Annotated in this window: 47 protein-coding genes, 3 pseudogenes and 1 riboswitch (1 of these 51 running past the window's edge); of the genes and pseudogenes, 39 read left to right on the top strand and 11 right to left on the bottom strand. The window is 71.6% G+C overall.

The window, feature by feature from the left end; all coding sequences use genetic code 11:
- Positions 1 to 339 (top strand): annotated as a pseudogene (locus tag ACFV9O_RS27405) (BCCT family transporter); its annotated part reaches 462 nt to the left of the window's first position; the annotation flags it as partial.
- Positions 340 to 394: 55 nt separating this feature from the next.
- On the opposite strand, the gene ACFV9O_RS27400 reads toward ACFV9O_RS27405, so the two are convergent.
- Positions 395 to 1,381: an FAD-dependent oxidoreductase gene (locus ACFV9O_RS27400; protein ID WP_385422296.1), complete on the bottom strand. Its 987-nt coding sequence runs from the start codon at positions 1,379 to 1,381 to the stop codon at positions 395 to 397.
- A gap of 67 nt (positions 1,382 to 1,448) precedes the next feature.
- On the opposite strand from ACFV9O_RS27400, the gene ACFV9O_RS27395 reads away from it, so the two are divergent.
- From ACFV9O_RS27395 to ACFV9O_RS27345, 11 genes and pseudogenes are all read left to right on the top strand, one after another.
- On the top strand, positions 1,449 to 2,471 hold the full coding sequence (locus ACFV9O_RS27395; protein ID WP_385422294.1) for an oxidoreductase: 1,023 nt from the start codon (positions 1,449 to 1,451) through the stop codon (positions 2,469 to 2,471).
- A 118-nt stretch (positions 2,472 to 2,589) separates the two neighbouring features.
- Complete coding sequence (locus tag ACFV9O_RS27390; RefSeq protein WP_385422292.1) at positions 2,590 to 3,090, top strand: TrmH family RNA methyltransferase; 501 nt, start codon at positions 2,590 to 2,592, stop codon at positions 3,088 to 3,090.
- Between the two features lie 95 nt (positions 3,091 to 3,185).
- Positions 3,186 to 4,823, top strand: coding sequence for an ABC-F family ATP-binding cassette domain-containing protein (locus ACFV9O_RS27385; protein WP_385422290.1), 1,638 nt, complete (start codon positions 3,186 to 3,188; stop codon positions 4,821 to 4,823).
- Positions 4,820 to 5,572, top strand: a complete 753-nt coding sequence (locus ACFV9O_RS27380) for a 2-phosphosulfolactate phosphatase (protein WP_385422288.1) — start codon at positions 4,820 to 4,822, stop codon at positions 5,570 to 5,572. The genes ACFV9O_RS27385 and ACFV9O_RS27380 overlap by 4 nt, the downstream gene beginning before the upstream one ends.
- A 379-nt stretch (positions 5,573 to 5,951) precedes the next feature.
- Complete coding sequence (locus ACFV9O_RS27375; protein ID WP_385422286.1) at positions 5,952 to 6,455, top strand: hypothetical protein; 504 nt, start codon at positions 5,952 to 5,954, stop codon at positions 6,453 to 6,455.
- Positions 6,455 to 7,855, top strand: coding sequence for a hypothetical protein (locus ACFV9O_RS27370; protein WP_385422284.1), 1,401 nt, complete (start codon positions 6,455 to 6,457; stop codon positions 7,853 to 7,855). Before ACFV9O_RS27375 ends, ACFV9O_RS27370 begins: the two co-directional genes overlap by 1 nt.
- 24 nt (positions 7,856 to 7,879) lie before the next feature.
- On the top strand, positions 7,880 to 8,506 hold the full coding sequence (locus tag ACFV9O_RS27365) for an IS607 family transposase (protein ID WP_385422282.1): 627 nt from the start codon (positions 7,880 to 7,882) through the stop codon (positions 8,504 to 8,506).
- Positions 8,503 to 10,452 carry a zinc ribbon domain-containing protein gene (locus tag ACFV9O_RS27360; RefSeq protein WP_385422280.1) on the top strand — a complete coding sequence of 650 codons (1,950 nt, stop codon included), beginning with the start codon at positions 8,503 to 8,505 and terminating at the stop codon, positions 10,450 to 10,452. The genes ACFV9O_RS27365 and ACFV9O_RS27360 overlap by 4 nt, the downstream gene beginning before the upstream one ends.
- A gap of 44 nt (positions 10,453 to 10,496) precedes the next feature.
- Positions 10,497 to 11,950 (top strand): annotated as a pseudogene (locus ACFV9O_RS27355) (VWA domain-containing protein).
- Between the two features lie 25 nt (positions 11,951 to 11,975).
- The gene (locus tag ACFV9O_RS27350) at positions 11,976 to 13,091 is read left to right on the top strand and encodes an AAA family ATPase (protein ID WP_385422278.1); all 1,116 of its coding nucleotides are present in this window, start codon (positions 11,976 to 11,978) and stop codon (positions 13,089 to 13,091) included.
- A complete protein-coding gene (locus ACFV9O_RS27345) occupies positions 13,088 to 15,889 on the top strand; it encodes a hypothetical protein (protein ID WP_385422276.1) in 2,802 nt (933 codons plus the stop codon). Before ACFV9O_RS27350 ends, ACFV9O_RS27345 begins: the two co-directional genes overlap by 4 nt.
- 294 nt (positions 15,890 to 16,183) lie before the next feature.
- Here ACFV9O_RS27345 and ACFV9O_RS27340 read toward each other — a convergent pair whose 3' ends face one another.
- Entirely contained in the window at positions 16,184 to 18,571 is a 2,388-nt protein-coding gene (locus ACFV9O_RS27340; protein WP_385422274.1) for a Tex family protein, read from the bottom strand.
- 646 nt (positions 18,572 to 19,217) lie between these two features.
- Entirely contained in the window at positions 19,218 to 20,081 is an 864-nt protein-coding gene (locus ACFV9O_RS27335; RefSeq protein WP_385422272.1) for a hypothetical protein, read from the bottom strand.
- A 125-nt stretch (positions 20,082 to 20,206) separates the two neighbouring features.
- On the opposite strand from ACFV9O_RS27335, the gene ACFV9O_RS27330 reads away from it, so the two are divergent.
- Positions 20,207 to 21,193 carry a GlxA family transcriptional regulator gene (locus tag ACFV9O_RS27330; RefSeq protein WP_385422270.1) on the top strand — a complete coding sequence of 329 codons (987 nt, stop codon included), beginning with the start codon at positions 20,207 to 20,209 and terminating at the stop codon, positions 21,191 to 21,193.
- A 39-nt stretch (positions 21,194 to 21,232) separates the two neighbouring features.
- Positions 21,233 to 21,877 (top strand): DJ-1/PfpI family protein, encoded by a 645-nt coding sequence (locus ACFV9O_RS27325; protein ID WP_385422268.1) that lies wholly within the window; start codon positions 21,233 to 21,235, stop codon positions 21,875 to 21,877.
- 3 nt (positions 21,878 to 21,880) lie between these two features.
- Here the strand turns inward: ACFV9O_RS27325 and ACFV9O_RS27320 are convergent, their stop codons facing one another.
- Positions 21,881 to 22,654 carry an enoyl-CoA hydratase/isomerase family protein gene (locus ACFV9O_RS27320; protein ID WP_385422266.1) on the bottom strand — a complete coding sequence of 258 codons (774 nt, stop codon included), beginning with the start codon at positions 22,652 to 22,654 and terminating at the stop codon, positions 21,881 to 21,883.
- Positions 22,655 to 22,719: 65 nt separating this feature from the next.
- Here ACFV9O_RS27320 and ACFV9O_RS27315 point away from each other — a divergent pair, with 65 nt between their 5' ends.
- Together ACFV9O_RS27315 and ACFV9O_RS27310 are read left to right on the top strand one after the other, a co-directional pair.
- A complete protein-coding gene (locus ACFV9O_RS27315; protein WP_385422264.1) occupies positions 22,720 to 23,331 on the top strand; it encodes an HdeD family acid-resistance protein in 612 nt (203 codons plus the stop codon).
- Positions 23,332 to 23,476: 145 nt separating this feature from the next.
- Complete coding sequence (locus tag ACFV9O_RS27310) at positions 23,477 to 23,953, top strand: ATP-binding protein (protein WP_385422302.1); 477 nt, start codon at positions 23,477 to 23,479, stop codon at positions 23,951 to 23,953.
- Between the two features lie 71 nt (positions 23,954 to 24,024).
- On the opposite strand, the gene idi is transcribed toward ACFV9O_RS27310, so the two are convergent.
- The 4 genes from idi to galE form a co-directional block, all read right to left on the bottom strand.
- Positions 24,025 to 24,618 carry an isopentenyl-diphosphate Delta-isomerase gene (idi, locus tag ACFV9O_RS27305; protein ID WP_385422262.1) on the bottom strand — a complete coding sequence of 198 codons (594 nt, stop codon included), beginning with the start codon at positions 24,616 to 24,618 and terminating at the stop codon, positions 24,025 to 24,027.
- Positions 24,619 to 24,754: 136 nt separating this feature from the next.
- Positions 24,755 to 26,002, bottom strand: coding sequence for a GNAT family N-acetyltransferase (locus ACFV9O_RS27300; protein ID WP_385422260.1), 1,248 nt, complete (start codon positions 26,000 to 26,002; stop codon positions 24,755 to 24,757).
- 255 nt (positions 26,003 to 26,257) lie between these two features.
- On the bottom strand, positions 26,258 to 27,202 hold the full coding sequence (locus ACFV9O_RS27295) for a cation diffusion facilitator family transporter (RefSeq protein WP_385422258.1): 945 nt from the start codon (positions 27,200 to 27,202) through the stop codon (positions 26,258 to 26,260).
- A 170-nt stretch (positions 27,203 to 27,372) separates the two neighbouring features.
- On the bottom strand, positions 27,373 to 28,356 hold the full coding sequence (gene galE / locus ACFV9O_RS27290; RefSeq protein ID WP_385422256.1) for a UDP-glucose 4-epimerase GalE: 984 nt from the start codon (positions 28,354 to 28,356) through the stop codon (positions 27,373 to 27,375).
- Positions 28,357 to 28,715: 359 nt separating this feature from the next.
- Here galE and ACFV9O_RS27285 point away from each other — a divergent pair, with 359 nt between their 5' ends.
- From ACFV9O_RS27285 to ACFV9O_RS27255, 7 genes are all read left to right on the top strand, one after another.
- Positions 28,716 to 30,554, top strand: coding sequence for a DUF5941 domain-containing protein (locus ACFV9O_RS27285; protein ID WP_385422300.1), 1,839 nt, complete (start codon positions 28,716 to 28,718; stop codon positions 30,552 to 30,554).
- The gene (locus ACFV9O_RS27280) at positions 30,551 to 31,288 is read left to right on the top strand and encodes a sugar phosphate nucleotidyltransferase (protein WP_385422254.1); all 738 of its coding nucleotides are present in this window, start codon (positions 30,551 to 30,553) and stop codon (positions 31,286 to 31,288) included. The genes ACFV9O_RS27285 and ACFV9O_RS27280 overlap by 4 nt, the downstream gene beginning before the upstream one ends.
- Positions 31,276 to 32,337, top strand: coding sequence for an iron-containing alcohol dehydrogenase family protein (locus tag ACFV9O_RS27275; protein WP_385422252.1), 1,062 nt, complete (start codon positions 31,276 to 31,278; stop codon positions 32,335 to 32,337). Before ACFV9O_RS27280 ends, ACFV9O_RS27275 begins: the two co-directional genes overlap by 13 nt.
- The gene (locus ACFV9O_RS27270) at positions 32,315 to 33,094 is read left to right on the top strand and encodes a CDP-alcohol phosphatidyltransferase family protein (protein ID WP_385422250.1); all 780 of its coding nucleotides are present in this window, start codon (positions 32,315 to 32,317) and stop codon (positions 33,092 to 33,094) included. The genes ACFV9O_RS27275 and ACFV9O_RS27270 overlap by 23 nt, the downstream gene beginning before the upstream one ends.
- A 5-nt stretch (positions 33,095 to 33,099) precedes the next feature.
- Positions 33,100 to 33,972 (top strand): glycosyltransferase family 2 protein, encoded by an 873-nt coding sequence (locus ACFV9O_RS27265; RefSeq protein WP_385422248.1) that lies wholly within the window; start codon positions 33,100 to 33,102, stop codon positions 33,970 to 33,972.
- 95 nt (positions 33,973 to 34,067) lie between these two features.
- Positions 34,068 to 34,997 carry an ABC transporter permease gene (locus ACFV9O_RS27260; RefSeq protein ID WP_385422246.1) on the top strand — a complete coding sequence of 310 codons (930 nt, stop codon included), beginning with the start codon at positions 34,068 to 34,070 and terminating at the stop codon, positions 34,995 to 34,997.
- 1 nt (position 34,998) lies between these two features.
- A complete protein-coding gene (locus tag ACFV9O_RS27255) occupies positions 34,999 to 35,790 on the top strand; it encodes an ABC transporter ATP-binding protein (protein ID WP_385422298.1) in 792 nt (263 codons plus the stop codon).
- 108 nt (positions 35,791 to 35,898) lie between these two features.
- Here ACFV9O_RS27255 and ACFV9O_RS27250 read toward each other — a convergent pair whose 3' ends face one another.
- On the bottom strand, positions 35,899 to 38,103 hold the full coding sequence (locus ACFV9O_RS27250; RefSeq protein WP_385422244.1) for an MMPL family transporter: 2,205 nt from the start codon (positions 38,101 to 38,103) through the stop codon (positions 35,899 to 35,901).
- A 93-nt stretch (positions 38,104 to 38,196) separates the two neighbouring features.
- On the opposite strand from ACFV9O_RS27250, the gene ACFV9O_RS27245 reads away from it, so the two are divergent.
- From ACFV9O_RS27245 to ACFV9O_RS27185, 13 genes are all read left to right on the top strand, one after another.
- Entirely contained in the window at positions 38,197 to 38,925 is a 729-nt protein-coding gene (locus ACFV9O_RS27245) for a TetR/AcrR family transcriptional regulator (protein WP_385422242.1), read from the top strand.
- Positions 38,926 to 39,262: 337 nt separating this feature from the next.
- Positions 39,263 to 40,213, top strand: coding sequence for a squalene synthase HpnC (gene hpnC / locus ACFV9O_RS27240; RefSeq protein ID WP_385422240.1), 951 nt, complete (start codon positions 39,263 to 39,265; stop codon positions 40,211 to 40,213).
- Between the two features lie 8 nt (positions 40,214 to 40,221).
- A complete protein-coding gene (gene hpnD / locus ACFV9O_RS27235) occupies positions 40,222 to 41,160 on the top strand; it encodes a presqualene diphosphate synthase HpnD (RefSeq protein WP_385422238.1) in 939 nt (312 codons plus the stop codon).
- The gene (locus ACFV9O_RS27230) at positions 41,160 to 41,456 is read left to right on the top strand and encodes a hypothetical protein (RefSeq protein ID WP_385422236.1); all 297 of its coding nucleotides are present in this window, start codon (positions 41,160 to 41,162) and stop codon (positions 41,454 to 41,456) included. Before hpnD ends, ACFV9O_RS27230 begins: the two co-directional genes overlap by 1 nt.
- Complete coding sequence (gene hpnE, locus ACFV9O_RS27225; protein ID WP_385422234.1) at positions 41,453 to 42,889, top strand: hydroxysqualene dehydroxylase HpnE; 1,437 nt, start codon at positions 41,453 to 41,455, stop codon at positions 42,887 to 42,889. The genes ACFV9O_RS27230 and hpnE overlap by 4 nt, the downstream gene beginning before the upstream one ends.
- Positions 42,886 to 43,986 (top strand): polyprenyl synthetase family protein, encoded by a 1,101-nt coding sequence (locus ACFV9O_RS27220; protein ID WP_385422232.1) that lies wholly within the window; start codon positions 42,886 to 42,888, stop codon positions 43,984 to 43,986. The genes hpnE and ACFV9O_RS27220 overlap by 4 nt, the downstream gene beginning before the upstream one ends.
- A gap of 170 nt (positions 43,987 to 44,156) precedes the next feature.
- A complete protein-coding gene (shc, locus tag ACFV9O_RS27215) occupies positions 44,157 to 46,157 on the top strand; it encodes a squalene--hopene cyclase (RefSeq protein ID WP_385422230.1) in 2,001 nt (666 codons plus the stop codon).
- Positions 46,158 to 46,838 carry a 1-hydroxy-2-methyl-2-butenyl 4-diphosphate reductase gene (locus tag ACFV9O_RS27210; RefSeq protein WP_385422228.1) on the top strand — a complete coding sequence of 227 codons (681 nt, stop codon included), beginning with the start codon at positions 46,158 to 46,160 and terminating at the stop codon, positions 46,836 to 46,838.
- A gap of 5 nt (positions 46,839 to 46,843) precedes the next feature.
- The gene (gene hpnH / locus ACFV9O_RS27205; RefSeq protein ID WP_385422226.1) at positions 46,844 to 47,866 is read left to right on the top strand and encodes an adenosyl-hopene transferase HpnH; all 1,023 of its coding nucleotides are present in this window, start codon (positions 46,844 to 46,846) and stop codon (positions 47,864 to 47,866) included.
- A gap of 73 nt (positions 47,867 to 47,939) precedes the next feature.
- Complete coding sequence (gene dxs, locus ACFV9O_RS27200; RefSeq protein WP_385422224.1) at positions 47,940 to 49,898, top strand: 1-deoxy-D-xylulose-5-phosphate synthase; 1,959 nt, start codon at positions 47,940 to 47,942, stop codon at positions 49,896 to 49,898.
- On the top strand, positions 49,895 to 51,280 hold the full coding sequence (locus ACFV9O_RS27195; RefSeq protein ID WP_385422222.1) for an aspartate aminotransferase family protein: 1,386 nt from the start codon (positions 49,895 to 49,897) through the stop codon (positions 51,278 to 51,280). Before dxs ends, ACFV9O_RS27195 begins: the two co-directional genes overlap by 4 nt.
- Positions 51,281 to 51,418: 138 nt before the next feature.
- Positions 51,419 to 52,036 carry a helix-turn-helix domain-containing protein gene (locus ACFV9O_RS27190; RefSeq protein WP_385422220.1) on the top strand — a complete coding sequence of 206 codons (618 nt, stop codon included), beginning with the start codon at positions 51,419 to 51,421 and terminating at the stop codon, positions 52,034 to 52,036.
- A 10-nt stretch (positions 52,037 to 52,046) separates the two neighbouring features.
- Positions 52,047 to 52,193, top strand: coding sequence for a DUF6126 family protein (locus tag ACFV9O_RS27185; RefSeq protein WP_385422218.1), 147 nt, complete (start codon positions 52,047 to 52,049; stop codon positions 52,191 to 52,193).
- Between the two features lie 19 nt (positions 52,194 to 52,212).
- Here the strand turns inward: ACFV9O_RS27185 and ACFV9O_RS27180 are convergent, their stop codons facing one another.
- On the bottom strand, positions 52,213 to 53,028 hold the full coding sequence (locus tag ACFV9O_RS27180) for a tyrosine-protein phosphatase (protein WP_385422216.1): 816 nt from the start codon (positions 53,026 to 53,028) through the stop codon (positions 52,213 to 52,215).
- A gap of 168 nt (positions 53,029 to 53,196) precedes the next feature.
- Here ACFV9O_RS27180 and ACFV9O_RS27175 point away from each other — a divergent pair.
- From ACFV9O_RS27175 to ACFV9O_RS27165, 3 genes and pseudogenes are all read left to right on the top strand, one after another.
- Positions 53,197 to 54,868 (top strand): annotated as a pseudogene (locus ACFV9O_RS27175) (alpha-galactosidase).
- A 338-nt stretch (positions 54,869 to 55,206) separates the two neighbouring features.
- Positions 55,207 to 55,361: riboswitch (cyclic di-AMP (ydaO/yuaA leader) on the top strand.
- Between the two features lie 4 nt (positions 55,362 to 55,365).
- Positions 55,366 to 56,397 carry a peptidoglycan DD-metalloendopeptidase family protein gene (locus tag ACFV9O_RS27170; RefSeq protein ID WP_385422214.1) on the top strand — a complete coding sequence of 344 codons (1,032 nt, stop codon included), beginning with the start codon at positions 55,366 to 55,368 and terminating at the stop codon, positions 56,395 to 56,397.
- Positions 56,398 to 56,575: 178 nt separating this feature from the next.
- Complete coding sequence (locus ACFV9O_RS27165; protein WP_385422212.1) at positions 56,576 to 57,373, top strand: SGNH/GDSL hydrolase family protein; 798 nt, start codon at positions 56,576 to 56,578, stop codon at positions 57,371 to 57,373.
- Between the two features lie 73 nt (positions 57,374 to 57,446).
- Here the strand turns inward: ACFV9O_RS27165 and ACFV9O_RS27160 are convergent.
- Positions 57,447 to 57,671 (bottom strand): zinc ribbon domain-containing protein (locus tag ACFV9O_RS27160; RefSeq protein ID WP_385422210.1); only part of this gene is annotated, 225 nt, incomplete at its 5' end.

The raw sequence follows: 57,671 nt of genomic DNA, 5'->3' as shown, positions 1-57,671 counted from the left end.
GCCGTGATGCTGCTCGTCGGTGAGGGCAAGGGCGACGCGCCCGCCGGACTGCAGCATCTGACGATTCTGGTCGCGGCCCCGTTCGTGCTGGTGATGATCGGCATGTGCCTGTCACTCATGCGGGATCTCCGCCAGGACCCGCTGATCGTCCGCACCGAGCTCGCCGAGCAGGCCGTCGAAGAGGCCGTGATCGCGGGCCACGAGAGGTACGCAGGTGCCTTCGAGATCCGCATCGGACCCGGACCCGTGGGGGAGAAGGACACGGGGACGGAGCCAGGAACCGAAACGGACCAGGGGGACGGGCCGAGGAGCGGCCGGGACGATGCCGAGGATTCCTGACGGACAGCGACTCCTGACGGGGAGTAATGCCTGACAGGTCGTGGAGGGGCGGTGCTCACCCAAGCAGCGATGCCACCGCGTACGCGCAGCCCCATGCGACCGTCACGCCCGCGCCGCCGTGGCCGTAGTTGTGGATCAGCTGCGTGCCTGCCGCCGGCGCCTCGCCGTCCCGTTCGAGCCGAACCCCCTTCGACCGCACCGGCCGCAGCCCCACCCGGTGCCCGAGAACCCGCGCATCCGCGATCTCCGGGCGGATCCGGGCACAGCGCTCCACGATCGCCGCGGCCGTCGCCGGGTCCGGGACCCGGTCCGGGGCCGACGCCCCGTGGCCCTCGTCGGCCGTACCGCCCAGGATCAGCCGGCCGGGCTGCGGGAAGAAGTACGTCGTCGCGCTCGACGCCTCGTCCGCCGCCGTGAACCACGACGTGATCCCCGGGTTCTCCACGAGCACCAACTGCCCCCGCACCGCGGTCACTTCCGGATCCGGCACGAGCTCACGGGCGCCGAGCCCCGTGCAGTTGACCACCACCGGAGCCTCCGCCGCCGCCTCGGCCGGCGAGCGCACCTCCCGGGTCTCCACCGCACCGCCCGCCGCCTCCAGCCGCGCCCGCAGCCAGGCCAGATGCACCGGCATGTCGACCAGCGGAAGCCGCGCCGCGAGCGCGGACCCGTGTCCGGCCGGCACCTCGTCGGCCGGCAGCTGCCGCAGGTCCGCCACCTGCCGCGCCCACGGCCCGAGCCCGTCGAGCAGGACCCCGGCGTGCACACCGGGCACCAGGCGCACCCCGGTCTCCTCCGGCCTCGCCGCCAGCTCCTCGTGCACCCTCAGCGACGTGAGCGACCACGCGCCGACCCGCTCCTGCGGCTCGATCCGGTACGGCCACCACAGCGCCCCCGCCACCGCGGACGTCGTCTCCCCGGCCGGCTCGCGGGTCCACACCCGCACCCGGCGGCCCTGCCCCGCGAGCACCACCGCCGTCGTCAGCCCGATGACCCCGCTGCCGACCACGATCACTTCGCCCGAATCGCCGTTGCCCTTCACGATCGGGACGGTAGCCGAATCCTTCGCGGCGTGCTCACATCCCGGTGCAGCTGGGGATACTCAGGACATGTCTGCCGAGTACGCGACCTTCGGGCTGGCGCCGGCGATGCGGGCCGGGGGAGTCCTCGCCGATGGTGGCTATCAGGTCCACCGGGACTTCATGGACTTCATCGTCGACGGCCGGCCGCTCCTCTTCCAGCTCTCCGACCTCGACGCCGTCTCCCCGCTCGCCTCCGACATCCCGCCCGCGATCTTCACCCGCCAGGTGCGGGGCCTGCTGCTGGAGGCGGAGGCCCCGCTGCCCGGCGGACGGTATGTCATCTACGGCTGCCCCGAGTGCGAGGGGCTCGACTGCGGCGCCGTCACCGCGGTCATCGAGCGCGACGGCGGCGACATCGTCTGGCGGGACTTCGCCTGGCAGACGGACGAGACCGCCGACCTGGAGCTCAACGGCTACCACGGGATAGGACCGTTCCGCTTCCGCGCCGCCGAGTACCGCGCGGAGCTGGAGCGGCTGCTCGACGACGACGAGGCCCGCCCGCGCCGCCGCGTCCTGCTCATCGGCGCCCGCGTCGCCGTCCTCGCCAAACTCGCTGCCGCGCTGCGCACCATCGGCATCGGCGCCGAGATCACCGACGACGCGACCCGGATCCCGGCCGATGAACTGCGTACGTACGGAGCCGTGGCCTTCGGGCGGGCCGTCGGGGAGGCGGAACGCGCTGCGGTGCGCGCCGCGTTCGAACGGGCCGGTGTCGAGGCCGCCTACGTCGACGGCCTCGCCCCGGTCATCCCGCTCCTCGTCGCCCAGATCGAACACGCCCTGGACCGGGGCCCGGTGGAGCGCCGCCGCCTGACCGGGCTGACGGCGCGGGCCGGTGAGGCCGAGGTGACGGTCACCTCCGCTTGCCGCGTCCGGCTCGTCGCCTACCGCCTGGACCGGCTCTACCGCACACACACCCATGACGTCTTCGACGGGATGCTGGAGCCCGGCAGCCACAGAATTCCGCTGGACGGGCGGGCGGTGAAGGGGCGATCCTTCCTGGTGGCACGCGCCATGGGAGGCGTGCTGGTCGCGCCCGTGGTGCGATGACACAGCCGAGGGGCCCGGGCGAGCCGTCGAATCGCCGAGACGACATGAACCGACCGAACCGGAGGTCCGCCTCCCCGCGCCGATGAGCGGCGCACGGAGGAACGGACCCGCGATCCGTATGCGTACCCCCGCCGAGCTGCGCCGCACGCGCAGACCGCGCGCCCACTCCTGCTGGGACCACCTCTACGCAGCACCCCTGTGGCCGCTGCACGGAGCCAACCTGGGAACCCTCGCCCGCACCTGTGACGCGGTCGGCGCCTGTCTGACGGTGCCGCGCTTCCCATGGGTGCCGGAGGCGCTGGCGCGCGGCAACACCCTGCGCAAGCCGTTGTGCACCCACTGGACCGGCGATCCACTGGGCTGGCTGGCGCGGCAGCGCGAGCGTGGCGTACGGATCGTGGGCGTGGAGCTCGCGGACGAGGCCGTCCGCCTCGCCGATCTCCCGCCCGCACGCGAGCCCACCGTCATGGTCCTCGGCCATGAACAGGACGGCATCCCACCCGAAGCCCTCGACCTGCTCGACGAGTGCGTGGAGATCCCGATGATCGGCACGGGAGCGAGCCTGAACGTGGCCGTCGCCGGATCGCTCGCTCTCTACAAGCTCGCGGGCCTGCTCTGAGCCGCTCCAGGCGGCCCTGGCGGGCCCCGGCCGGGCCCGGCCCCCACTGGCCGGGACCGGGCCCGACCTGTGCCCCCGATAGGATCGGCCCCCTCATGACTGCAACCCTCGTCGCCAAGGACCTCGCCGCCGGACACGGCGACCGTTCCCTCTTCTCCGGCCTCGACCTCGTCGTCGCGCCGGGTGATGTGATCGGCCTCGTCGGCGCCAACGGCGCCGGGAAGTCCACCCTGCTCCGGCTGCTCGCCGGCCTCGACACCCCCGAGCAGGGGGAGCTGCGGCTCTCCCCGCCGACCGCCACCGTCGGCCACCTCCCGCAGGAGCCGGAGCGCCGCGAGGGCGAGACCGTACGGCAGTTCCTGGCCCGCCGCACCGGGGTCGCCGCCGCGCAGGCCGCGATGGACGAGGCCACGCAGGGCCTCGTCGACGGCGCGCCCGGCGCCGACGACGCGTACGCCACCACCCTCGAACGCTGGCTGGCGCTAGGCGGCGCCGACCTCGACGAGCGTGCCGAGGAGGTCGCCGACTCGCTCGGCCTCACCGTCGGCCTCGACCAGCCGATGACGTCCCTCTCCGGCGGCCAGGCAGCGCGCGCCGGGCTCGCCTCGCTGCTCCTGTCCCGCTACGACGTCTTCCTCCTCGACGAGCCCACCAACGACCTCGACCTGGACGGACTGGAGCGGCTGGAGAAGTTCGTCCAGGGACTGCGCGCCGGCACGGTCGTCGTCAGCCACGACCGAGAGTTCCTCACCCGTACGGTCACCAAGGTCCTCGAGCTCGATCTCGCCCAGCAGCAGATCACGCTCTACGGCGGCGGCTACGAGGCCTATCTGGAGGAGCGCGAGACCGCCAGGCGGCACGCGCGCGAGGAGTACGAGGAGTACGCCGACAAGAAGGCCGCCCTCGAAGGCCGCGCCCAGATGCAGCGGTCCTGGATGGACAAGGGCGTCAAGAACGCGCGGCGCAAGGCCACCGACAACGACAAGATCGGCAAGAAGTTCCGCAGCGAGGCGAGCGAGAAGCAGGCCGCCAAGGCCCGCCAGACCCAGCGGATGATCGAACGCCTCGATGCCGTCGACGAGCCCCGCAAGGAGTGGGAGCTCCGGATGGAGATCGCGGCCGCGCCCCGCTCCGGCGCGGTCGTCGCCACGCTGCGCGATGCCGAGGTGCGGCGGGGCGGTTTCCATTTCGGGCCGGTGTCGCTGCAGGTCGACTGGGCGGACCGGGTCGCCATCACCGGCGCCAACGGCTCCGGCAAGTCCACGCTGCTCGCGGCCCTCCTCGGCCGCCTGCCGCTGGACTCCGGGCACGCGGCGCTCGGCTCCGGCGTGGTCGTCGGCGAGGTCGACCAGGCGCGGAAGCTCTTCCACGGTACGGAGTCGCTGCTGGACGCCTTCTGCGCGGCCGTCCCCGACACCGAGCCCGCCGAGGTCCGTACCCTTCTCGCCAAGTTCGGCCTCAAGGCCGCCCATGTGCTGCGCCCCGCCGTCACCCTCTCCCCGGGCGAACGTACCCGCGCGGCGCTCGCCCTGCTCCAGGGGCGCGGCGTCAACCTCCTCGTGCTCGACGAGCCGACGAACCACCTCGACCTCCCCGCCATCGAGCAGCTCGAGTCCGCGCTCGACTCGTACAGCGGCACGCTGCTGCTGGTGACGCACGACCGGCGGATGCTGGACGCGGTCCGTACGACCCGGCGCATCGAGGTGGCGGACGGCAAGGTGACCGAGTCGTGAACGGCCGCGGCGTCGGGTTCGAGTGGGGGCCTGCGGGCGCCCGGCACCTGGCGCCGCAGGTGGCGTGCCTGGCCGTCGTGGACGTGCTGTCGTTCACGACGGCCGTGAGCGTCGCCGTCGACGCGGGCACCCGGGTCTATCCGTACCGCTGGCGCGATGCCACCGCGCAGGAGTACGCCACCCGCATGGACGCCGCCCTCGCCGTCGGCCGTCGCGCGGCCACCGGGGAATCGCCCTGGTCACTGTCGCCCGCCGCCCTGCGTCGCGCGCCCCGCACCGCACGCCTCGTGCTGCCCTCGCCGAACGGCTCCACCATCGCAGCCGAGGCCGCCGGCGGCGGGGCCACGGTCGTCGCCGTGTCCCTGCGCAACGCCCGCGCGGCGGCCCGATGGCTGAGGACCCAGGGCTACGGCACCTCCGAGCGCCCCCTCGCGGTGATCGCCGCCGGCGAACAGTGGCCCGACGGCTCCCTGCGGCCCGCCGTGGAGGACCTGCTGGGCGCCGGGGCACTCATCTCCACGTTGCGCGGCCTCGGCACGACGGACCTGACCCCCGAGGCCGCCACGGCCGCAGCCGCGTGGGACACGACGGCCGACCCCGCGACGGTCCTCCGCCGCTGCCACTCCGGCCGCGAACTGAGCGAGGGCGCCTTCGCGGGCTTCACGGAGGACGTGGACATCGCGGCGGAGATCAACGCGTCGACGACGGTGCCGGTCCTCGCGGACGGCGCGTTCACGGCGTCAACCTGAGAGCGGGGCGCGCCCACGGCGGGCCCTCTCCCCGCTGATGCCCCTGCGCTCTCCGATCCATGGCGTGGGCTCGCCGCCTCCCCCGCCCGAGCGGTACGCAGCTGCCGCCGAGCCGCGTCAGGATGCGGCGATCGGCGTGTGGGTTCCCCGCCGTCGCCGCACGGAGGGGTCGAGCGGCGCATGGACGCGCTCGGCGCCCGGTTCCCGCGCGTCTCGACCGGACATCCGCCTCGTTCCGCGGCCTTGTTGCCGGCTCCGCGAGCAGCGCGTCACGCGACCGGGCGTCCGCGCAACCGGTGCTGTCAGTGGTCGCAAGTATGTTCAGCCGTGTCCCGCCGTTGTGGCGAGGAAGTCCCCTTGGTGCATAGGAGATGGTGCGTTGTCGGATTGGGAGAGGTCGAGCACGGCACGGGTGATACCACCCGCACGGCCGCGCAAGCTCGCCAAGGTCCCGTTCGTCGAGCTGGCCGACGGACGTTTGCAGGGCGTGGTGTCCAGCGGCTCGGACATCGAGCGGGTCTATGTCTCGTCGGTCGCGGCGGGTACGTACGCGTTCGCGTGCAGCACCAACAACAACCGGCCCTGCGGCGGCGCGCGGGGCTCGTTCTGCAATCACATCCGGGCCCTGCTGGGCGAGGCGGTGCTGCAGTACGGGGCCGAGCGCGTCGCCCGCTACCTGAGGGTCGAGCTCGCGGACGGGGAGCCGAACGCTCATACCATCGCTGCCGACATGAGCGGCACACGTCCACCGCAGGGGGACACCAAGGCCGCGGCGCCCGTCTTCAGCCGGTTCCTGCGCCACCTGGCCTACCTGGAACTCGCCCCGAGCACCGCACCGTTGCCCGAGATGCAGTGGTTCCCGCCGACCAGGGCGGTGGCGTGATGCGCACCGACCTGCTCGCCGAAACCATCGACGGGCTCGACGAAGCCCTGGCGGCCGTCGACGCCTTCGACCGGGCTCTCGTCGCCGGCCTGCTCCGTCCCCAGCCCGCCCAGGCCGCCGGCCTGACAGAGCTCGCCCATGCCGTCGCGGGGACGCCGCTGGCCACCAGGGTCGCCGAGGCGGCCGAGAAGGCAGCGGCCGGAGCCGCGGGTGAGGACCACTTCGTCGCCCTCGCCGCCGCCCGCACCGCACTGCTCGGCTCCGTCCACGACGCACTGATGACCCGCATCGAGGAGGCGGCCGGCCGGCCGAGCAGCGAGGAGACCGTCCCGGCGCCCGGCGGGCAGCAAGCGGCGAACCTGCTCGCCGCCGCCCGCTCCTGGCTGTCCGATCTGGCGCGCTCGGGGTGGCAGGGCATCGACCACGATGTGGTCTCCGGGGCCGGGCCCGTCCTCTCCGCGATGCTTCCGGACCCGGCCCTGCGCCGCCTGGCGACGCTCCTCGACGGATTCGCCGCCGAACTCGCCGCATCCTGCCCGGGCGCCGCCCTGGACCGCATCCCGGCACGCCGCTGGGCCGACCTGTGGTCGCGCGCGATGCTGCTGACGCTGCCCGGTGCGGCCGACGTGACCATCACCGGTACGGCCACCGGCCGCCTCCTGCCCCTCGGGGTCGACGTGCACGAACACGCGACCGCCGCACAGGTCCAGGTCCACGCGGTGTTCGAGCCCGCGGACGGCACCACGCCCCGCCTGGTGCGTGCCGGCGTGTCGGTGCCGAAGCCCGACACGGTCGTCGGAGCGGGCCTGTGGCAGCTGCTCCGCCCGCACATGTCACTCCTGGCAGCCGCCGGCGAAGGCCGCTCGATGGACCTCACCGACATGCCGGTCACCGCCGAGGGTGACCTGATCTGGAGCGACGAGCACGCACGCCTGGGCGATCCCGCCGACGCCTTCGCCACCGCCCGCGTCGCCCTGCCCAACGCGACCGCTCCGGCGACCGCACCGCTGGACCGGCACCCGGCGCGCATCGCCGTACCCGTCTTGCTGGAGGGCTACGCCGCCCGGAAGGACGACGACGCACTGACGTTCACCAGCGCCGGACACCCACTCGCCGTCGACACCGACCGCATTCCGACCGCCGGACCGCTCACCCCCGAGGCCGTCGCGGCGTCCGGCGCGTGCATCGGGCTGCTCCGCTGGGACGCCGGGGCGTTCATCGTCCAGCCCCTGGCCGTCGAGACGACCGTACGGAAGAAGGCTGTCACGATCCACGCCGGGGGATGGGCCGGAGGCACGACCGACAAGGCCGGCGTCAAGGCCGAGAAGGCCGCCACCGACGCCGTGGCCGTGCTGCGGGAGCGTGCTGGGAGGCTCATCAACTTCATTAAGTATCCCTAGTGTTGTGCATGTACAATTGTGGGCATGGAGTTGCTGCGTATGTCCAAGGCTGCGAAGCGTCTCGGGATACACCCGATGACGCTTCGCCAGTGGGCGTTGGACGGCAAGATCCCGTTCACGTGGGTCGGCCGTGAGCGCCGTTTCTCCTCCGTGGACGTGGAGAACATGAAGCGCGGCAGCGGCTCCTCGACTACTCGTCCGCGCCGGGAGTTGCTGTATGTGCGCGTGTCCGGCTCGTCCGGGCAGGAGTCCTCGCTGGAGGCCCAGGAAGCCGAGCTGCGGGCCACTTCGACCGGTGAGATCGTCAAGGTCGTCAAGGATCGCGGCTCGGGCTTGAAGGAGAACCGGCCTGGTTTGAACCGGGTGTTGGCGATGGTGTCGGACGGCACAGTGACCGTTGTGCGCGTCACGCATGAGGACCGGCTGGCCCGGTTCGGGGTGGGCTGGCTCAAGCGGTTGTTCGCCGTGTACGGGGTCACCGTGGAGGTGCTGCACCCGAAGAAGCTCGGCGGCAGGGATGAACTGCTGGAAGACTTCGTCTGCCTGGTGACCACGTTCGCCGGGCGGCTGTATGGGATGCGCAGCGCGGAGAACCGTCGCCGTCTGCTGGCCGAGTCCGGCCAGTGCAGCGACCAGGGTGAGGCCGCGTGAGCCGGAAACTGCCCCTCGCCGACGGCGAAACTGCCCGTACAGCATGCGTCCGCGCCCTGATCCGGTCGGGCGTGGACGAGAAGACCGGCGAGATCATCCCCGCCGCCGCGCTGACGGAGCGGATCGGCTGGTGCCTCGATCTCGTCTGGGGCATGGCCGGGCGTCTGATCGCCGAGCACTGGAACACTCCGGACGTCGACAGCCTGGCCTCCGGTCAGGACGCCGGAGGCCGCAAGCTCCCCTCGAATGCCTGGATGGCGCTGCGCCGCCTGGGGTGGACTGTCACCGCTCCGGTGAAGGTGAACGACCGGATCGTGCGCATGGCGCAGGAGATGGCCGGGCGTGCGCTGCGGTCGGTGAAGTGGCGCGCCGACGTGGCCGCCGGGGTCCTGGCGACCTGGCCCGCTGATCCGGACAAGCGCACCGGAGCGGAGTGGGAGCGAGTGCGCGCCGCGATACCGGGCGGCGAGTACCTGCCGTCCAGCATCATCCGTTCCCGCACCCGTCAGGTCATCTCCTTCGAGCGCAAGCACAGCCGTCTCCCGGCTGATGTGTTCGAGCTGGAGCCCGCACCGCGTGTCCCGCGCATGCTGCTCCTGGCTGCGTGTGATGGGCAGCAGGCCACCATCGAACGCTCCGATGACGGGCAGCGGGCACTGCTGCGCTTGCAGCTCCCCGCACGGCCCGACCCGCAGAAGTACGCGGACTGGACCTGGGTGGCCTGCGCCATCACTCTGCCCCCGACCGTTCCGGCGAACGCCGTGATCCACCTGCCCACCCTGCGCATCACGGACGGAAAGATGCGGGCCGACCTCGCCTACACCCACCCCGTGCCCAAGACTCACCGCACCGGCCACACCGTGGCGTTGGGTGTGGACTGGGGGCTGAACACTCTCCTCAGCGCGGGTGCGGCCCGCCTCCACGAAGACGGCCGGATCACCGCCCTCGGTTCGGGTGCGCAGTTCCGCGCCGCCGGTGTGTTGGCCAAGCAGCACCGGCTCCGCCGCATCAGCGAGCGCCTGCACGCCAAGACCGACCACTACGCCCGGCTCGCCGACAACACCTTGGACGGCAAGGCCGCCACCTTGGCTGAGGAGATCCGCCGCGTCTGCGAGCGTCGCTCCAACCTCAACGACGCGTTGGCGTGGGCCGCCGCCCGCTGGGCCGTCGATCAGGCCGTTGCTGCCGGGGCCACGGTCATCTACCTGGAAGACCTGCGGTCGATGGAAGCCGGGGGCATGGGCCGCACCCAGAACACCCGCCTGTCGCAGACCGTGCGCGGGCAGATCGCCGACCGCATGCGGCACCTCGCCACCGAAGTCGGCATCGCCGTGGTCACCGTTCCACCGCGCAACACCTCCAAGCACTGCCCCTGCTGCTTGACCCCGCTCCGCCACCGCAAATCCCCGGACCGGCCCACCGTGTCCGGCTGGAAGTGGGCCATCTGCCCCGGCTGCGGCTGGCAGGGCGACCGCGACCAGGGCGCATGGCGCAGGATCGCCGCACGCGGCCTCGCCCACCAGACCAAGACCGTCACAGACCGCGCCAGCGGCGCCATGGTGATCCGCGCCGTGGTGGACACGATGGAAGCCAAGGCCGTCATCACGGCCGCCCCGAAGACCAGCCGGACGGACCGGTCCAAGACCGGCCCCACCCGGCCACGAACCAACCACCTCACGCCCAGGCGACGTGAGGTTCCCTCCCCAGCACGGCCATCCGGTCGCGCTGGCCAGCGTCCGGAGGGACACGCACCAACGGACCGGAACCCGCTGCCCCGCGCAGCCCACCGGCACCAGGGCGTGACCACGATCAGCACACCCACCAACCGGCACAAGCCACGAGGAGCAGCACTGGGCGCTGGATTCCATCTCCACGCTCATGCCGCCCCACCCAGGTGGGCAGAACCCACACCGGACCTTACGGTCCGCATGGGATCGCTTAGCTGATCAGAGACGCTGCTGCGGAAATGACGGAGCACACGACCGCTCAGATGGCCGAGACCGGGCAATCGGCCGAGTACGCGACCTCACAGAACCCCGAGGCGGACGCCCACGACAACCGCCGTCAGGTCCTCTACTGGCGGCTCCTCGCCCGCCTCTTCGACCACGAGGAGCAGGCCACGCTGGAGTCGGCCGGCCTCGCCGTCGTCGAGGACATCGGTCTGCCGTCCGCGCTGCTGGACCCGGGGGCCTCCGTCGACTCGATCGTGCAGCGCCACCCGGAGCTGGCCGCCGAGTCCGACGGTCTGATGGCGCCCGACCCCCACCCCACCCCGGCCCCGCCGACGGCGCACGCGACCGGGCCGCCGAAGTACAGCGCGCGGCGCTGGTGTCGAAGGTGCTGCTCAACGTCTTCGCCTCCGGCTCCGGCACGGTCACCGCCGGCCAGCTGGCCCGCTGGCAGTCCGACGCGGGCTGGCTGGAGCGCGCGCTCGGCTGCAAGCCCGGCGAGCTGCGCGGCGGCCGCGCCGGGGGAGGCACGGCAGGACCGGGAGCCGGTCCGACCGGCACCGGCGGCCTTGGCACGACGCCCGATCTCAGCCGGCTGATCCCCGCGATCGGCCCGGAACTCGGCGCCATCGAGGCCGACCTCGTCAAGCGGATGCACCTGCGCGAGGTGCTCGCCGACCCCAAGCTCGCCGCGCAGCTGACCCCGAGCATGTCGCTGATCGAACAGCTGCTGCGGGACAAGAACAACCTCTCGGGCGTGGCCCTGGCCAACGCCAAGGCCCTGATCCGCCGTTTCGTCGACGAGGTCGCCGAAGTGCTGCGCACCCAGGTGGAAAAGGCCACGGTGGGCGCCCTGGACCGCTCCGTCCCGCCCAAGCGGGTGTTCCGCAACCTCGACCTCGACCGCACGATCTGGAAGAACCTCACCAACTGGAGCCCGGAGGAGGAGCGGCTGTACGTCGACCGCCTCTACTACCGGCACACCGCCCGCAAGACGACGCCCCAGCGGCTGATCGTCGTCGTGGACCAGTCGGGCTCAATGGTGGACTCGATGGTGAACTGCACCATCCTGGCGTCGATCTTCGCAGGGCTGCCGAAGGTGGACGTGCATCTGATCGCCTACGACACCCGGGCCATAGACCTGACCCCCTGGGTGAGCGACCCGTTCGAGGCACTGCTGCGCACCAACCTCGGGGGCGGCAACGACGGCCCCGTCGCGATGGCCATGGCCCGCCCGAAGATCACCGATCCCCGGGACACCGTGATGGTGTGGATCTCGGACTTCTACGAATTCGACCGCTCCCAGCCGTTGTTCGAAGGCATCGAGGCGGTCCACCGCTCCGGAGTGAAGTTCATTCCGGTCGGCTCGGTGACCAGCTCCGGCCGCCAGGAGGTCAACCCCTGGTTCCGGGAGCGCTTCAAGACACTCGGTACGCCGGTGCTCTCCGGCCACATCCGCAAGCTCGTCCACGAGCTCAAGACGTTTCTCGCTTAGAAATCCCTTTGAGAAAGGCCCTGTTATGTCCGATCTGTTGCGCGCCCCTGCCGAGATCAAGTACGCCGAGGAGCTGGACTGGCTGGAGTCCGTCGACGACAACCCCAAGCCCTTCTCCTGGCGCCTGTCCCCGAAAATGGTTCGCCTGTTCGTCCTGGGCTCCGAGCGCTCCGACGGCCTGGACCGGGAGATCCCGCAGAAGTGGTTCGGCGACCGCAGTTTCGTCGAGCGCTCCATCGTCACGCTGGCCTCCGACCGCGGCCTGCTGCTCATCGGCGACCCCGGCACCGGCAAGAGCTGGCTGGCCGAGCTGCTGTCCGCCGCGATCTCCCGCAACTCCACGCAGGTCGTGCAGGGCACGGCCGGCACCACCGAGGACCACATCAAGTACTCGTGGAACGTGTCCATGGTCATCGCCAAGGGCCAGTCGAGGGAATCGATGATCCCCTCGCCGATCATGACCGCGATGGAGACCGGCACGATCGGCCGTTTCGAGGAACTCACCCGCTCCACCAGCGACGTCCAGGACGCGCTGATCTCGATCCTGTCCGAGAAGTACATCTCGGTTCCCGAGCTGGACAGCGAGGACGGCACCGTCTTCGCCAAGCCCGGCTTCTCGATCATCGCCACCGCCAACAGCCGCGACCGAGGAGTCAACGATCTGTCCTCGGCGCTCAAGCGCCGCTTCAACTTCGTCCGCATCCCCGTGGTGACGAACAAGAAGAGCGAGACGGAGATCGTCCGCTCCCGCACCGAGGAACTGCTGCGCCGCCACCAGATCGAGCTGGACGTGCCGCCGACGCTGCTCGACGTGCTGCTGCAGAGCTTCGCCGACCTGCGCGCCTCGGCGGCCGCGGCCGGCAGCGACGACGAGAAGCTGGAGTCCGCGCTGTCCACCGCCGAACAGATCGGCGTGCTCGAGGACGCGATCCTGCACAGCAACTTCTTCGGCGAGCGCGCCCTGACCGCGCACACCCTCGCCTCCTCGCTCGTCGGCTCACTGGCCCGGCGCGAGCCCGAGGACCTGGCCATCCTCAACAAGTACCTGCACGGCGTCGTCGAGCCGCGCAGCAAGGAACAGGGCGGATCCTGGCCGGAGTTCCTGGAGGGCGGCCGCGACGCGATCGCCACCCTGTCATGAGCAGCGCGCACGAGGGGACCTTCGAGGCACTGCGCGGGCAGTTGCAGGAGGCCGCCGCGACGTTCGCCGACGGGCCCGACGCCCTGGAGGGCATCCTCCTCGGCATCGTCGACGACGTCGACCGCGCGGTGCGCGAGCCGCTGGAGATCTTCCCCGTCTGCCACCACTCACCCGCCTCGGCGATCGCGATGGCACGCCGCCTGCGGGAGAAGCAGCCCAAGGTCGTGTACCTGGAGCTGTGCGAGGACATGGCGCCGCTCCTGACCGAACTGCGCAACTGCAAGCTCCCGGTGGCGGTCCAGGCGTTCGCGACCGAGGTCGACGGCTTCCCGGCCGAGTGGTCCCCGCTGTCGGTGGTCGCACCGATCACCGAGGCCTCGGCCGAGTACCAGGCGATCGCCTACGCACTGGACACGCCGGGCGTCGAACTGGTCCTCGTCGACCGCTCCTCGGACCATGTCTTCCAGTGGGACGCGCGCGGGACGGACCCCGTAGAGCCTGTGGATGCGGAGGCCACGCCCGCCGAGGAAGAGGCCGCGCTGCACGGCGACGCGGTCGGCGTCGAGATCGGCGACCTGCGGCCGCGCTTCGCCGAACTGGAGGAGCACCTGCTGCGCCACGGCCGGGTGCGGCACTGGTCGGAGTGGTGGCACCAGTACGTCGAACTGCCGCTCGGCGACAGCGACCACGACACCTACCGCCAGGTCATGCTCCTGGTCGGCAGCCTCTTCCGGCGCCTCGCACCCGGCGACGCCCACCGGGTGCGCGTGGACGAGGACCGCGAACGCTACATGTGGACCAGGATGCGCGAACACCTGGCCGCGACCGGCACCGATCCCGCGGACTGCCTCTACGTGTGCGGCGCCTTCCACGCGGCGAGCCGGGTCGCGGAGTTCGGCGTCCAGGGCACCGCCACCTTCGAGATCGGCCCGCGCAGTGCCACCAAGTGGCAGCACGGCCTGATTCCGTCCAGCCACGCGGCGATCGAGGCGCAGTTCGGCCTCGCCGCCGGCTCGGTGTCGATCGCCGCGACGGTCTGGGCGAAGAATCTCAAGCGCACCCGCGTGGAGCCGTACCGACTGGCGGGACAGACGGGCGCGAGGAAGACGAAGGCCAAGAAGACCGCGGCCGCGGCGGCTCCCGAACCGGCGGTCCCGCCCACGGACAAGCTGACCGGCTTCCTGCGGCAACCGCCGGTCCTGGACCGGCTGGACGAGGCCGAACTGCTCGGCTGGTCGGTGGAGATCGTGCGGGCCGCACGCCGAGGCGGCTACCTCGCCTCCACCGCCGACGCCATCGCGGTGTTCGAGACGTCGATCCTGCTGGCAGGGATGCGCGACCGGGCCAAGCCCACGCCGTACGACTTCCAGGACGCGGCGGTCACCTGCATCGAGAAGGACACCGTGCCGGGCCGGCGCGACGTGCGCCGCCTCGTGGAGATCATGATGGGCGGCGACCGGATCGGCCAGGTCGGCTACGATGCGCTGCCACCTCTGGCCCGTGATGTGCACGACCGGCTCGCGCCCCTGAACCTGAAGCTGCAGCAGCGCGGCGTGCAACGGGCGTTGCTGGACATCGCCTCCCAGCCGCAACTGGAGCAGTGCTCCGACGTGCTGTGGATGCTGCGCCACCTGATGCCGCAGGGCGCCGCGCGGCCGATCATGGGCGAGCGGAGGCTGGGGGAGCGCTCGATCCAGGAGTCGTGGGACCTGGCGCTGGGCACCCACGAGCGTGCGCTCATCGAGCTCGGCTACGAGGGCGTCAGCATCGAGCAGGTCCTGGAGCAGCGCCTGCGCCGCACGGCGTACGGCCCGCAGGCCACCGCGGCGACCGTCCTGGAAGCCGTCGAGGACGCGACGCTGTACCTGCGCAGCCGCCGGCTGGCCGACGAGCTCGGCACACGTGCCTTGGAGGTGCTGTCGGCCGAACGCAGCGTCGACGGTGCACCGGAGGTGCTGCGCCGGGTACGGCGGCTGCTGGCGTACTACCGCACCAGCGAGCCGGTGCTGCCGCCGTGGATCGAGTCCTTCGTCAAGGCCGGATACGCGCACTACTGCACCCTGCTGCCGACGGCGTTCACCGACGACGACGCCACCGTCCGCCAGGTGGCGGCGATGCTGGGCTTCCTGTTCGGCATGGAGAGCCTGGCGCTGTCGCTCGGCTGTGACCGCACCCAACTGGAGCTGGCGGTTGCCCAGTCGCATCCGCAGGGCCCGTCCAAAACGGCGCTGCTGTGGGCGGCTCAGGTGCAGCTCGGGCGCCTCTCCCGCGCGGACCTTCGGGCGAGGTGCGACGAACTGCTGGGCAACCCCATGGTGGTGCCCGCCTATCCGCGCTACCTCAGCGGCTTCGTACACGCCCTGGAGCCCGTCCCGGGCCTCACCGACTTGGTCGTGGAAGCGGTGTCGAACGCGTTCGGCCGCCTTCCGGACCCGGTGCTCCTGCCGTGGCTGCCGACCCTTATCGCCACCCTGCGAGCGGGGGGCGCCGAACTGGCCCCGCTGCTGATCCGTGAGGCCGGACGGATCTTCCCCGGCCGGCTCGCAGCGCTGGACGAGTGGGTGCCGCCGTGGCGGGCGCAGCCGGCGCCGGAAGCCGTGCATCCGGCGCGGCGCGCGAACGGCAGCCGCGGTGGCGTGCTGCTTGCCGCCCACCCCGAGACGTGTGATGCGGTGTCGAGTCTGCTGGGCTGCGACGGGACGTGGGAGACGGCGGATCCCGGCGTGCCGGGCGCGGCATTCGCCGGCCGCCATCCGGATACGGCGGTGGCGCTGGAGGTGCTCCTGGCCGGACCGTGACTTCGGTGGGGTGAAAGCCCACGCAGCGGATCCGCCGTCGGGTCCCCGGTCCTCCGGCCGCCTGTCCGGCATTCGAGGACGGACTCCGGGCGCACTGGGCGGTGCCGGCCACCGCACCCATCCTTTCCGGCATTCGAGGACGGACATCCCGGCCGCCTCGGTGGTGCCGGCCACCACACCGTCCCGTCCGCGCTTGCCGACGGACACCCGGGCCGACCGGACGGGACCGGGCATGTCGGGGAGCCGGGCCGCAGGGCGTACCGGGGCTCGGGGTGGAGCCCCGGTACGGGGAGGTCAGCCGCGCCTGCCCCCACCCTGCTTCGGGTCGAGGAGGCCCGCCTTGCGGAGGGCGTCCGCCATGGCGCTGTTGGCCGGGGCGGGGGCCTGGCGGCCGCCGCCACCGCCACCGCCGGAGCCGCGGCGGTCCCGGCCGCCGCCACCGCCGCCACCCTGGCGCTGCTGGGGCGGACGCCCGCCCTGGCCGCGCTCGCGGCCCTCGGCGGGGGCCGCCTCGTCGTCCAGCCGCAGCGTCAGCGAGATCCGCTTGCGCGGGATGTCGACGTCGAGGACCTTCACCTTGACCACGTCACCCGGCTTCACCACGTCCCGCGGGTCCTTGACGAAGGTCCGGGACATCGCCGACACATGGACGAGCCCGTCCTGGTGGACGCCGACGTCCACGAACGCCCCGAACGCCGCCACGTTCGTGACGACACCCTCGAGGATCATGCCCGACGACAGGTCGGAGATCTTCTCGACGCCCTCCTTGAAGGTCGCCGTCGTGAACGCGGGCCGCGGGTCGCGCCCGGGCTTCTCCAGCTCGCGCAGGATGTCCGTCACCGTCGGGAGACCGAAGGTCTCGTCCACGAAGTCGTCGGCCCGCAGCGACCGCAGCACCGCCGTGTTGCCGATCAGCGAGGCGACCTCGCTCCCGGCCGTCTTCACCATCCGCCGCACCACCGGGTACGCCTCGGGGTGCACGCTCGACGCGTCCAGCGGGTCGTCCCCGCCGCGGATGCGGAGGAAGCCGGCGCACTGCTCGTACGCCTTCGGACCGAGCCGGGCCACGTTCTTGAGCGCCTGGCGCGAGCTGAAGGGCCCGTTCGCGTCCCGGTGCGCCACGATGTTCTCGGCGAGGCCCGAGCTGATGCCCGACACGCGCGAAAGCAGCGGCACGGAAGCCGTGTTGACGTCGACGCCGACGCCGTTCACACAGTCCTCGACGACCGCGTCCAGCGAGCGGGACAGCTTCACCTCGGACAGATCGTGCTGGTACTGGCCGACGCCGATCGACTTGGGGTCGATCTTCACGAGCTCGGCGAGCGGGTCCTGGAGCCGCCGTGCGATCGACACCGCGCCGCGCAGCGAGACGTCGAGCCCCGGCAGCTCCTGCGAGGCGAACGCGGACGCCGAGTACACGGACGCGCCCGCCTCCGACACCATCACCTTGGTGAGCTTCAGCTCCGGGTGCTTGGCGATCAGCTCACCCGCCAGCTTGTCCGTCTCGCGCGACGCCGTACCGTTGCCGATCGCGACCAGGTCGACGGCGTGCTCCTTGGCGAGCCGCGCCAGCTTCGCGAGCGACTCGTCCCACTTGTTCGCGGGGACGTGGGGGTAGATCGTGTCGGTGGCGACGACCTTGCCGGTCGCGTCCACGATGGCCACCTTCACACCCGTACGGAAGCCGGGGTCGAGGCCGAGCGTCGCCCGCGTCCCCGCCGGGGCGGCGAGGAGCAGATCCCGCAGGTTCGCCGCGAAGACCCGCACCGCCTCGTCCTCGGCCGCCGTGCGCAGCCGCAGCCGCAGATCGATCCCGAGGTGCACGAGGATCCGGGTCCGCCAGGCCCAGCGCACCGTGTCCGCCAGCCACTTGTCGGCCGGACGGCCGCGGTCGGCGATGCCGAAGCGGCGGGCGACCATGCCCTCGTACGTGGAGGGGCCGGGCTCGTCCGACGGCTCCTCGGGCTCCAGGACCAGGTCGAGGACCTCTTCCTTCTCGCCCCGCAGCATCGCCAGCACCCGGTGCGAGGGCAGCTCGGTGAACGGCTCGGCGAAGTCGAAGTAGTCGGCGAACTTCGCGCCCGCCTCCTCCTTGCCGTCCTTCACCTTCGCCGCCAGCCGGCCCCGCGTCCACATCCGCTCACGCAGCTCGCCGATGAGGTCGGCGTCCTCCGAGAAGCGTTCGGTCAGGATCGCCCGTGCGCCGTCCAGCGCGGCCGCCGGATCCGCGACGCCCTTGTCCGCGTCGACGAACGCCGCGGCGGCCGCGAGCGGCTCGACCGAGGGGTCGCCGAGCAGACCTTCGGCGAGCGGCTCAAGACCCGCCTCGCGGGCGATCTGTGCCTTCGTGCGCCGCTTGGGCTTGAAGGGCAGATAGATGTCCTCCAGGCGGGCCTTGGTCTCGGCGCCCCGGATCTGCGCCTCCAGCTCGCCGGTGAGTTTGCCCTGCTCCCGTACGGACTCCAGGATCGCGGTCCGCCGCTCCTCGAGCTCCCGCAGATACCTCAGCCGCTCCTCGAGCGTGCGCAGCTGCGCGTCGTCGAGCATCTCGGTCGCTTCCTTGCGGTAGCGAGCGATGAACGGCACGGTCGATCCGCCGTCGAGCAGCTCGACGGCCGCCTTCACCTGCCGCTCACGTACGCCGAGCTCCTCGGCGATCCTGCCTTCGATGGACGTCGTCACGGTTACCCGACTCGCCTTCTGCTGCTGGCTGTGCTTCAGGCTGCATTCTGCCGGGTGGCCCCCGGCTGTGTCGCGTGCCCGCACAGTGCGCCTGTCGGCCGGGTCGGCCGGGTCGGCGACGTGCGGCGGTCGTCACCGATGCGCTCGCCGGTGCCGTGGCGCCCCACTTCGATGCCGAGGACGTGCTTTCCCGGGGTCGCGCCCCAGCGGGACACACCCGGCGGGGGTGGAGCAGGAAGAAGGCCGGAGCCCAGATCGCGGCGGTAGTGAGCCACATCACACCGGCCTCCCCATCGGGGACATCCGCAGCCGTGAGGATCCGGTCGAGCCCGATCAGCGGGACGAGGCGCCGCCAGGTCAGGGCGGTTCGGGGATGCTACGGGGCACGGTGCGAGTCCTCCTGGATGAGTTGCCGGTTCGCGTCACACGCAAGCCATCCGCCAGCGCTGACCAGCCGGGTCGTCCCATCCAGGAGTTGCCGCGCTCGCTTCAGCGGGGTCTGGCGGTGCGTCCGCGGTGCAGTGCGGATGGCCACCCCGCTCGGCGGTCTTCGGCGTGTCCGCCCAGCTCGGAGGGTCGGGTACGACGTTGCGTCAGGTCCGGCCGGGGGACTTTCCGACCGGGCGGCATTGCTCCGTGGCGACCGTCAGCCCTTGCCGTTGAGGTCGGCCGGGAAGGCGCCGGCCGCGACGGCCGTCATCAGGAAACCGCGGGCCAGCTCGGTGAGCCGTTCGACGCCTGCCGCGCCGAGATGCTCGTACGGTGCGAGGTCGAGCCGGTCCGTGTGCTCCTCCAGCTCCGCCCGCAGCGCTGAGCCCGCGCTCGTCAACTCGCCCTCGGAGTCGAGCAGTCCGCGCTCACGCAGCCGGCCGGACGCCGCCTCCCAGTCGGTGCGGCGCCAGCCGCGGCTGGCGAGGATCCACCGCGGTGACATGCCCTTGCCGGTCGCGGTGTGGCTGACCAGGGCCTCCAGCGGGTCGAGACCGACGGACAGCAGCGCGGTCAGATGGCCGTCGCCGCGGTGCTCGCGCAGCAGGGTCGCGGCGTGCCAGTAGGCGAGATGCGGTTCCTCCGGCACGGGCAGGTCCGCGTGCGCCGCGTACAGCGGCCGGGCGTGCCGGGTGCAGGCCTCCGTGGCGCGCAGCGCGAGCCGGGCGGCCTCCGCCATCTCGTCCGATCCGACCGCCTCGTCGCCGAGGAGCCGCCGCAGCGTGGTGTCCGCGGCCCGCAGCCGGGCCTCCAGAACGGTGGCCGGCGATGCCGTGTCCCACACAGCGGGCAGATGCCGGGCGATCAGCTCGTGGTTGAAGTTGTAGAACGTCGCCGCCACCGTGCCCGGGCCGACGGCGCCCATCGCGGCGGCACGCCCCGCGAAGTAGGCCGCGCTCGTGTCCTCGATGCCGATCCCGGCGAGCTCCTTCGCGTAGTCGGGCGAGAAGTACAGCGTGGAGTGCAGCGGGTTGACGGCGTTGTGGCAGCGGCGTCCCGCGCGCGGCGGCAGTGAGGTCATGACCGGCACGTTACCGACTGGTCGGTACGACGGGAAGGTGGGACGGCACCTCACGGAGGAGCGATGGCAGGAAAGGTGGGGTGCGCGTCATTGCGGTCATCGCGCAAGGGTTCGACGATGGAGACATGACCGAGCGATCCGTGCTCGTCGTGGTCTTCGACGGCGTGCAGAGTCTTGACGTGACGGGCCCGCTGGAGGTGTTCGCGGGCGCGGGCAAGCGCCCCGGAGCCCCGTTCACGTACGGCATCCGCACCGCCTCCCTCGACGGCGGTCCGATCCGCACCTCCAGCGGCCTCACCCTCGTCCCCGACGTCGGCCTCGGCGACCTCGCCTGCGCTCCGCACACCCTGCTCGTGCCGGGCGGCGAGGGCACCCGTCGACCCGACCCCGGGCTGATCGACTGGCTGCGCGCCTACGCCCCGCGCGCCGAACGCCTGGTCTCCGTCTGCACCGGCGCGCTGCTGCTGGCCGAAGCAGGGCTGCTCGACGGGCATCGCGTCACCACACACTGGGCCGTCTGCGACCACCTCGCGCGCGGCCACCCCGCGGTCGAGGTCGACCCCGAGCCGATCTTCGTACGGGACGGGAAGCTCGCCACCTCCGCCGGGGTCACGGCCGGCATCGACCTCGCCCTCGCGCTGGTCGAGGAGGACCTCGGGCGCGAGACCGCCCTGACCGTCGCCCGCCATCTCGTGGTCTTCCTGCGCCGACCGGGCAATCAGGCGCAGTTCAGCGCCCAGCTCGCCGCCCAGACCGCGCAGCGCGAACCGCTGCGCGAGGTACAGGCGTGGATCACCGAGCACCCGGGCGACGATCTGTCGGTCGACACCCTCGCGCACCGCGCGAGGCTCTCGCCCCGTCAGTTCGCCCGCGCCTTCCGCGCCGAGACCGGCATGACCCCCGGCAGATACGTCGACCGGGTCCGGCTGGAGCACGCCCGCCGGCTCCTGGAGGACACCGGCGACGGCATCGAGGAGATCTCCCGCGCCTGCGGATACGGCACGCCCGAGGCGATGCGCCGGGCCTTCGTCAAGGCGCTCGGCGCGGCGCCCGCCGAGTACCGCCGGCGCTTCCACGCACCCGTCCACCGACTACACACCACCGACCGCTGACCACCGACCACCGACCACCGACCACTGAAGGAGACAGCCGTGCAGATCGCCGTCCTGCTCTACGACCGCTTCACATCGCTCGATGCCGTCGGCCCGTTCGAACTCCTCAGCCGGCTGCCCGGAGCCGAGACCGTGTTCGTCGCCGCGGAGCCGGGTCCGGTGCGCAACGACCAGGGCAATCTGGCGCTGGTCGCCGACCGGAGCCTTGCCGAGGTGACCGCCCCGGACATCGTCCTGGTCCCGGGCGGCCCCGGCGCACGCCAGGCCATGCACGACGAGACGATTCTGGACTGGCTGCGCACGGCCGACGCCACCAGCGCCTGGACCACGTCCGTGTGCACCGGTTCGCTGGTGCTGGCGGGTGCGGGGCTGCTCAAGGGCCGCCGTGCCACCTCGCACTGGCTCGCGCTGGACGACCTCGTGCCGCACGGCGCCGAGCCGACGGGGGAGCGGGTCGTCTTCGACGGCAAGTACGTCACCGCCGCGGGGGTCTCGTCCGGAATCGACATGGCGCTGCATCTGATCGGCCGGATCGCGGGCGACGAGACCGCCCAGACGATTCAGCTGATGACCGAGTACGACCCGCAGCCGCCCTACGACGCGGGCTCGCCGGACAAGGCTCCGGCAGAGATCGTCGCGAAGTGGCGCACCAAGGCCGGCCAGGTCACGGCAGCAGGGCGCTGACGGTCACACCGTCCAGGTGAAGCGCGGGGTCCTGCGCTCCAGGAAGGCGGCGACCCCCTCCGCGGTGTCGCCGCTGCCGCGCGCCTGCTCCGCCCAGTACGCGTCCCGGTCGGTGCGGCCCGACGCGAACTCCTTCGCCGCGGCTTGCGTCAGCTGGGAGCGGCTCGTGAGCACCCGCGTGAACTCGGCGACCCGCTTGCCCAGTTCCCCCTCCGGCAGCACCTCGTCCACCAGGCCGGTGCGCAGCGCCCGGTCCGTACCGATCAACTCGCCCGAGAAGAGCAGATACTTCGCGGCCGCCGGCCCGACCAGCGACACCAGCCGCCGGGTCGAGGACGCCGGGTAGACGATGCCCAGCTTCGCCGGGGTGACCCCGAAGGACGCGCCCTCCTCGGCGAACCGCAGGTCGCAGGCCGCGGCCAGCTGGCAGCCGCCGCCCACGCAGTAGCCGCGCACGGCCGCCAGCGTCGGCTTGGGGAAGGCCGCGAGGGCCTCCTCGGCCCGTACGGCCAGACTCTGCGGATCCTCCCCGGCGACCGTCGCGCGCTCGCGCAGCGACGAGATGTCGGCACCGGCGCAGAACGTGCTCCGGGCGCCGGTCAGCACCAGCGCCCGTACCTCCACGTCGTGCGCCAGGCGCTCCAGCACCTCGGGCAGCGCGCGCCACATCGCGGCCGTCATCGCATTGCGCTTCTCGGGATTGCCGATGACGACGGTGGCGACCCCGGCCACCACCTCGGCGGAGATCTGCCCCTGCTGCGGCTCCGAACGGTCCATGCGCCGGATGCTATCGGCCCGGCCCGAACCTATGATCAAGAAGGGGGTGCGACAAGGAGGCACTGATGTCCGGTCCCACCCAGGAGAGCAGAAAACTCCGCCGCAGCTTCGGCTGGCTCGCGGCCCTCGGCGTGATCCTCGTCCTGTGCGGGGTGGTCGGACTCGTCTACACCGGCCTGGCGACCCTGACCTCCATGCTGCTCTTCGGCTGGCTGCTGCTGATCGGCGGTCTGGTCGGGCTGCTGCACGCGATCGAGTCGCGCGGCAGCAACTTCTTCTGGCTCGCGGTGGTCGTCGCCGCGCTCAACATCGCGGCCGGTGTGGTCGTCATCCGGCATCCGGAGGGCAGCGCGGAGGCGCTGACCATGTTCGCCGCCCTGCTGTTCCTGACCGGCGGGCTGTTCCGACTCGTCGGCAGCCTGGTGGTGCGGGGACCGCAGATGGGCTGGACGCTGCTGCAGGGAGCGTTCGGCCTGCTGCTCGGCATTCTGGTGCTCGTGAACTGGCCCGAGAGCAGCCGCTATGTGCTCGGCATCTTCTTCTCGCTGGCGCTGCTCTTCGACGGGCTCGGGCTGATCGCGGTCGGGATCGGCGGCCGCCGTGTCATCGGCATGGTGAGCGACACGGAGGTGTCGGCGAAGTCGTCAGAATCAGATAAGGAACAGTCGCAGAATTGACGCCGTCATACCCGCACGGTCGGATTCCGTCGATAAGCGGCAACTTCTGTTCAGCTGCCCGGTACGGACCAGCCCTTTCCCACACTCAGTAGTCAAGAACTCAATTGGTTCCTGACCACAATTCACGAGGGTGGGTGCCGGACTTATGGAGAGCCCCGGGAGCGTCCCGGCGCGGCCACTGTCGTACGAAGGCGTCTGGCGGTTCACCGCACCTGCGCTCGAGGTCTCCGTGCCACAGGCCAGGCACGCGGTCCGTGATCTGATCCGCCGCCAGGGAGTGCCGGTCCACGACGAGCTCCTGCAGGGGCTGCTGCTGATCGTCTCCGAGCTGGTGACCAATTCCGTACGGCATGCGGCCCTGCTGTCGCCCGAGGTCGCCGTCGAGGTCGCGATCGGCCCGGAGTGGATCCGGGTGGCCGTCGAGGACAACCACCCGTACCGGCCCAAGGCGCTGGAGACGGACTACGCACAGACCGGCGGCCGCGGACTGCTGCTCGTCCGGGAGGTCACCCGCGAGGCGGGCGGCACCTGCGACGTGGAGCACACCGCGACCGGCGGAAAGATCATCTGGGTCGCGCTGCCGCTCGCGACGGCCGGGGCCCATGGCTTGGTCCAGCCGTAGCCGTAGCCGTAGCCGTAGCCGTAGCGGCAGTGGCAGCCGGGGCCGTGTCCATGGCCCCGGCCGCGGACGGCTCACCAGCCGCCGGCCGGCCCCGTCAGCTCCTTGATCGCCGGACGCGCGGCGTCCAGCACGGTCATGAACCACGCGGAGAACGGGTCCCGGGCGTGCCGCTCGGCCAGCTCGGCCGCCGTCACGAACGCCGTCTCGCCGATCTCCTCCGCGTCCGGCCGCGGCGGGGCCTGCACCAGGCCGACGAAGAGGTGGTTGTACTCCTGCTCGACCAGGCCGGACGCCGGGTCCGGATGGTTGTAGCGGACCGTGCCCGCCTCCGCGAGCAGCGACGGCGAGACGCCCAGCTCCTCGAACGTACGTCGCGCGGCAGCGGCGAACGGCGCCTCGCCCGGGTAGGGGTGGCCGCAGCAGGTGTTGGACCAGACACCGGGGGAGTGGTACTTCCCGAGCGCGCGGCGCTGGATCAGCAGTCGCCCCTGCTCGTCGAAGAGGAACACGGAGAACGCCCGGTGCAGCTGTCCGGGCGCCTGATGGGCGGAGAGCTTCTCCGCGGTGCCGATGGTATGGCCGTTCTCGTCGACCAGTTCGAGCAAGATCGGCTGCTTGGTGCCGTTGGGCGAGCTGTTCGCCGCGGTGGCGGGTGTGGTCGGCATAGCCATCCTTCGCTTCGTTCCTCGGCCCTGCGGGCCCACCCAGTCTGCCGTACAAAAGCGGCTTGTCCGCACTTCACCGCTCTGGGCATGTCCGCGCTCGCCACGCGGACGCGTGGCGGGCGCGGACAGTGGTGGATCAGACCCCGAAGGCCCCCGGGTAGGTGATCGTGCCCTGCGGCACAGCCGTGGAACCGTCCAGGACCAGCGCCATCATCGCCTCGTCGGGCACCTCGAACCCGGGTGCGATGCCCAGCCGCGAGGCGGGGGTGAAACCGAAGCGCGGGTAGTACTCCGGATGCCCGAGCACCAGCACCAGCCGCTCACCGCGCACCCGCGCCGCGTCCAGTACGGCCCGGATCACCGCGGAGCCCGCGCCCTGCCGCTGATGCTCCGGCACGGTGGCGCACGGGGCCAGGGCCAGCGCGGGGGCGTCGCCGACCCGGCAGCGGGTGAGCAGCGCGTACGCCGCGACCGAGCCGTCCGGTGCCTCCGCGACGTACGAGAGGCCCGGCAGCCAGGCCGCTGCGTCCTCGCGCAGCGCGTCGACGAGATCCGCCTCTTCCTCCGTGGGGAACGCCGCCGTGTTGACGGCGTGCACCGCGGCGATGTCGGCCGCCCGCTCGGGGCGGGTCCGCCAGCGGGTGTCCGCGGGCCGCAGCACGAAGCCGGCGTAGCCGTACTCCGTGCCGTGGTCGCGCCACATGGCGAGCTCGGCCCGGGTGGCGGCGAGTGCCTCCGTCATCCCGGGAGCCGTGGGGTCGGCGGCGTCGGCGCGGGCACCGAGCGGGCCGTAGTACTCCTCCCAGTCGCTCGGGGGCTGCTGGTGCACGCCGAGGACGTGGTAGCCGGCCTCGACCGCCGCCGCAGCGTTAGCGGCCGTCGTACGCAGACGGTAGTGCTGCTCCCAGAAGACGCGGGCCTCCGGGCTCGGCGTCCCGGAGGCCCACACGCACTCGGTGACGGCGAGCGCACCGCCGGGTGCGAGCAGCCGCCGCCAGTCGCGCAGCGCGCCGTCGAAGCCGATCGAGTACGCCGAGCTCTCCGCCCAGACCAGGTCGAACGACCCGTCGGGGTAGGGCAGCCGGCCCATGTCGGCGTTGACGGTACGGATGCGGTCGCCGAGTCCGCGGGCCTCGGCGGCACATCGCAACTCGTCGAGGAACGGCTCGTGCAGATCCACGGCCGTGACCTCGGCGCCGGCCTCGGCGGCCAGCAGCAGTGCGGCACGGCCGGGGCCGCAGCCCAGGTCGAGCACACGCGGACGGGACGGCAGCGGACCCGCGAGAGCCAGCAGCCGACGGGTGGTGTCGTCGGAGCCGGGTCCCTGCCGGGGCAGGCCGCGGTGAAGGGAGAAGAAAGCGTCGTGCAGGACGTTGTCGGACAAGTGGGAACCCTTTGAGTGAGCGGGCTCCGGCCGACGAACGCACGTACGTGCGGAGAGGTACGGGTCAGGTCAGCCGAGAACCCGGAAGTCGATGAAGGACCGGGCGCTGCGCACGGCAGCATCCACCGCGACGGTCATCAACCTCAGCTCCTCTCCATGTCCGTTGCCGGGCCAACGCTAACAGGAGTCGGCAGCGCGGTTCGGTGGAACGACGGAGTCCGGTGCCAGGCTCAGCGACGGGCCTGGTGACCAGGGTCAGTGGCAGAGCCCGGCCTCGTGCGCGGCATGACCGCTCGGCTCCAGCTGGAAGGTGCAGTGCTCGACGTCGAAGTGGGACCCCAGGCACCCCTGCAGATCGTGCAGCATCTTCTCGTGCCCCACCGCGTCCAGCACGTCCTGCGCGACGACGACATGCGCGGAGAGCACCGGCATCCCCGACGTGATGGTCCAGGCGTGCAGGTCGTGGACGTCCTCGACGCCGGGCAGCGCCACTATGTGCTCGCGCACCTCGGCCATGTCGACGCCGGTGGGTGCCGCCTCCAGCAGCACGTCGAGGGTCTCCCGCAGCAGCTTGACCGTACGGGGCACGATCATCAGGCCGATCAGGAGCGAGGCGATCGGGTCGGCGGCCTGCCAGCCCGTGGCCAGGATGACGCCCGCCGAGACCAGGACCATCACCGAGCCGAGCGCGTCCGCGAGCACCTCCAGATACGCGCCCCGCACATTGAGGCTGTCCTTCCGGCCCCGCATCAGCAGCGACAGCGACACCAGGTTGGCGATCAGACCGACCAGGGCGAACGCAATGGTGAGACCGCCCTTGGTCTCGGCGGGCGTGATGAAGCGCTGCACCGCCTCGTACAGGAGGTAGCCCCCGACCCCGAGCAGTAGCAGGCAGTTCGCCAGCGCGGCGAGGATCTCGGCGCGGGCGAAGCCGAAGGTGCGCCGGGCGTCGGCCGGGCGGGCGGCGAAGTGGATCGCCAGGAGGGCCATGGCGAGGCCGAGACCGTCGGTCGCCATGTGCGCGGCGTCGGCGATGAGGGCCAGCGAGTCCGCCAGGATCCCGCCCACGATCTCCAGGACCATCACGCCGAGCGTGATCGCGAGCGCGATCCGCAGCCGTCCTTTGTAGGCGGCGGCCGCGGTGCCCGTCGGCGGGACACCGCCGCCGTGCGTGTGTCCGTGGTCGTGCCCTGCCCCCATGAAAGACGCCTCCCGGGTTGTCCGATTCGATCTGTCCGTCCGGCCAGTGAACTACGGGTGGGGGGTATCGGGCAACCCGACGTTGAACACCGTTGTCATATGCTCTGACCTGCGATGATGTCCGCAGGTCAGAGCGGCGGGCGAGCAGGGTCGATCGGCGGAGCGCCGGCTCAGCGGACGCGGGCCTCGGGGTGGCGCACCACCCAGCCCTCCCAGGCCGACTCCACCATCTCGCGCACCCCGCGCGAGGCCGTCCAGCCCAGCTCCTTGGCGATCCGCTCGACGGAGGCGACCGCCCGTGCCGCATCACCGGCCCGGCGCGGCTCGACGACCGCGGGCGTGCCGTGGCCCGTCACCTCGGCGACGAGGCGGGCGAGCTCGCGGACGGAGACGCCCTCGCCGCGGCCGATGTTCACGGTGAGGTCCCCGGCGCCGTCCTGGCCGGCCAGACGGCGGGCCACGGTCAGGTGGGCGTCGGCGAGATCGGCGACATGGATGTAGTCGCGGATGCAGGTGCCGTCCGGGGTCGGGTAGTCGTCGCCGAAGATCCGCGGCGCCTCGCCACGGGTGATCCGGTCGAAGAACATCGGGATGATGTTGAACACCCCGGTGTCGGCGAGCTCGGGCCGGGCGGCGCCCGCCACGTTGAAGTAGCGCAGACAGGCCGTGGCGATGCCGTGCGCCCGGCCCGTCGCCCGCACCAGCCATTCGCCCGCGAGCTTCGTCTCGCCGTACGGGTTGATCGGCACCGCGGGGGTGTCCTCCGTGATGAGCTCCACATCGGGGACCCCGTACACGGCGGCGGACGACGAGAAGAGGAACCGCTTCACTCCGGCGGCGACCACGGCCTCCAGCAGGACGGTGAGCCCGTGCACATTCTCGCGGTAGTAGCGCAGCGGCTGCTCCACGGACTCCCCGACCTGCTTCTTCGCAGCGAGATGCACCACACCCGTGACCGCGTGCTCGGCGAGCGTGCGGTCCAGCAGCTCCCGGTCGAGGACCGAGCCGCGCACCAGGGCCACGCCGTGGGGCAGCCGCCCGGCGACGCCCGTCGAGACATCGTCGAGGACGACGACGCTCTCCCCGGCCTCGGCCATGGCATGCGCCACATGGGCCCCGATGTACCCCGCTCCACCTGTGATCAGCCAAGTCATAGCCGCCACCCTAGGGGGTGCGCGGGGGCGGTTTGTGGGGCAAGGCGAGGATCGACGATGATGATCTAGGTGGGGTCCAGTGGATCAGGCCGGATCGGCGTACGGTGCCAGGGCACGCGAGCCCGGCAGGCTCCGCAAGACACCACCCGGGCCGGGCCGGGGCGACCGCGGCCCGGCCGGGAACCGCGGCCCCCGGCGGGTGCAGCGGTCGGGCCGGGGGAGCGGGGGATGTCCCCAGCGGTAAACCTCGGTGAACGCAAGATTCCGAACATCCGATAGCCTCACCCGACGTGCCGCCGCCCGTGTCCCGGGCCGAGCCGCGTGCACATCCATCTGTCAGTGCCAAGGAGTGAGTCCGTCTGTCGACCGCCGTCCTCACCGGTCCGCCGGTACCCGGATCGCCGCTCGAAGGCGAGCTGCGGTCGCTGGGCTTCGATGTCCGCGTCGCCTCCGGCCCCGACGAGACCGCCGCGCTGCTCGCCGCGGTCCCGCCCGCCGACCGGGTCGCCGTGGTCGACCCCGGCTTCGTCGGCCACCTTCACGCCCTGCGCCTGGGCCTCACCGACCCCCGCTTCCCCGCGGCGGCGGTCCCGGGCGCCGTCACGGCCCAGGCCGGGGCACGCGGGGCTCTGCTGAGCGCGCTGCACACGGCCGCCGCCCCCGCCCCGGACGCCGCGTCGTCCGCCGGTAGGCGCGCCCCCGTGCACAGCGGGGTGCTCGCCGACCGCGTCGCGGACGCGCTCGACGCCGACGGCACCCCGGTGCACCGGCCCGAGATCGGGTCGCTCGTGGCGACCGTGCCGGGTGACGCCCAGGCCCGCAACGAGGCCCGGCAGGCCGTCGCGGCCGTCGACGACGAGGACGTACGGCTGCGCTCCGCGGTGAAGGCGCGGGACGGGTTCTTCACCACCTTCTGCATCAGCCCCTACTCGCGCTACATCGCCCGCTGGTGCGCGCGGCGGGGGCTGACCCCCAACCAGGTCACCACCGCCTCGCTGATCACCGCGCTCATCGCGGCCGCGTGTGCCGCGACCGGCACGCGCGGGGGCTACGTGGCCGCCGGCGTGCTGCTGCTCTTCTCCTTCGTCCTGGACTGCACGGACGGGCAGCTCGCCCGCTACTCCCTGCAGTACTCGACGATGGGCGCCTGGCTCGACGCCACCTTCGACCGGGCCAAGGAGTACGCCTACTACGCGGGCCTCGCCCTCGGTGCCGCCCGGGGCGGCGACGACGTCTGGGCCCTGGCCCTCGGCGCGATGATCCTCCAGACCTGCCGCCACGTCGTGGATTTCTCCTTCAACGAGGCGAACCACGACGCGGTGTCCAACACGAGCCCCACCGCCGCCCTCTCCGACAAGCTCGACAGCGTCGGCTGGACGGTCTGGGTGCGCCGCATGATCGTGCTGCCGATCGGCGAGCGCTGGGCCATGATCGCCGTACTCACGGCCGTGGCCACGCCCCGCATCGTCTTCTACGCCCTGCTCGTCGGCTGCGCCTTCGCCGCCACGTACACCACCGCGGGCCGCGTCCTGCGCTCGCTCACCCGCAAGGCACGGCGCACCGACCGCGCGGCCACCGCCCTGGCGGAGCTCGCCGACTCCGGTCAGCTCGCCGAGAGCTTCGCGGCGGCCTTCGCCAGGGTGGCCCGGCCGCTGCCCGGCTTCGCGCCGCTCGTCGTCGCCGTGGGCGGCGGTGCTGCCGTCGTCACTGCCGCGGGTGTCACGGACGTCGGCAGCTGGTGGCCGGTCGTGGCCGCCGTGCTCTACGTCGCGACTTCGGGCTTCGCCGTCGCACGCCCCCTCAAGGGCGCGCTCGACTGGCTCGTCCCCCCGGTCTTCCGGGCCGTGGAGTACGGCGTGATCCTGCTCCTGGCCGCCCGTTCCGAGGTGAACGGAGCGCTTCCCGCGGCTTTCGGCCTGGTGGCCGCGGTCGCCTACCATCACTACGACACGGTGTACCGCATCCGCGGGGGCACCGGCGCGCCGCCTGCCTGGCTGGTGCGGACGATCGGCGGGCATGAGGGCCGCACGCTGGCGGTGGCGGTTCTTGCTGCACTCCTGGCGTCCCACGGCACCGGCTTCACCGTCGCGCTCACCGTGCTCGCGGTGGCCGTGGCGCTGGTGGTGCTCGTGGAGTCCATCCGCTTCTGGGTCTCCGCCGGAGCACCCGCCGTACATGACGAAGGAGAACCCGCATGATCGGCCTCGTACTGGCAGCCGGTGCCGGACGGCGTCTGCGTCCCTACACCGACACGCTTCCGAAGGCCCTCGTGCCGGTTGACGGGGACCTGTCGGTCCTCGACCTCACGCTGAAGAACTTCCGCGAGATCGGCGTCACCGAGGTCGCCGTCGTCGTCGGCTACCGCAAGGAAGCCGTGTACGCGCGCAAGGACGAGCTGGAGGCCACGTACGGTCTGAAGCTCACCCTCATCGACAACGACAAGGCCGAGGAGTGGAACAACGCCTACTCCCTCTGGTGCGCCCGTGACGTCCTGAAGCAGGGCGTCATCCTCGCCAACGGCGACACCGTGCACCCGGTCTCCGTCGAGAAGACGCTGCTCGCCGCCCGCGGCGACGGCCAGAAGATCATTCTCGCCCTCGACACGGTGAAGCAGCTCGCCGACGAGGAGATGAAGGTGATCACAGCGGACGGCCAGGGTGTGCAGAAGATCACCAAGCTGATGGACCCCGCCACCGCCACCGGTGAGTACATCGGCGTCACCCTCATCGAACCCGAGGCCGCCGAGGAGCTGGCCGACGCCCTGAAGGCCACCTTCGAGCGCGACCCCGACCTCTACTACGAGGACGGCTACCAGGAACTGGTCCACCGCGGCTTCCGGATCGACGTGGCGCCGATCGGCGACGTGACGTGGGTCGAGATCGACAACCACGACGACCTCGCCAAGGGCCGGGAGATCGCGTGCCAGTACTGACACGGCTGATCCCGTCCCCCGTCGTCGTCGACATCCGCCCGGGCGCGGTGGACGATCTGCCCGGGCTCCTCGCCGACCAGCGGATCTCCGCGTCGGGCAGGCTGGCGTTCGCCATAAGCAACGGCTCGGGCCAGGCCCTGCGCGAGCGGCTCGCCCCGCTGCTGCCCGACGCCGACTGGTACGAGGTCTCGGGCGGCACCATCGACGCCGCGGTCAAGCTCGCCGACGACATCAAGGGCAGGCGGTACGACGCGGTCGTCGGCCTCGGCGGCGGCAAGATCATCGATGTGACCAAGTACGCCGCGGCCCGGGTCGGCCTGCCGTTGGTGGCCGTCGCGACCAACCTCGCCCACGACGGACTCTGCTCCCCGGTCGCCACGCTGGACAACGACAACGGCCGGGGCTCCTACGGTGTCCCCACGCCGATCGCCGTGGTCATCGACCTGGACATCATCCGCGAGGCCCCGGTCCGCTTCGTCCGGGCCGGAATCGGCGACACGATCTCGAACCTCTCGGCCATCGCCGACTGGGAGCTCTCGCACCGGATCACCGGCGAGCCGGTCGACGGACTGGCCGCCGCCATGGCCCGTACCGCGGGCGAGGCCGTCCTGCGTCACCCCGGTGGCGTCGGTGACGACGGCTTCCTCACCGTGCTGGCCGAGGGACTGGTCCTGACCGGCATCGCCATGTCGATCAGTGGAGACACCCGGCCCTCGTCCGGCGCCTGCCACGAGATCAGCCACGCCTTCGACCTGCTGCACCCCAAGCGCTGCGCGCTCCACGGCGAGCAGGTCGGAATGGGCGCCGCCTTCGCGATGCACCTGCGCGGCGCCCACGAGGAGTCCAGGCTCTTCGCCGACGTGCTCGGCAAGCACGGACTGCCGGTCCTCCCCGAGGAGATCGGCTTCTCCGTCGACGAGTTCGTCGCGGCCGTGGAGTACGCGCCGCAGACCCGCCCCGGACGCTTCACCATCCTCGAGCACCTCGACCTGTCCACCGATCAGATCAGGGACGCGTACGCCGACTATGCCAAGACCATCCGTAGCTGAACTCCGCCCGGTCGTGCACCCGGCGGGAGTCAAGGACCGGCGCAGCGGCGAGCACTGGGGCGGCCGCCTGTACATGCGCGAGATCTCCCTGCGCGTGACCCGCTCCCTGGTCACCACCAAGGTCACGCCGAACCAGCTGACCTACCTGATGACCCTCGCCGGCGTCCTGGCCTGCCCGGCCCTGCTGGTGCCGGGCATCTGGGGAGCCGTCCTCGGCGTGGTGATGGTCCAGCTCTACCTGCTGCTGGACTGCGTGGACGGCGAGGTGGCCCGCTGGAAGAAGCAGTACTCCCTCTCCGGCGTCTACCTGGACCGGGTCGGCGCCTACCTGTGCGACGCGGCGGTCCTGGTCGGCTTCGGTCTGCGCGCCGCGGACCTGTGGGGCAGCGGGAGGATCGACTGGCTGTGGGCGTTCCTCGGCACGCTCGCGGCGCTCGGCGCGATCCTGATCAAGGCCGAGACCGATCTGGTCGGCGTCGCCCGGCACCAGGCCGGGATGGAGCCGGTGAAGGACGCGGCGGCCGAGCCGCGCTCGTCCGGCATGGCGCTCGCCCGCCGGGCCGCCGCCGCGCTGAAGTTCCACCGGCTGGTCCTCGGCATCGAGGCATCCCTGCTCATCCTGGTGCTGGCGATCCTCGACCAGGTCCGGGGCGATCTGTTCTTCTCCCGCCTCGGCGTCGCGGTGCTGGCCGGCATCGCCCTGCTGCAGACGGTGCTGCACCTGGTGTCCGTCCTCGCCTCCAGCAGGCTGAGGTGAGCGGCATGAAGCTGGGTGCAGTGATCATCACCATGGGCAACCGGCCCGACGACCTGCGTGCCCTCCTCGACTCGGTCGCCAAGCAGGAGGGCGACACCATCGAGGTCGTCGTCGTCGGCAACGGCGCCCCGGTGACCGACGTCCCCGACGGCGTACGCACGATCGACCTGCCGGAGAACCTGGGCATCCCCGGCGGCCGCAACGCCGGGATCGAGGCCTTCGGCCCCGGCGGCCGGGACGTCGACGTCCTGCTCTTCCTCGACGACGACGGTCTGCTGCCCAACAACGACACCGCGGAGCTGGTCCGCCGGGCGTTCCTGGACGACCCGAGCCTCGGCATCGTCAGCTTCCGGATCGCCGACCCGGAGACCGGCGCCACCCAGCGCCGGCACGTCCCGCGGCTGCGTGCGTCCGACCCGATGCGCTCGTCCCGGGTGACGACCTTCCTCGGCGGCGCCAACGCCGTCCGTACGAAGGTCATCGCCCAGGTCGGCGGCCTCCCGGACGAGTTCTTCTACGCGCACGAGGAGACGGACCTCGCCTGGCGGGCGCTGGACGCCGGCTGGATGATCGACTACCGCTCCGACATGGTGCTGTTCCACCCGACGACCCCGCCCTCGCGGCATGCGGTCTACCACCGCATGGTGGCGCGCAACCGGGTGTGGCTGGCCCGGCGCAACCTGCCCGCGCCCCTGGTGGCGGTCTACCTGGGGGTATGGATTCTCCTTACCCTGGTGAGACGGCCTTCGGCCGCGGCGCTCAAGGCGTGGTTCGGCGGCTTCAGGGAGGGCTGGACGACTCCGTGCGGGCCTCGCCGACCCATGAAGTGGCGTACCGTGTGGCGACTGACCCGGCTGGGCCGACCACCCGTCGTCTGACGGGCCGGGATCTGAGAGCATCGGGCGTACTCCGGGACCTGGCCGCCACCTGAGCGCCCACCTGCCGCGCATCTTGAACACGAAAGTTTCAACTTGTGAGTGACACAACCCACGACGGCGCGATCGCGACCAGCGCTCCGCCGTCTCCCGACGACGGTCTCACGTCGGCGGAACTCGCCGCCAAGTACGGCCTGTCGGTGAGCGGTGCCCGACCGGGGCTCTTCGAGTACGTCAGGCAGCTCTGGGGCCGTCGGCACTTCATCCTGGCCTTCTCCCAGGCGAAGCTCACGGCCCAGTACAGCCAGGCGAAGCTCGGTCAGCTGTGGCAGGTGGCGACACCCCTGCTGAACGCTCTCGTGTACTACCTGATCTTCGGCCTCATCCTCGGCGCCGGACGCGGGATGTCGAAGGAGACCTACATCCCGTTCCTGGTCACGGGCGTGTTCGTGTTCACGTTCACCCAGACCTCGGTGATGGCGGGCGTCCGGTCGATCGCCGGAAACCTCGGGCTGGTCAGGGCGCTGCACTTCCCGCGCGCCTCGCTGCCGATCTCGTTCGCGCTGCAGCAGCTGCAGCAGCTGTTGTTCTCGATGATCGTGCTCGTGCTCATCGTGGTCGCGTTCGGCAGCTACCCGTCGCTGAGCTGGCTGCTGGTGCTGCCGGCGCTCGCCCTGCAGTTCGTCTTCAACGTCGGCCTCGCGCTGATCATGGCCCGGATGGGCAGCAAGACCCCGGACCTCGCCCAGCTGATGCCGTTCATCATGCGCACCTGGATGTACGGCTCGGGCGTCATGTTCTCGATCCCGGTGATGCTGGAGGGCAAGCCGGCGTGGATCGCCGACGTCCTGATGTACAACCCGGCGGCCATCTACATGGACCTGATCCGGTTCGCCCTGATCGACTCGTACGACTCGTCGAACCTGCCCTCGCATGTGTGGCTCGCCGGCCTGATCTGGGCGCTCCTGCTGGGTGTTGCCGGTTTCGTGTACTTCTGGAAGGCGGAGGAGCGGTACGGCCGTGGCTGACCTGCAGAAAGAAGACCTGGTACCCGGCGCCCGGGTCCCCACCGTCATCGCCGACGACGTGCACATCGTGTACCGAGTCCACGGCAGCACGGGCGGCCGGGGCAGCGCGACCGCGGCCCTGAGCCGGATACTCCGACGGGACCGCGGCGAGTCGCGCGGCGTCCGCAAGGTGCACGCCGTGCGCGGTGTGTCCTTCACGGCGTACCGCGGCGAGGCCATCGGCCTCATCGGCACCAACGGCTCGGGCAAGTCGACCCTGCTGCGGGCGATCGCCGGCCTGCTGCCCACGGAGAGCGGCAAGGTCTACACCGACGGCCAGCCGTCCCTCCTCGGGGTCAACGCGGCGCTGATGGGCGATCTGACCGGCGAGCGGAACGTCATCCTCGGCGGCCTGGCCATGGGCATGTCGCGCGAGGAGATCCGCGAGCGCTACCAGGGCATCGTCGACTTCTCCGGGATCAACGAGAAGGGCGACTTCATCACGCTGCCCATGCGCACGTACTCCTCCGGCATGGGCGCCAGGCTCCGCTTCTCCATCGCCGCGGCCAAGGACCACGACGTGCTGATGATCGACGAGGCGCTGGCCACCGGTGACCGGAAGTTCCAGAAGCGCTCCGAGGAGCGCATCCGCGAGCTGCGCAAGGAGGCCGGCACGGTCTTCCTGGTCAGCCACAGCAACAGCTCGATCAGGGACACCTGTGACCGCGTCCTGTGGCTGGAGAAGGGCGAGCTGCTGATGGACGGCCCGACCGACGAGGTCATCAAGGCGTACGAGAAGGAGACCGGCAAGTAGTCCCCGGTCCTCGAATCGGAAGGGCCCCCGCCGGATCGCTCCGGCGGGGGCCCTTCCGATGAGTGGGGCGGCGGGACGGGACCGGCAGGCCCCGCCCCGCCGCCCGGGTCAGACGGCGACCGGGGTGCGGGGCTCCTCCAGGGGAGCCTCGCGCAGGCCCACCCGTGCGTGCAGCCTGCGCAGGGCCTTCGGGGCGTACCAGGCGTGACGCCCGAGCAGGCGCATCGCAGCCGGTACGAGCACGCCGCGCACCGCGATCGCGTCGATGACGATGGCCAGCCCGCTGCCGATGCCGAACATCTGCAGGAAGCTGATGCTGCTGGTGCCGAAGGCGAAGAAGCTCACCGCGAGCAGCCCGGCGGCCATGCTGACGATCCGCCCGGTGTGCGACAGACCCGTCGTCACCGTGGTCGCACGGTCCGCCCCCGTGTCGTGCAGCTCCTTCATCCGGCTGGTCACGAAGACCTCGTAGTCCATCGAGAGACCGAACGCGACGCAGAAGAGCAGCACGGTCATCGAGGTGTCGAGCGGCGTCGGCGTGAAGCCGAGCAGTGAGGCGAGATGGCCGTCCTGGAAGACCCACACCATCGCGCCCACGGCCGCGGACAGACTGATCACGTTCAGCACCAGCGCCCGCAGCGGCTGGACGACGCTGCCGGTGAAGAGGAAGAGCAGCACGAAGGTCGACACCGCGATCATGCCGATGGCGAGCGGCAGCCGGTCGGCGATGGCGGCCTTGGAATCGACCAGCCGCGCGTCGTCGCCGCCGACCAGGGCTTCGGTGCCGCCCGGCGCGGACACGGCTCGGACGTCGTGGACGAGCTCCTGGGCCGCGTCCGACTTCGGTGCGAGGGAGGTGACGACGACCAGGCGCTGGGCGTCGGGGCGCCCGAGCGCCGCGTTCTGCGGGCCGGCCTGTCCCCTCGCCCCGTCCGTGTACGTACCGATGCTCGCGTCCACGCGGACGACGCCGTCGAGCCGGGACAGCTCGCTCGCGTACGCGCCGAGCGGCCCGGACGCGACGGGCCCCGCCGTCACCACCTGCACGGAGCCGGTGTCGTCGCCCGCGAAGTCCCGCTGGACGGCGGCAGCGACCTGGCGGCTCGCCGCGCTCTCGGGCAGCACCCGCTCGTCCGGGGTGCCGAAGGTGACACCCAGCAGCGGGCTCGCGGCCGCGAGCAGGACGGCGAGCACGGGGAGCGCGGTCAGGGCGGGCCTGCGCATGACGGCCCCCGCGAGGCGTCCCCAGAACGGCGCGTCGGGCCGCTGCACCGACGCCGCCCACGGCAGCCGGCCCTTGTTCACCCGGTGCCCGAGCAGCACCAGCAGCGGCGGTACGACGAAGAGGGCGGCGAGCACCGCGACCACGACGACGCCGATGCCCGCGTACGCGAAGGAGCGCAGGAAGAACGGCGGGAAGACGAGCAGCGCGGCGAGCGCGGCGGCCACCGTCGCGGCCGAGAACACGATGGTCCTGCCCGCCGTGCGGACGGTCGTGACCACCGCGTCCTCGATCTCGTCACCGGCCGCGAGCTGCTCGCGGAAGCGGCTCACCAGCAGCAGTGCGTAGTCGATGCCGAGGCCGAGGCCGAGCGCGGTGGTGAGGTTGATGGAGAACACCGACACGTCGGTCAGCGACCCGAGGAGTGACAGCTCGGCGAAGGTCCCGACGATCGCGATGAGTCCGATGACCAGCGGCAGCAGCGCCGCGACCAGGCTGCCGAAGGCGAGCACGAGCAGGATGAGGGTCACGGGGACGGCGATGGCCTCCGCGACCGCGAGGTCCGCACCGACCTGCGAGGTGACGTCGTTGCCGATGGCGGCCTGCCCGCCGGCCCGCACCGAGACCCCGCCGCGGTCGCCCGCGTAGGTGTCGGTCAGTTTCCGTGCACGGTCCGCGCGCTCGTCCTCCGTGCCGGTGACATGGGCGGCGACGAGCGCCTGGTCGCCGTCCTCGGACGCGAGCTGCGGGCTCCTGGCGTCCCAGTACGAGACCACATTGGTCACCGTGGGGTCGTTCCTGAGCCCTTCGGCGATGGCGCGTCCCCGCTCCTCGACGGCGGGGGACGACAGCCCCCCGGCCGCCGATCCCCCGGACGAGACCAGGAAGACGAGGTCGGTCTGCCCGCCGAACTTCTCGTCGATGAGGGCCTGGGCCCTTGTCGACGGCGCGTTCGGGTCGTCGAAGCCGCCTCCGAGCAGTTTGCCGAATGCTCCGGTGCCGAGCACGGCCATGACGGCGACCGCGGCCGCGGCCAGTACGAGTACGAGGCGAGCGCGGCGCAGTGCGAGCGCGGCGATCCTGGTCAGCATGGGCTCCCCCTTGCGTTTCCGCCGATGTTTACGGCGTTAACACCGACTGTCCCAGGGGATGTTTATGCTGTCAACATCAGGCAGGATGAAGCTATGGCGACAACTCACGGGACGACGAGCGGCAAGGCCGGCTACCACCACGGCGACCTGCGCAACGCGCTGATCGCCGCCGCGGTCGACCTCGCGACCGAGGGAGGTCCGGAGAAGGTCGTTCTGCGCGAGGCGGCCCGGCGCGTCGGCGTGTCGCCGACGGCCGCGTACCGCCACTTCGAGGGCCAGGGCGACCTGCTGCACGCGGTGAAGATCCATGGCCAGCTGGCGCTCGTCGAGTGGATGGAGCGCGCGTCCGCCGCCGTGCCCCGCTGCGAGGACCCCGGAGACGCGGCCGAGTCGCGGATCGCGGCCATGGGGCGCGGTTACGTCGGCTTCGCCCTCGCGGAGCCCGGCCTCTACCGGGCCGCGTTCTGCAATCCCAAGCTCCCGGGCGGATCCGACGAGGACGAGGAGTGGGCCGGGCTCACCCCGGCCGGCCCGGGGCCCGAGTTCGGGGCGTTCGTCCTGCTGACCGCGGCCCTCGACGCCCTGGTCGCCACCGGCCGTATGCCCGAGAGCAACCGCGCGGCCGCCGAGGTCGCCGCGTGGTCGGCCGTCCACGGGCTGTCCATGCTGATCCTCGACGGTCCGCTGAAACGACTGCCGCTCGAGGAGCGCGACGCGGTGATCGACCGGACCGTCGCGACGATCACCGCCGGCCTGACGGCGCCGCGGTCCGCGGTGCACGGCAGTGGACCGGACGCGCCTGCGGGTGCACCGGCCGAGTGAGGGTCAAGTACCGGTTCGCCCGATGCCAAGCAACCGTCAAGTCGTGTGCCGCCCGGGAAGGTTGGCGTTGGATCGCATCGTTCTTGTAATGCGCGCAACACCCCGGGAGGGGTCCGGGCGTTGTACAACGTAAGCTGTACCGGTGCTGATTCGCGGCAAGTGGGGCGATACCCCCTAGGTGTCCCGCCCGCCGGGCGGTTCCCCACCGGGAAAGACCGGCGGCGTGTCCGAAATAGGATGTATTGGGTCGGCAGTGTAGAACGGGAGACGTGACGGCTATGACGGAAAATCTCCAGCTCCGCGTGTGTAGTGCCGTCCCCGCGCCGGGCAGTCCGCAGTGACAGGTACCCGGCAGGTGCGCCCCGATGCCTCCACGCGCACCACACTCGACAAGGCCGCGGGCGAGAACTTTCCGGTGGCCCCCTTCTTCCTGCCGCGCGCGTGGCGCGACGACCTCATGGCCGTGTACGGCTACGCCCGTCTCGTCGACGACATCGGCGACGGCGACCTCGCGCCCGGCGGCGCCGATGCCCGCCATCTCGGCCTCGACCCCGCGCAGGCCGACGACCGGCTCGTGATGCTCGACGCCTTCGAGGCAGACCTGCGGCGCGTCTTCGCCGCCGCCAGCAGTGGCGACGGCAGCGGCGACGCCGGCCACGGCACCCCGCGTCATCCGCTCCTGCGCGCCCTCGTGCCGACCGTGCGCCGCTGCGGGCTCACCGCCGAGCCGTTCCTCGGCCTGATCGAGGCCAACCGCCATGACCAGCTCGTCGGCCGCTACGAGACGTACGAGGACCTCGTCGCGTACTGCGAGCTCTCCGCCAATCCCGTCGGCCGCCTCGTCCTGGGCCTCACCGGCACCACCACCTCCGAGCGCGTGCGGCTCTCCGACGCGATCTGCACCGCACTCCAGATCGTCGAGCACCTCCAGGACATCCCGGAGGACCTGGCCCGCGACCGGATCTACGTCCCGGCCGAGGACATGGAGCGGTTCGGGGTCACCGAGGACGACCTCGCGGCGCCCACCGGGGGCGCGTCGGTGCGCGCCCTGGTCGCGTACGAGGCCGAACGCGCCCGCCGTCTGCTGGATGAAGGCACCCCCCTCGTGGGTAGCGTCCACGGCAGGCTCAGACTGCTGCTCGCCGGGTTCGTCGGCGGAGGGCGCGCCGCCCTCGACGCGATCGCGGCCGCCGGACACGACGTACTCCCCGGTCCGCCCAAGCCCACCAGGTCACGACTCATCCGCGAAGTGGGAGCTGTCTTGCGTAGAGCCGGTAGAGAGGGGTGAGCCGGAGCATGGAGGGACAGACGCACATGTCCGCGCCGGTGCAGGCCGCGTACAGCTACTGCGAGGCCGTCACGGGCCAGCAGGCGCGCAACTTCGCCTACGGCATCCGGCTGCTGCCCACGGACAAGCGGCAGGCCATGTCGGCGCTGTACGCCTTCTCGCGGCGCGTCGACGACATCGGCGACGGCGCCCTCGACGGGGCCGCCAAGCGCGACCGGCTCGAGGCGACCCGCGAGCTCCTCGGCAGGATCCGCGACGACGACGTCGACGAGGACGACACCGACCCGGTCGCGGTCGCGCTCGCCGACGCGGCGCGCCGCTTCCCGATCCCGCTCGACGGACTCGACGAACTCATCGACGGTGTCCTCATGGACGTCCGCGGCGAGACCTACGAGACCTGGGACGACCTCAAGCTCTACTGCCGGTGTGTCGCCGGCGCCATCGGACGGCTCTCGCTCGGCGTGTTCGGCACCCTGCCGGGCGCGCGCGGCGCCGACCGCGCCCCCGAGTACGCCGACACGCTCGGCCTCGCCCTCCAGCTCACCAACATCCTCAGGGACGTCCGCGAGGACGCGGCCAACGGCCGCACGTACCTGCCGGCGGACGACCTCGCCAAGTTCGGCTGCTCCGAGGGCTTCCACCGTATGGGCCCGCCGGCCGGTGCGGACTTCACCGGCCTCGTCCACTTCGAGGTCCGCCGGGCCCGCGGCCTGTTCGCCGAGGGCTACCGGCTGCTGCCCATGCTCGACCGGCGCAGCGGCGCCTGCGTCGCCGCCATGGCCGGGATCTACCGGCGCCTCCTCGACCGTATCGAGCGCGACCCCGAGGCCGTGCTGCGCGGCCGCGTCTCGCTGCCCGGCCGGGAGAAGGCGTACGTCGCCGTGCGCGGCCTCTCCGGGCTCGACGCCCGCCACGTCTCCCGGCACACCGTCAGGAGGGGTGCCTGATGCGCCACCTCACGCCCCGTCGGTACGCGCACGTGCGTCATCGGCACGCAACCCTCCGGAACGGCGGTGCGTCCCTGACAGCGACGACCGGCATCCCGACCGTGGAGACGTACGCGCGTGCCGCCAAGTCCGCGCTGCCCGTGGCCACGGACAAAGCGGCGGACGCGGCACGGATCCCGGCCGCCGCACGGCCGGTGCCGGTCGGGCACGGTCAGCTGGACGCCGTCGCCCCGCGCCGGCGCCCGACCGGGGCGGGCCCGCGCACGGGCACGCCGGCGTCGAGGGAGGGCTCATGACGCACGACGGCACGACGTCCGAACGACACGCGGTCGTCGTCGGAGGCGGACTCGCCGGAATCACCGCGGCCCTCCGGCTCGCCGACTCGGGGCTGCGCGTCACTCTCGTCGAGAACCGCCCGCGCCTCGGCGGTCTCGCCTTCTCCTTCCGGCGCGGCGACCTCACCGTCGACAACGGCCAGCACGTCTACCTGCGCTGCTGCACCGCCTATCGCTGGTTCCTCGACCGCGTCGACGGCGCCAGGCTGGCCCCGCTCCAGCCCCGCCTCGACGTCCCCGTGCTCGACGTCGCGCACCCCGGAGGGCCGCGGCTCGGCCGGCTGCGGCGTACCGCGCTGCCCGTACCGCTGCATCTCGCCGCCAGCCTGGCCACGTATCCGCATCTGTCCCTCGCCGAGCGGGCGGCCGTCGGACGCGCCGCGCTCGCGCTCAAGGGGCTCGACCCCGCCGACCCCGCCCTCGACGGCATCGACTTCGCCACCTGGCTCGGCCGTCACGGCCAGTCCCGGCGCGCCGTCGAGGCCCTCTGGGACCTCGTCGGCGTCGCCACCCTCAACGCCACCGCAGCCCACGCCTCGATGGGCCTGGCCGCGATGGTCTTCAAGACCGGACTGCTCTCCGAGCCCGGTGCCGCCGACATCGGCTGGGCGCGCGTCCCGCTCGGCGACCTCCACGACACGCTGGCCCGAAAGGCCCTCGACTCCGCCGGGGTCCGCACCGAACTGCGCACCCGCGTCAGTGCCGTCACTCGCACCGCCGACGGCCGCTGGAACGTCACGGCAGGCGCCGAGCGGCTGGACGCGGACGCCGTCGTCCTCGCCGTACCGCAGCGCGAGACGCACGCCCTGCTGCCCGAGGGCGCGGTCGAGGACCCGGACCGGTTCCTCGAGATCGGCACCGCGCCGATCCTCAACATCCATGTGGTCTACGACCGCACGGTGCTGCGCCGGCCGTTCTTCGCCGCGCTCGGCACCCCGGTCCAGTGGGTCTTCGACCGCACCGATGCCTCCGGCCTGTTGAGGGGTGGGCCCGAAGGGCCCTCGAGCGAGGGCGGTGGCGGGCGACGGGTGGGACAGTACCTGGCCCTGTCCCAGTCGGCCGCGGACGACGAGATCGACACCCCCGTCGCCACCCTGCGCGAGCGCTACCTCCCCGAGTTGGAGCGGCTGCTGCCCGCGGCCCGCGACGCGCAGGTACGGGAGTTCTTCGTCACCCGGGAGCGCACGGCCACGTTCGCCCCCACCCCCGGCGTCGGCAGGCTCCGGCCCGCCGCACGCACCCGTGCACCCGGCCTGTACCTGGCCGGATCGTGGACCGCCACCGGCTGGCCCGCGACCATGGAGGGCGCTGTGCGCAGCGGCTTCACCGCCGCCGGCGCCGCGCTCACCGCCCTCGGCCGTCCCCATGAACATCCGCTCCAGGAGGCGGCATGAGAACTGAGCCCGGAACCAGAGGAGAGAAAGTGCCGACTGCGCCTTCGGCGAACCCGGCTGTCGACACCGCGGACGTCACCGCGCTGCTCGAACGCGGGCGGACCCTGTCCACCCCGGTGCTGCGCGCTGCCGTGGACCGGCTCGCGCCGCCCATGGACACCGTCGCCGCCTACCACTTCGGCTGGATCGACGCCCAGGGCCGCCCCGCGGACGGCGACGGCGGCAAGGCCGTGCGCCCGGCGTTGGCGCTGCTGTCCGCGGAAGCGGCCGGGGCCGCCCCCGAGGTCGGCATCCCCGGCGCCGTCGCGGTCGAGCTGGTGCACAACTTCTCGCTGCTCCACGACGATCTGATGGACGGCGACGAGCAGCGCCGCCACCGTGACACCGTGTGGAAGGTGCACGGCCCCGCGCAGGCCATTCTCGTCGGCGACGCGCTGTTCGCGCTGGCCAACGAGATCCTGCTGGAGCTCGGCACCGTCGAGGCCGGCCGCGCGACGCGCCGCCTCACCACCGCCACCCGCAAGCTCATCGACGGGCAGGCGCAGGACATCTCCTTCGAGCACCGCGAGCGGGTCACCGTCGAGGAGTGCCTGGAGATGGAAGGCAACAAGACGGGCGCACTGCTCGCCTGCGCCGTGTCCATCGGCGCGGTGCTCGGCGGCGCCGACGACCGCACCGCCGACACGCTGGAGGCGTACGGCTACCACCTCGGGCTCGCCTTCCAGGCCGTGGACGATCTGCTCGGCATCTGGGGCGACCCCGACTCCACGGGCAAGCAGACCTGGAGCGATCTGCGCCAGCGCAAGAAGTCCCTGCCGGTCGTCGCCGCGCTCGCGGCGGGCGGACCTGCCTCCGAGCGGCTCGGCGAGCTGCTCGCGGCCGACGCCAAGAGCAACGACTTCGACAGCTTCTCCGAGGAGGAGTTCGCCACCAGGGCGGCCCTGATCGAGGAGGCCGGCGGCCGGGAGTGGACCTCCCAGGAGGCCCGCAGGCAGCACGCCATTGCCGTCGGGGCACTGGATCGGATCGAGATGCCCGACCGGGTGCGGGCGCAGCTCGTCGCGCTCGCCGACTTCGTCGTCGTACGCAAGAGATGAGCACGGCCGCGCCGGGCCGGCCGATCACGCCGTACGGACGGGACGGTCACGCCCCGGAGATGATCACGATCAACCGCATATGAGCTCGCAGTCGCCGGCCGGTGCCATGTCCGGCACCGGCCGACGGCAGACCCGCAGCAGCAGAGATCCGACTGCACGAAGGGGAAGCCATGACAGCGACGACCGACGGAAGCCCTGGGGCCCTGGGACCCCGCGCAGCCGCGGCCAGCGAACCGACCGACACACCTCCCGCCCCACCTCCCGCGGGGGGTGACACCTCTTCAGACGCCGAACGGGCGGCACAGCGGTCCATCGAGTACCTCCTCAGCCGCCAGGACCCCCAGGGCTGGTGGAAGGGCGACCTCGAGACCAACGTCACGATGGACGCAGAAGACCTGCTGCTCCGTCAGTTCCTCGGCATCCAGGACGAGAAGACCACACGGGCCGCCGCGTACTTCATCCGCGGCGAACAGCGCGAGGACGGCACCTGGGCCACCTTCTACGGCGGACCCGGAGAGCTCTCCACCACCATCGAGGCCTATGTCGCGCTGCGCCTCGCGGGCGACCGGCCCGACGACCCGCACATGGCCCGCGCCGCCGACTGGGTGCGTGCTCAGGGCGGCATCGCCGCGAGCCGCGTCTTCACCCGCATCTGGCTCGCGCTCTTCGGCTGGTGGAAGTGGGACGACCTGCCCGAGCTGCCGCCCGAACTGATCTATCTGCCCTCGTGGTTCCCGCTCAACATCTACGACTTCGGCTGCTGGGCGCGGCAGACCATCGTGCCGCTCACCATCGTCTCCGCGAAGCGCCCGGTCCGGCCCGCACCCTTCGCGCTCGACGAGCTCCACAGGGACGCCCGCCACCCGAACCCGCCCGTGCCCCGTGCCCCGGCGGCCAGTTGGGACGGCGTCTTCCAGCGGCTCGACAAGCTGCTGCACCGCTACCACAAGGTCGCCCTGCGCCCGCTGCGCCGCGCGGCCATGAGCAGCGCGGCACGCTGGATCGTCGAGCGGCAGGAGAACGACGGCTGCTGGGGCGGCATCCAGCCCCCGGCCGTCTACTCGGTCATCGCCCTGCATCTGCTCGGCTACGACCTCCAACACCCCGTGATGCGCGCCGGCCTGGAGTCGCTGGACCGCTTCACGGTCTGGCGCGACGACGGAGCCCGGATGATCGAGGCCTGTCAGTCGCCGGTCTGGGACACCTGCCTCGCCACCATCGCGCTCGCCGACGCCGGACTGCCCGCCGACCACCCCGCGCTCGTCAGGGCCGCCGACTGGATGCTCGCCGAGGAGGTCGTCAAGCGGGGCGACTGGGCCGTGCGCAAGCCCGGGCTCCCGCCGGGCGGCTGGGCGTTCGAGTTCCACAACGACAACTACCCTGACATCGACGACACCGCCGAGGTCATCCTCGCGCTGCGCCGCGTCGAGCACCCCGACCCCGCGCGGGTCGAGGCCGCGATCGCGCGGGCCGGCAACTGGACCCTCGGGATGCAGTCGAAGAACGGCGCCTGGGGCGCGTTCGACGCCGACAACACCAGCCGGTTCCCCAACCGGCTGCCGTTCTGCGACTTCGGCGAGGTGATCGACCCGCCGTCCGCCGACGTCACCGCCCACGTCGTCGAGATGCTCGCCCACGAGGGCAGGGCCCACCATCCCCGTACCCGCAGGGGAGTCGAGTGGCTGCTCGCCGAACAGGAGCCGAACGGCGCCTGGTTCGGACGCTGGGGCGTCAACTACGTCTACGGGACCGGCTCGGTGGTACCGGCCCTCACCGCGGCCGGGCTGCCCACCGCCCACCCCGCGATCCGGCGCGCCGTCCGCTGGCTGGAGTCGGTGCAGAACGACGACGGCGGCTGGGGCGAGGACCTGCGCTCCTACCGGGACGCGTCCGCGATCGGCCACGGCGCCTCCACCGCATCCCAGACCGCCTGGGCACTGCTCGCCCTGCTCGCGGCAGGAGAGCGGGACGGCAAGGCGGTCGAGCGGGGCATCGCCTTCCTCGCGGAGACACAGCGCGAGGACGGCTCCTGGGACGAGCCGTACTTCACCGGCACCGGCTTCCCCTGGGACTTCTCCATCAACTACCACCTGTACCGGCAGGTCTTCCCGCTCACGGCGCTCGGCCGCTATGTGCACGGGGAGCCCTTCGCCGGCCGGAACGGGGGCTGAGTGGACGCTGCCACGGAGCCGTCCGGCGCCACCGGACCGTCCGGCTCCACCGCCCCGCCGCTGCTGATCGCCTGCGCGCTCGGCATCGAGCGGCTCGCCCTGCGCGGCGGCGGGCGCGGCCGCGGCGGCGCGCCGGGCCCGGTGACCGTACTCCGTACGGGCATGGGCCCCACCAACGCACAGCGCGCCGTCGCACGGGCACTCCGCGACGAGCGACGGGGCGGCGCGGCGGTCATCGCCTCCGGCTTCTGCGCCGGACTCGCCCCGGGCATGCACCCGGGCGATCTGGTCGTCGCCGACGAGACCCGCGGTCCCTGGGGCGTCACGGCCTGCACGGACACCGAGCTGCTGGTGAGGGAGCTGGCCAGGACAGTGCCGGGGCGCACCGTCCACACCGGCCCGCTGACCGGCTCCGACCACGTCGTACGGGGCAACGAGCGGGCCGAGCTGGCCGCCGGCGGGGCGATCGCGGTGGACATGGAGTCCGCCGCCACGCTGCACAGCGCCCTGAGCGCGGGCCGACGCCCGGTTGCGGCCGTCCGAGTGGTCGTGGACGCTCCTGAGCATGAACTGGTCCGCATTGGCACGGTGCGCGGTGGAATATCAGCCTTCCGCGTTCTCCGTGGCGTCCTTCCCGCTTTCTATGAATGGCACCGTTCTTTGCTGCTCCCCAGGAGGTGAGCCAGATGGCCATGCCGCTCCGTCAGACCATCAAAATCGGGACCTATCTCTTTGAACAGAAGCTTCGCAGGCGTGAGAAGTTCCCGCTGATCGTGGAGCTGGAGCCGTTGTTCGCGTGCAATCTGAAGTGCGAGGGCTGCGGAAAGATCCAGCACCCGGCGGGAATCCTCAAGCAGCGCATGCCGGTCGCGCAGGCGGTCGGCGCGGTTCTGGAGTCCGGGGCCCCGATGGTCTCCATCGCGGGCGGCGAGCCACTGATGCACCCTCAGATCGACGAGATCGTCCGCCAGTTGGTGGCGCGGAAGAAGTACGTCTTCCTCTGCACCAACGCCATGCTGCTGCGGAAGAAGATGGACGAGTTCCGTCCGTCGCCGTTCTTCGCGTTCGCCGTCCACATCGACGGACTGCGCGAGCGCCACGACGAGTCGGTCGCCAAGGAGGGCGTGTTCGACGAGGCGGTGGAGGCCATCAAGGAGGCCAAGCGGCGCGGCTTCCGGGTCACCACCAACTCCACGTTCTTCAACACCGACACCCCGCAGACCGTCATCGAGGTGCTGAACTACCTCAATGACGACCTCAAGGTCGACGAAATGATGATCTCGCCCGCGTACGCCTACGAGAAGGCGCCCGACCAGGAGCACTTCCTCGGTGTCGAGCAGACCCGCGAACTGTTCAGGAAGGCCTTCGCGGGCGGCAACCGCCGGCGCTGGCGGCTGAACCACTCGCCACTCTTCCTGGACTTCCTGGAAGGCAAGGTCGACTTCCCGTGCACCGCGTGGGCGATCCCGAACTACTCGCTCTTCGGCTGGCAGCGGCCCTGCTACCTGATGAGCGACGGATACGTGCCCACGTACAAGGAGCTCGTCGAAGAGACCGACTGGAGCAAGTACGGCCGCGGCAAGGACCCGCGCTGCGCGAACTGCATGGCCCACTGCGGCTACGAGCCGACCGCCGTGCTCGCCACCATGGGCTCCCTCAAGGAGTCGCTGCGCGCCGCCCGGGAGACGGTCTCCGGCAACCGCGGATGAGGAGGGGACGGCGGGCGGTTCCGTGCCGCCCGCCGTCGCCGTGAGTGGAACAGATCAGAGAGGGGGCCCGAGCGTGACGATTCTGGAGAACATCAGGGGGCCGCGCGATCTCAAGGCGCTGACCGAAGCGGAACTGGACGAACTGGCCGAGGACATCAGGGAGTTCCTCATTCATGCGGTGGCCAGGACCGGAGGCCATCTGGGGCCGAATCTCGGCGTGGTGGAGCTCTCCATCGCACTCCACCGTGTCTTCGACTCGCCCGTCGACCGGATCCTCTGGGACACCGGACACCAGAGCTACGTCCACAAACTTCTCACCGGCCGGCAGGACTTCTCCAAACTGCGCGGCAAGGGCGGCCTCTCCGGTTACCCGTCCCGCGAGGAGTCCGAGCACGACGTCATCGAGAACTCCCACGCCTCCACCGTCCTCGGCTGGGCGGACGGGCTCGCCAAGGCCCACCAGGTCCTCGGCCGCACCGACCATGTCGTTGCCGTCATCGGGGACGGCGCGCTCACCGGCGGCATGGCCTGGGAGGCGCTCAACAACATCGCGGCCGCCAAGGACCGCCCGCTGATCCTCGTCGTCAACGACAACGAGCGCTCCTACGCGCCGACGATCGGCGGCCTCGCCAACCACCTCGCCACGCTGCGCACCACCGACGGCTACGAGCGCTTCCTCGCCTGGGGCAAGGACGTCCTCCAGCACACGCCCGTCCTCGGCCGGCCGCTGTACGAGTCCCTGCACGGCGCGAAGAAGGGCTTCAAGGACGCCTTCGCCCCGCAGGGCATGTTCGAGGACCTGGGGCTGAAGTACGTCGGCCCCATAGACGGACACGACATCGCGGCCGTCGAGTCGGCACTGCGCCGTGCCAAACGCTTCCACGGGCCGGTGCTGGTCCACTGCCTGACCCAGAAGGGCCGCGGCTATCAGCCCGCCCTGGAGGACGAGGCCGACCGCTTCCACAGCGTCGGGGTGATGGACCCGCTGACCTGCGAGCCGCTGACGCCCGCGGGCGCCCCGTCCTGGACCTCGGTGTTCGGGGACGAGATCGCCGCGATCGGCGCGGAGCGGCCCGACGTGGTGGCGATCACCGCGGCCATGCTGCATCCGGTGGGCCTGACGAAGTTCGCCGAGCGGTTCCCCGACCGGGTCTGGGACGTCGGCATCGCGGAACAGCACGCGACCGTCTCCGCCGCAGGTCTCGCCACCGGTGGCCTCCACCCCGTCGTCGCCGTCTACGCGACCTTCCTCAACCGCGCCTTCGACCAGGTGCTGATGGATGTGGCACTGCACAGGTGCGGTGTCACGTTCGTCCTCGACCGGGCCGGGGTCACCGGCACGGACGGCGCGTCCCACAACGGCATGTGGGACATGTCCGTCCTCCAGGTCGTCCCGGGGCTCCGGATCGCCGCCCCGCGCGACGCCGACCAGCTGCGCGCCCAGCTGCGCGAGGCCGTCGACGTGAGCGACGCGCCGACCGTGCTGCGCTTTCCCAAGGAGTCGGTCGGAGACCCGGTGCCGGCGCTCGGCCGGGTCGGGGGCATGGACGTACTGCACCGCAGCGACGACCGGAACCCCGGCGATACCGGCCACCAGGGTGGTGACGGCCTGCACCGCGGCGATGACGCCGATGTGCTGATCGTCTCCGTCGGAGCGCTCGCGTCCGTGTGCCTGCAGACCGCCGATCTGCTGGAGGCCCGCGGACTGCGCTGCACCGTGGTCGACCCGCGCTGGGTCAAACCCGTCGACGAACAGCTCGCCCCGCTCGCCGAGCGGCACCGCCTGGTCGCCGTCGTCGAGGACAACAGCCGGGCGGGCGGGGTCGGTGCGGCTGTCGGACAGTCGCTGCGGGACGCCGACGTGGACGTACCGCTGCGTACGTTCGGCATCCCCGAGCAGTTCCTCGCGCACGCGAAGCGCGGCGAGGTGCTGGCGGACATCGGCCTGACACCGGTGGAGATCGCCGGACGGATCAGCGCCGCCCTGGCCCGCCGCACGCACACCGACGAGCCCAAGGAGTACGGGCCATGAGCAAGGAGTTCGACCTCGGGCGGCTGCTCGCGGAGCGCGGCGGCGAACGGTACGAGCTGCACACGAGACACCTCAACCACCAGCTGCCGCGCATGCTCCGCACCATCGGCTTCGACAAGGTCTACGAGCGCGGAGAGGGCGCCTACTTCTGGGACGCCGACGGCAACGACTACCTCGACATGCTCGCCGGCTTCGGCGTCATGGGCCTCGGCAGGCACCACCCCGTCGTCCGCAAGGCCCTCCACGACGTCCTCGACGCCTCGCTCGCCGACCTCACCCGCTTCGACTGCGCGCCCCTGCCCGGGCTGCTCGCCGAGAAGCTCCTGGCCCACAGCCCGCACCTGGACCGGGTCTTCTTCGGCAACAGCGGTACGGAAGCGGTCGAGACGGCCCTCAAGTTCGCCCGGTACGCAACGGGGAAGCCCCGGGTCCTGTACTGCACGCACGCCTTCCACGGGCTCACCACGGGCTCGCTCTCGGTCAACGGCGAGGCGGGATTCCGGGACGGCTTCGCCCCGCTGCTGCCCGACACAGCGATCGAGCTGGGCGATCTGGCGGCACTGGAGCGCGAGCTGAAGCGCGGGGACGTGGCGGGCTTCGTCGTGGAGCCCATCCAGGGCAAGGGCGTGCTCGAGGCGCCGCCCGGCTTCCTCCGAGCGGCCCAGGAGCTGCTGCACAGCCACAAGGCGCTGCTCATCGCCGACGAGGTGCAGACCGGCCTCGGCAGGACCGGCGACTTCTACGCGTACCAGCACGAGGACGGCGTGGAGCCCGATCTGGTGTGTGTCGCGAAGGCCCTCTCGGGCGGCTACGTGCCGGTCGGTGCCACCCTGGGCAAGGACTGGATCTTCAAGAAGGTCTACTCGTCGATGGACAGGGTGCTGGTGCACTCGGCGAGCTTCGGCTCCAACGCACAGGCGATGGCCGCCGGGCTCGCGGTCCTGTCGGTGCTGGAGGACGAGCAGATCGTCGCGAACGCGCGGGCGACCGGGGACCTGCTCCGGACGCGGCTCGCGGCGCTCGCCGACCGCTACGAGCTGCTGCGGGACGTCCGCGGGCGCGGGCTGATGATCGGGATCGAATTCGGCAGGCCGTCGTCCCTGAAGCTGCGCAGCCGATGGACCATGCTGCAGGCCGCCCGCAAGGGACTGTTCGCGCAGATGGTGGTCGTACCGCTGCTGCAGCGGCACCGCATCCTCACCCAGGTCTCCGGCGACCATCTGGAAGTGATCAAGCTGATTCCGCCGCTGATCATCGGCGAGCCGGAGGTCGACCGCTTCGTCGAGGCCTTCACCGCCGTGATGGACGACGCCCACGGCGGCAGTGGGCTGATGTGGGACTTCGGCAAGACGCTCGTCAAGCAGGCCGTCGCCAACCGCTGAGCCCGCCAAGCGATGAGCGTCGCCGGCCCCTGAGACCCACCGCCCGTCGCTCCGACGGCGTCGGCGCCCTGGCGTGAGCACTTTTGCCTCTAGGGCAAGCAATTTGCCCCAGAGGAAAAATCCTGGCCCAATGGAGGCATGAGCCTTCCCCCAGGACACCCGGTCGGCCCGGCCGCCGCAGCGGCGGCGGACGAGCTCCCCGACGTCGCACCCCGGCTGCGCGAACTGCGCCGCCGCGGCGGCCTCACCCTGGAGGCCGCCGCCCAGCGGGCGGGCCTCTCGCCCGCCCATCTCTCCCGGCTGGAGACCGGCAACCGGCAGCCCTCGCTGCCGATGCTCCTCGCCCTCGCCAGGATCTACGGTACGACGGTCTCCGAGCTCCTCGGCGAGCTGCCGGCGGAGCGCGACGCGATCATCCGGGGCGGCCGGATGGGTCCGGCCGAGGCCGACGGCTGGACGTACCGGCAGGCCGGCGGCCGCGGGCGCGCCATGCAGGCCCTGCGCGTGCGTGTCCCGTACGGGACGCAGGGGGATCTGGTCCGGGTCCATCCCGGCGAGGAGTGGCTCTACGTCCTCGAAGGGCGGCTGCGGCTCGGCCTCGGCGACACCGTGCACGAGCTCGGACCCGGGGACGGCGCCCACTTCGACTCGCTCACCCCGCACCGGATCGGTGCCGCCACGCAGGACGGCGCCGAGTTGCTCTTCGTCCACACCCTGCTGCAGAGCCCCGACCCGCACGCACACCCGCACGCCTGAGGAGACCGCCATGCAGGACAAGCCGTCGTCGCGCCCGGACGCGAACCAGGAGCAGAAGTTCCCCGTCGGGTTGATCGTCCGGCTCTTCGCCTACCTGGTGGCGGGCCACCTCTTCGCGGCCTTCCTCTACCTGCTGTTCAGCGTGGGCGGCCAGTGACCCACCGCCCGGCGGGGTCTCAGACCGAGCCGTCCAGCAGCCGCTCGCGCAGCCGCTCACGCGTCTCGGGCGAGATCCCGAGGCCCTCGGAGAGATAACGCTCGGTGCCGCCCCAGGTCTCCTCGATCGTGTCGAACGCCGCCGCCAGATACTCGGCGCGGGCGTCGAAGAGCGGGCTGAGCAGCTCCATGACCTCCGGCGACATCCCCGCGGGGGAGGAGTCGCTGCGGCGCACCTTGTAGCGGCGGTGCGGGTCGTTCGACTTGAGGTAGTCGGCCTCGATCGCATCACGCTCGACGCCCACCGCCAGCAGCGAGACCGCGATCGACAGTCCCGCGCGGTCCTTGCCCGCCGCACAGTGCATCAGCGCCGGAACGCTGTCTTCCGCCAGCGCGTGCAGCACCCGGCTGTGCTCGGCCGTCCGCTCCTTGATGATCATTCGGTACGAGGCGGACATCCGGCCGGCCGCCTTGCCGTCGGCGAGGATCGACCTGAGCTGGGCGAGGTCGCCGTCGCGGACCATCTTCCAGAACTCGGCGCCGTCGGCGGGGTCGCTGAGCGGGATGTTGAGGTTCCGCACGCCGGGCAGCTCGACGTCGGGGCCCTCCAGCTTGTGGTCGGCGGCGTTGCGGAAGTCGAAGACCGTGTGGAGCCCGAGGGACGAGAGGAAAGCGGCGTCGCTCTCGGTGGCGTGCGCGAGGTGGCCGCTGCGGAAGAGCCGTCCGTACTGCACCCGGCGCCCGTCGACGGTCGGCAGTCCGCCCACGTCCCGGAAGTTGCGCACCCCGGCGAGCTCGGGTTCGGTCGACGGGGGCTGGGGCAGCTGCTGCGTCACGGGGGCTCCTCCGTGTCTGCGGTCGGCACTGCTCGCCGACGATGGCGCGCTCCCGACCCTACGACATCGATTCCTCAGGCAATCATCTTGGTGGTCGGGGCAAGAGCGTTGCCTCCAGGGCGGGTTCGACCGATGATGTTCGGACCTGTGCGAATCTGGGGGGTTGGGATGATCGAGCCGGTCGGCAAGGGGCGAATCTGGGTGCTGTCCGGGCGCACGAGCAGCTACGCGCTCCACATCACCGACCGCGACGAGCTCCTGCATCTGCACTGGGGGCCCCGGATCGGACCGGCCGACGCCGAGGCCCTGGCGGCCCGGCCCCTCCCGCCCTACTGGCCGTTCGAGTCGCAGCTCGACGGCCACGAGGAGTATCCGGTCGAGGGCGGCCCCCGGTTCGTACGGCCCGCCCTCTCCGTACGCACGGAAGCGGCGCGCGGCACCGAATGGCGCTACGACGACGCACAGGTGGACGGTGACGAGCTGCGGCTGCGCTTCGACGACCCCCTGCACGGCCTCGCGCTGACCCTGCACTACCGGATGCGGGACGACTCCGACGTGGTCGAGCGCTGGGTCACGGTGGCGCACGCGGGGGAGGGGCCGGCCCTGGAGCTGCTGCGCGCCGACGCCGCCGTATGGACGCTGCCCTCCCGCGACCGGCGCCGGCTCTCCCAGCTGCACGGCCGCTGGGCGGCCGAGTCCCGGCTCGTACGGTCGGAGCTCACGTACGGAGAGAAGGTGCTCGGGTCGCGCCGCGGGCACACCGGCCACCAGCACCTCCCCTGGGCCGCCGTCGACGACGGAGAGGCCACGGAGGAGACGGGGGAGGTGTACGGCTGCGCCCTCGGCTGGTCGGGATCATGGCGGATCGCCGTACAGCACCTGCCCGACGGCCAGGTGCAGATCAGCGGCGGCGCCGGCTACGACGACTCCGGGCTGCTGCTCCTCGCGCCCGGTGAGACATACACCTCACCCGTCTTCGCCGGGCTGTGGACCGACAAGGGCTTCGGCGGTGCCAGCCGCGCCTGGCACGCCTGGCAGCTGGCGCATGTGATTCCGGACGCGCGGGCCTCCCGGCCGGTCCTCTACAACTCCTGGGAGGCCACCGGCTTCGACATCTCGGAGGAGCAGCAGCGGGCCCTGGCGCGCCGGGCCGCCGGGATCGGGGTCGAGCTCTTCGTGGTGGACGACGCCTGGTTCGGGAAGCGCACCAGCGACCGGGCGGGGCTCGGCGACTGGACGCCGAACCCGGACCGCTTCCCGCAGGGGCTGAAGCCGCTCGCCGAGGAAGTGCACGCGCTGGGCATGCGGTTCGGGATCTGGGTCGAGCCGGAGATGGTCAACGCCGACAGTGATCTTTACCGCGCCCACCTTGGCGGCCTGGGTGACGGACAGCCCTAATGTGCAGCTCAACAGCTCCCTGCGGTTCCGTTTCGTCAGCGCGATGGCCGGGGTGCTGGGCGTCGGGGGCGACCTCACGCGATGGAGCGAGGACGAGCTGACCGAGGCCCGCGGCTGGGTGGCTCTCTACAAGAAGATCAGGCCGGTCGTGCAGCACGGCGCGCTCCACCGGCTGCGGCCGCCGGAGGGCGGGCTGAGCGCCGTGCAGTACATACGCGGCGACGAGATCGTCGTCCTGGCGTGGCTGCAGGCTCAGCACTACGGAGAGCGGCCGCCCGCGATCAGGCTGCGGGGGCTCGATCCGGCGGCGGCGTACGAGTGCCTGGACACGGAGACGGCGTACCGGGGTGCGGTGCTGCTGCATCACGGAATGGACACGGGGCTGCGCGGTGATCTCGATGCGGTCGTGCTGCGGCTGAGGCGTCGGATCGGCCGGATCTGACCCTTCCGTTTGCTAAGTCGGACCTGGCTCGTCATATGCCTTTAATGGGGCTTCTGTCCGAATTCAAATGCTTTAGCAGAACACGCCCCGATTGCCAGGGAGATGGGCGTCGTTGCGTGAGCGGGATCATATTCGTGACGGTCTGTTGCCGTGTCCCGTCATCAATTCCCCTTGCGGGTAAGGAAATCAGGGATCCCCGATCGACGGAGGGTGACCGGGAAGTCCCTCTTGCCAGGGACTGGGTGAATGTCGGGTCAATGGGGAGGCTTGTACCCGCCGATTTGCTCGCTTACGGTCGCCGCAATCCGGTCGGACCGCCTAATCCTGCCGCCGACCGGAATACGCACCCACCCCACGCGTGGCAGGAGCGGGGGACCCAGGTAGTTCGCCGGTCCGGAGTTCCGGACGGCTAGGGGTCAAGTCGCGTGCAAGCGCGACCGGGCATCTCCAGCCCGAACCCGACAGCTCACCTCGTAGGCGCCGGAGAGGAATTCGCCATGCCCAAGGGCAAGCATCGCCGTCCGAGGACCAACCCGATCACGCGCGGATTCGTCGCCGCGGGCACGGGTGGCGCCGCCATCGCAGTCCCGCTCATCGGCGCCGCAGGTGCACACGCCGCGGAGGCGTCCGCGCCCACCGTGACCCGCGAGCATGTCGCCACCGTCGCCCAGAAGGCCGCCCCGCAGACGCCGAAGGCGGGGAAGGCCGCCAAGACCTACACGGTCGTGGTGGGCGACTACCTGTCCAAGATCGCCGTGGAGCAGGACATCGACGGCGGCTGGAAGAAGCTGTACGCGGACAACCGCGCGGCCGTCGGCGAGAACCCGTCGCTGATCCACCCGGGCCTCAAGCTCACCATCGGCGCCAAGGCCCAGGCGAAGGCCCCGGCCGAGGCTCCGGCCAAGGTCGAGGCTCCCGCGGAGGCGAAGACGAAGGTGCGGGCCGAGGTTCCGGCCAAGGCCGAGGCTCCCGCGGAGGCGAAGACGAAGGTGCGGGCCGAGGTTCCGGCCAAGGCCGAGGCTCCCGCGAAGGCCGAGCGCACGCAGGCCCGCGCCGAGTCCGGCTCCGCAGCCGCCAAAGCGCCCGCCGCTGCCCCGGCCGCCGCCCCGCAGCGCAGCCTCTCCGACTACTTCGCGGCCCCCGTCGACGCGAGCATCACCACCGCCTACCGCACCGCCGGGGCCATGTGGTCCAGCGGCTACCACACCGGTGTCGACTTCGCCGCTGCCACCGGCACCTCCGTCAAGGCCGTCGGCGCCGGCACCGTCGTCTCGGCCGGCTGGGCCGGCGCGTACGGCAACCAGGTCGTCATCCGGCACAACGATGGCACGTACTCGCAGTACGCCCACCTCTCCTCCCTCGCGGTCTCGTCCGGCGAGAGCGTGAGCGGCGGGCAGCAGATCGGCCTCTCCGGCTCCACCGGCAACTCCACCGGGCCGCACCTGCACTTCGAGATCCGCACCACCCCGAACTACGGCTCGGACATCGACCCGCTGGCGTACCTCCGCCAGCACGGTGTCTCCCTGTGAACCTGACGTAACGTCAGCAGAGTCCGCCGTTCCCCGACCTGACCCAGGGGGACGGCGGACGCGTGTGTGCCGCCGTATTCCCGTCGGCCGGGAAACTGACCAGGTGGTTTATCTCACGCCTCGTCAACCCCTCCCTACGGTGGCGTAGGTCACTTCACGCCGTGAATGATGTCTCGACGTGGCAGACGATTCGAGATCAAGAACAAATGGTGCATTCGGGTCGTACGCGGCGATCGGTGACAGTTTCACCGAGGGCGTCGGAGACCCCGGACCCGAGGGTCAGTTCGTGGGCTGGGCGGATCGCCTCGCGGTCCTGCTCGACGACCGCGTACCGGAACACACCTTCCGCTACGCCAATCTCGCCGTACGCGGCCGCCTGCTCGACCAGATCGTGGCCGAACAGGTCCCGCGTGCGAAGGAACTCACCCCCGACCTGGTGACCTTCTGCGCGGGCGGCAACGACATCATCCGGCCCGGCACCGACCCCGACGACGTCGCCGAGCGCTTCGAACGAGCCGTCGCCGACCTCACCGGCGCCGTCGGCACCGTCATGGTGACCACCGGCTTCGACACCCGCGGCGTGCCCGTGCTCCGCCATCTGCGCGGCAAGATCGCCACGTACACCGCGCACGTCCGCGCCATCGCCGACCGCTACCACTGCCCGGTCCTCGACCTCTGGTCGCTCAAGTCCGTCCAGGACAGGCGTGCCTGGGACGACGACCGGCTGCACCTGTCGCCCGAGGGGCACACGCGCGTCGCACTCCGCGCCGCCCAGGTCCTCGGCCTGGACGTGCCCGCCGACCCGGACCAGCCGTGGCCCCCACTGCCACCGCGCGGCACGCTCGAGGTCCGGCGCGACGACATCCACTGGGCGCGCGAGTACCTCGTGCCGTGGATCGGTCGGCGCCTGCGGGGCGAGTCCTCCGGCGATCACGTCGAGCCGAAGCGTCCGGATCTGCTCCCGCTGTCAACTTGACCCGGCCGTAAACGACCGGGCTTGGAGGTAGCGCCCAACTGGCTGCCGGGTGGGCTCCTGCGTCCAGACACCCCTATGGGGTGGCAGGGACGCGTGACTCACGCCCCGCAGTCCACGCAGCCTCGCCCTTGCGGGCGATGTTGCGGGAGGCGTTCCGGTCTGCGTGGGCAACGACCCCGCAGTTCCGGCAGGTGAAGTGGGCCTGGCTTGCCCGGTTCTTCTTGTCGATGTGGCCGCACTCGCAGCACTGCTGCGAGGTGTAGGCGGGATCGACGAAGACCACGGGCACGCCGGCCCT

It is taken from the genome of Streptomyces sp. NPDC059909 (genome assembly GCF_042730885.1).
In the GTDB taxonomy this organism is placed as follows: Bacteria; Actinomycetota; Actinomycetes; order Streptomycetales; family Streptomycetaceae; genus Streptomyces.
This window is presented reverse-complemented; position numbering and strand designations above follow the sequence as displayed.

Excerpts from the sequence above, each read along its gene's own strand:
- ACFV9O_RS27335 (WP_385422272.1), bottom strand. The coding sequence starts at position 20,081 with ATGACCTCACTGCCGCCGCGCGCGGGACGCCGCTGCCACAACGCCGTC.
- hpnE (WP_385422234.1), top strand. The coding sequence starts at position 41,453 with ATGACGCACGACGGCACGACGTCCGAACGACACGCGGTCGTCGTCGGA.
- ACFV9O_RS27280 (WP_385422254.1), top strand. The coding sequence starts at position 30,551 with ATGATCGGCCTCGTACTGGCAGCCGGTGCCGGACGGCGTCTGCGTCCC.
- ACFV9O_RS27230 (WP_385422236.1), top strand. The coding sequence starts at position 41,160 with ATGCGCCACCTCACGCCCCGTCGGTACGCGCACGTGCGTCATCGGCAC.
- ACFV9O_RS27320 (WP_385422266.1), bottom strand. The coding sequence starts at position 22,654 with ATGGACCGTTCGGAGCCGCAGCAGGGGCAGATCTCCGCCGAGGTGGTG.
- ACFV9O_RS27385 (WP_385422290.1), top strand. The coding sequence starts at position 3,186 with ATGACTGCAACCCTCGTCGCCAAGGACCTCGCCGCCGGACACGGCGAC.
- ACFV9O_RS27185 (WP_385422218.1), top strand. The coding sequence starts at position 52,047 with ATGCAGGACAAGCCGTCGTCGCGCCCGGACGCGAACCAGGAGCAGAAG.
- ACFV9O_RS27395 (WP_385422294.1), top strand. The coding sequence starts at position 1,449 with ATGTCTGCCGAGTACGCGACCTTCGGGCTGGCGCCGGCGATGCGGGCC.
- ACFV9O_RS27350 (WP_385422278.1), top strand. The coding sequence starts at position 11,976 with ATGTCCGATCTGTTGCGCGCCCCTGCCGAGATCAAGTACGCCGAGGAG.
- ACFV9O_RS27250 (WP_385422244.1), bottom strand. The coding sequence starts at position 38,103 with ATGCTGACCAGGATCGCCGCGCTCGCACTGCGCCGCGCTCGCCTCGTA.
- ACFV9O_RS27330 (WP_385422270.1), top strand. The coding sequence starts at position 20,207 with ATGACCGAGCGATCCGTGCTCGTCGTGGTCTTCGACGGCGTGCAGAGT.
- ACFV9O_RS27220 (WP_385422232.1), top strand. The coding sequence starts at position 42,886 with ATGAGAACTGAGCCCGGAACCAGAGGAGAGAAAGTGCCGACTGCGCCT.
- ACFV9O_RS27270 (WP_385422250.1), top strand. The coding sequence starts at position 32,315 with ATGCCAAGACCATCCGTAGCTGAACTCCGCCCGGTCGTGCACCCGGCG.
- ACFV9O_RS27345 (WP_385422276.1), top strand. The coding sequence starts at position 13,088 with ATGAGCAGCGCGCACGAGGGGACCTTCGAGGCACTGCGCGGGCAGTTG.
- ACFV9O_RS27265 (WP_385422248.1), top strand. The coding sequence starts at position 33,100 with ATGAAGCTGGGTGCAGTGATCATCACCATGGGCAACCGGCCCGACGAC.
- ACFV9O_RS27365 (WP_385422282.1), top strand. The coding sequence starts at position 7,880 with ATGGAGTTGCTGCGTATGTCCAAGGCTGCGAAGCGTCTCGGGATACAC.
- ACFV9O_RS27190 (WP_385422220.1), top strand. The coding sequence starts at position 51,419 with ATGAGCCTTCCCCCAGGACACCCGGTCGGCCCGGCCGCCGCAGCGGCG.
- ACFV9O_RS27295 (WP_385422258.1), bottom strand. The coding sequence starts at position 27,202 with ATGGGGGCAGGGCACGACCACGGACACACGCACGGCGGCGGTGTCCCG.
- hpnH (WP_385422226.1), top strand. The coding sequence starts at position 46,844 with ATGGCCATGCCGCTCCGTCAGACCATCAAAATCGGGACCTATCTCTTT.
- hpnD (WP_385422238.1), top strand. The coding sequence starts at position 40,222 with ATGGAGGGACAGACGCACATGTCCGCGCCGGTGCAGGCCGCGTACAGC.
- ACFV9O_RS27245 (WP_385422242.1), top strand. The coding sequence starts at position 38,197 with ATGGCGACAACTCACGGGACGACGAGCGGCAAGGCCGGCTACCACCAC.
- ACFV9O_RS27170 (WP_385422214.1), top strand. The coding sequence starts at position 55,366 with ATGCCCAAGGGCAAGCATCGCCGTCCGAGGACCAACCCGATCACGCGC.
- galE (WP_385422256.1), bottom strand. The coding sequence starts at position 28,356 with ATGACTTGGCTGATCACAGGTGGAGCGGGGTACATCGGGGCCCATGTG.
- idi (WP_385422262.1), bottom strand. The coding sequence starts at position 24,618 with ATGCCGACCACACCCGCCACCGCGGCGAACAGCTCGCCCAACGGCACC.
- ACFV9O_RS27195 (WP_385422222.1), top strand. The coding sequence starts at position 49,895 with ATGAGCAAGGAGTTCGACCTCGGGCGGCTGCTCGCGGAGCGCGGCGGC.
- shc (WP_385422230.1), top strand. The coding sequence starts at position 44,157 with ATGACAGCGACGACCGACGGAAGCCCTGGGGCCCTGGGACCCCGCGCA.
- ACFV9O_RS27310 (WP_385422302.1), top strand. The coding sequence starts at position 23,477 with ATGGAGAGCCCCGGGAGCGTCCCGGCGCGGCCACTGTCGTACGAAGGC.
- ACFV9O_RS27390 (WP_385422292.1), top strand. The coding sequence starts at position 2,590 with ATGCGTACCCCCGCCGAGCTGCGCCGCACGCGCAGACCGCGCGCCCAC.
- ACFV9O_RS27370 (WP_385422284.1), top strand. The coding sequence starts at position 6,455 with ATGCGCACCGACCTGCTCGCCGAAACCATCGACGGGCTCGACGAAGCC.
- ACFV9O_RS27315 (WP_385422264.1), top strand. The coding sequence starts at position 22,720 with ATGTCCGGTCCCACCCAGGAGAGCAGAAAACTCCGCCGCAGCTTCGGC.